Below are 56,384 nucleotides of genomic sequence, written 5' to 3' on the forward strand. Positions count from 1 at the left end.
ACAGGCAGGAACCCCGCCCAGGGCGAGAGGTCCTCCGGTGCATCCTCCTGCCCCGCCGCTCGCGGCTCGTAGCCCGCGTTGCGCACCGCACGGCGCAGCAAAGCCTCCATGGCGGCAGCGTCGGAGCCGACCTGCGTGGCAAAGGCAATGCGGGCGGACTCGGTGGCCAGGTTGACCGAGGCTTCCTGCACACCCGGCACCTTGCGCAGCGCACGCTCCACGCGGCCCACGCAGCTTGCGCAGGTCATGCCAGAAATGCCCAGGTCCAACGAGTGAACGGACTCGGGCGGGGTGTTGGGGGTTGTAGTGATGGTGTTCATGGCGGGGATAGTGATCCTTGACGTGATGGCAAGGTCAAGCATTGACATTGATCAACCCTCACATCATGAGTGTCTTGAACAACGTTTGACTCTGCCACGATGTCAAGCTTCATCATTCATTTCGGTCAATACAACGACCCTCTTGAAAACCAACCCAAGGACACCCGATGACAACCACCACTACGTTCCAAGTTCAAGGCATGACCTGCGGCCACTGCGAACGCGCCGTCACCCAGGCGGTGCAACAGGTCGACCCCAACGCCCAGGTGCGCATCGACCGCGCCAGCGGCAAGGTGGATGTAGACAGCACCGCGCCACGCGAGGCCTTGGCCGCCGCCATTGCCGAAGAAGGCTACACGGTCGCGGCCTGAGCGCTGCGCAACCATTCACCCAGCGAGGGCCACCCCATGACCACGCCCCACCCCACGCACACCACGGCGCCCCCCCCCGCCCAAGGCAGCTCGAGCGCCAGGACCACTGCGATGCCCCGCGCCACATCCTGGCCCGTGCCCATCGGCGTCGCCGCCCAGCGTGCGGGCATCTCGGCGCGCATGGTGCGGCATTACGAATCGCTGGGCCTCATCAGCGGCGTGGCGCGCACCGACAGCGGCTACCGCCAGTACACCGAGGCCGACGTGCACGCCCTGCACTTCATCCGCCGCAGCCGCGACCTGGGCTTCTCGATGGAAGAAATCGCCGAACTGCTGGGCCTGTGGCACGACCACAGCCGCGCCAGCAGCCAGGTCAAGCGCATCGCGCAGCAGCACATCGACAACCTGAGCGAACGCATCGCGCAGATGCAGGCCATGCAGCGCAGCCTGCAAACGCTGGTGTCCTGCTGCCAGGGCAACGACCGGCCGGACTGCCCGATCCTGGACGACCTGGCGGCGGGGCAGGCGGAACACCCTGCCCCCAGGGCTTCACGCAAGACGCTACCAAATCAATAGCTGCCATCGCTTATCCATCAAGCGCTACAGGCCAATTTGGCTTAAATTCTGGCCTGACAAGGCGCATTACCCCCCGCTGGGCCGGGCTGATGACTTGGCTTTGCCGCTCACCGCCCTGCGTTTGGGGGCGGGCACGGCGGCAGCGTCCAGCGATGTGTTGTGCACAGAGCGCCGCAACACCCCATCACACAGCGTCGCAATGCACTGCTGCGCCACCTGCTCAGGCGTGTATTCGCCGCCCGGCTGGTACCAGCGGCCAATCCAGCTCAGCGCGCCAGCAATCACAAACGCCGTCATCTTCGGGTCGCAGGGCTGTAGCGATCCCTCGGCTACGCCTTCGGCCACCAGGCGGCGGAACTCCTGGTCGATGGCGGACTTCAGGCGCCGCAGCTCCTTGCGGCTCTCGGGCGGCAGCTGCTCATCGCCCACACGGATCAGGCACATGCCGAAGTCCTGCGTGACGATGCGCGCGTACACCTGCATGCAGGTCATGAGCTGGTCGATGGCCTTGCCGCCCGCGGCGCGCGAGGCATCGATGCCCTCCAGCATCATTTCCAGCCCCTTGCTCACGCACTGCAGCAGGATCTCGTCCTTGTTCTTCACGTAGTAGTACAGCGTGGGCTTGGTCACGTTCAGGCGCGCGGCAATGTCGTCGAGCGACGTGGCGTGAAAGCCGCGTTCATTGAACAGCTGGGCCGCAGCCTGCAGCACGGCGTTGCGCTTGGCCTCGCGCTGGCGCTCGCGGTGCGACACCGGGGGCCAGGGGGACGCCGCTGCGGCCTGGGCAGGCGCAGGTACGGCCTTGGCCTGCTGAGCCTTTTTGGGCGTTTTGACCGGCTTGGCCTGCTTGGCAGCGGGTGAAACAGACGGCGCTGCGGCGGTGGAGGTAGCGCTGCGGCGGCGGGGTGCCACTTTGGCGTGGGGCATGGATGGCAGTTCCTCGGGAAAGTACGGATGCTGATGAGGGTCGCGGCTTCCAGAATCTACTTGCGAGTAAACAGTTTACGCACAAGTAGGAAATTTCTGTCGGGTCCGAGAGAAATTTCTGCCAAAAGCTGCAGTCAACCCGTATTAGAAAACCAATGGAGACAACCCTTTCCGGCCCCGCTGCTGCCACGCCCCTGCTCCAGGTGCAGGGCGTGACCCTGGCGTTTGGCGGCGTCAAGGCGCTCACCGGCGTGGGGTTTGACGTGTCGCCCGGCTCCATCACCGCCGTCATCGGGCCCAACGGTGCGGGCAAGACCTCGCTGTTCAACACCATCTCGGGCTTTTACCGGCCCAGCCAGGGCTCCATCCGGTTTCAGGGGCAGGACATCACGCGCATCCCGGCGCCGCAGCGCGCCAAGCTGGGCCTGGGCCGCAGCTTTCAGAACATTGCGCTGTTTCGCGGCATGACGGTGCTCGACAACATCAAGCTGGGCCGCCACGCGCACCTCAAAACCAACGTGCTCGACGCCCTGTTCTACCTGGGCCGCGCGCGCCGCGAAGAGGCCGAGCTGCGCCGCGACATCGAGGAGCGCATCATCGACTTCCTCGAAATCGACCACATCCGCCACGCGCCCGTCTCGGCCCTGCCCTACGGCCTGCAAAAGCGCGTGGAGATGGCCCGCGCGCTGGCCATGCAGCCGCAGATCCTGATGCTGGACGAACCCGTGGCCGGGATGAACCGCGAAGAGACCGAGGACATGGCACGTTTCATCCTCGACGTGCGCGAGGAGTGGGGCGTGACGGTGCTCATGGTGGAGCACGACATGGGCATGGTGATGGACCTGTCGGACCACGTGGTGGTGCTCAACTTCGGTCAAGTCATCGCCCAGGGCACGCCTGCCACCGTACAGGCCAACCCCGAGGTCATCCGCGCCTACTTGGGTGCGGGCGATGTGGGGGATCTGCGCGCACGGCTGCGGGCCGGTGGCCAGCCCACCAACACCCAGGGAGCCGCGTGATGGATTGGGCCTACCTGTTTGAAATCAGCCTCACCGGCATCGCGGGTGGCGGCCTCTACGCACTGGCCGCGCTTGCGTTCGTCATGGTCTACAAGGCCACACGGGTGGTGAACATCGCGATTGGCGAAATGCTGATGGTGGGCGCCTACCTGTTCTTCACTTTTGCCGCCACGTTCGCGCTGCCACTGTGGCTGGCCATCCCGGCGGCCGTGCTGGGCACAGGCCTGCTGGGCGCGGTGATCGAGCGCACCATGATCCGACCGCTGCTGGGCGAGCCACCCATCTCCGTCTTCATGGTCACCGTGGGCCTGGCCTCGGTGCTCGTGGGCTTGGTGGAAATGATCTGGACGGCCGACCAGCGCCGCCTGCCCGACTTCATGCCCAGCCAGCCCATCATGGTCGGCGACGCGTTCCTCGCGCCCAAGGTGTTCTGGGGGGCAGTGATTGCCATCGTGTTCATCGCAGCAGTGCTGGTGGTGTTCCGCTTCTGGCGCGGCGGTGTGGCCCTGCGCGCCACGGCCAGCGATCAGGCTGCGGCCTATTCGGTGGGCATCAACGTGCCGCGCGTGTTCTCGCTGGCCTGGGTGGTGTCGGCCATGATCGCCGCTGTCTCCGGGATCATCGTCGGATCGATTGGCGGCATCTCGTCCAGCATGGGCGTGTTCGGCCTGTCGGTGCTGGTCGTCGTCATCGTGGGCGGGCTCGACAGCGTGCTGGGCGCGCTCATCGGCGGCATTCTCATCGGCCTCATCGAAGCGCTGGCCGGGGCCTACCTGGGCGGCGAATACAAGCTGCTGGCCACCTTCATCGTGCTGGTCGCGGTGCTACTGGTGCGCCCGTATGGCCTGTTCGGCACCCATGAGATAGAGAGACTCTGATGCGCATCGGAACCCTCAAGGAAACCTACATCGCCGACGCGGCGCTGTTCGACTCGCGCACGCAAAAGGTGTGGCTGGCCGTGGGCGCAGCGCTGCTGGTGCTGTTCCCGTTCATGGCCAGCGACTACTGGCTGTACCTGGCCTGCCTGGTCAGCATCAACGTGGCCAGTGCCACGGGGCTCAACATCCTCACGGGCTACACAGGCCTCGTGAGCCTGGGGCAGGCGGCGTTCATGGGCCTGGGGGCATACACCGTGGCCGTGCTGGAAACCAAAGTGGGCACGCCCTTTGTGCTCAACCTGCTGGCGGGCGGCTTCGTCGCCATGCTCGGCGGGCTCATCGTGGGCATTCCGTCGCTGCGCGTCAAAGGGCTGTACCTGGCTATCGCCACCATCGCTGCATCGTTCATCGCGCACTTCATCTTTGCCAACTGGAAGTTCACCGGCGGCACCGGTGGCCTGAGCGTGCCGCCCGCCAAGCTGTTTGGCATGCCGCTGGAGACCTCGTTCCGTCTGTACTGGCTCATCGTGCCAGTGACCCTCCTCATGCTGCTGGGCGCGGCCAACCTGTTCCGCACCCGCGTGGGCCGCGCCTTTATCGCCATTCGTGATCGCGACATCTCGGCCGAGGTGCTGGGCATCCCGCTGCTGCGCTACAAGCTGCTGTCGTTTGGGCTGTCGTCGTTCTATGCGGGCGTGGCGGGCGGGCTGTGGGCGTACTTCTTTCGCGTGGTCACGCCCGAGAGTTTTCCGCTGCTCATGTCCATCTTCTTCCTCGCGGCCATCATCGTCGGCGGCATGGGCTCCATCCTGGGCGGCATCCTGGGCGCGGTGTTCATGACCATGGTGCCCGAGCTGCTCAAGCTCGTGGTCGGCCTGCTGCCTGGGGGCGCGGAACTCACCGTGTTCCTCTCGCCCGTGCGCACCGTGATCTTTGGTCTGCTCATCATCGGTTTTCTCGTCTTCGAGCCCCATGGCCTGGCCGAAGTGTGGCGGCGCATCCGTCGTTTCTTCCATCTCTGGCCCTTCCGCAACTAAACCCATAGGAGACAACGTGGACACACAACACACTTCCATCCAGCGCCGCCATTTGCTGCTCGGAGCCGCTGGCGCCGCAGCGCTCGCCAGCCCGCTTTCGGTGCTGGCCCAAGGCGCTGAAGAGATCGTGATTGGCGGCTCCATCCCGCTCACCGGCGTGTTCGCGTTTGCGGGCGTGGGCATCAACGCGGGCATTGGCGACTACGTGAAGATGCTCAACGACGCAGGCGGCATCAAGGGCCGCAAGATCAAATACGTGCCCGAAGACACAGGCTACAAGGTCGATGTGTCCGTGGCCGCGTACAAGAAGATCACCAGCCAGAACAAGGTGAACCTGTATTACGGGGACTCCACGGGTTTCTCCAAAACCATCAACCCCGAGCTGGACCGCGCGGGCACCACGCTGATGGCCGGGGCCTCGTTTGCGTCAGAGCTGAACGACCCTGCCAAGTACCCGAACCAGTTCCTGGTCGGCCCCGACTACACCGAGATGTTCGGCATCCTGCTCAAGCACATTGCCAAGGAAAAGCCCGGTGCCAAAGTGGCATTCGTGTATTCCGATTCGGAGTTCGGCCGCGACCCCATCGAAAAAAGCGAGGCCGCAGCGAAGGCGCTCGGCCTGTCGGTGCCCATCAAGATCATGACGCCCGCCGGCAGCGTGGATGTGTCGGGCGAGGTCATCAAGCTGCGCCGCGCAGCCCCTGACTACACCATCTTTCACGGCTACATCCTCGCGCCCATCCCCGAGTTCATCACCCAGGGCAAGCAGCAGGGCATGACCAGCAAATGGATGGGCACCTTCTGGACCATGGACAGCTCCACCGTCATGAAGATGGGCCCGGACGGCGACGGCTTCATGGGCGTGATGCCCTACCGCTACTACTACGACACCGAGAAGGCGCCCATGCTGGAGAAGATCCGCGCGCTGCGGCCCGAGTACCAGAGCACGGCCTACATCCAGGGCTTCCTGGCCGCCATGCTGTTCACCGAAGCGGCCAAGCGCACGCTGGATGCAGGCAAGCCCCTCGATGGCAAGAACCTCAAGGCCGCGCTCAACAGCATCAAGGACTTCGACACCGGCGGGCTAATTGGCGTGCCGATCACCATCAGCGGCAACTCCATTCCTGTGGGCCGTGTCTATCGCGCCGACATGAAGGCGCAAAAAATGGTCGCCGCGTCCGACTGGATCAAGCTCTGACCCTGCTGTTGCCATGACCCAGCCAACCCCGGCCAACGTCCTCGAAGTCAACAACATCGAGGTCATCTACAACAAGGTGGTGCAGGCCCTGCGCGGCCTGTCGCTGGCCGTGCCGCGTGGGCAGATCGTGGCGCTGCTGGGCAGCAACGGGGCGGGCAAAAGCACCACGCTCAAGGCCATCTCGGGCCTGCTGGCGCTGGAAGACGGCGTGGTGGAGAGCGGCAGCATCCACTTCAACGGCCTGCCCACGGCGGCGCTGGCGCCGCAGCAGCTGGTGCGCAATGGCCTGAGCCACGTGATGGAAGGCCGCCGCGTGTTTGAAGACCTCACGGTCGAAGAGAACCTGGTGGCCGCGACCTATGCGCTTACGGGTCGCAGCGGTGCCGTGCCGGACTTCGACCTGGTCTACAGCTACTTCCCGCGCCTGCATGAGCGGCGCAAGGGCCTGGCAGGCTACCTGTCGGGCGGTGAACAGCAGATGCTGGCCATCGGCCGCGCGCTCATCGCACAGCCCCAGCTCATCCTGCTCGACGAACCCTCGCTGGGCCTGAGCCCCAAGCTGGTGGAAGACATCTTCACCATCATCGCGCGCATCAATGCCGAGCGTGGCACCAGCATGCTGCTGGTGGAGCAGAACGCCACCGTGGCCCTAGCCGTGGCGCACCGGGGCTACATCATGGAGAACGGCAAGATCGTGATCGACGGCACCGCCGAACGCCTGGCCAACGACCCGGATGTGCGCGAGTTCTACCTGGGCATGGGCGGTGGTGGCGAGGCCAAGAGCTTCAAGGACATCAAGCACTACAAGCGCCGCAAGAGATGGCTGTCATGACTCTCCCTGACCTCACCCTGCCCCAGATGCTGCGCGAGCGCGCGCGCACCGATGCGCAGCGCATCGCCATCCGGCAAAAGGACTTCGGTATCTGGAAGCCCTTCACCTGGGCGCAGTACCACCAGCGCGCCAGCCACTTCGGCCTGGGCCTCAAGGCGCTGGGCCTGCCTGCGGGCGGGCATGTGGGCGTGATCTCCGAGAACCGCATCGAATGGGTGCTGGCGCAGATGGGCGCGGGCCTGGTGGGCGCGGTGACGGTGGGCGTGTACCCCACCAGCCCCACCAACGAGGTGGCCTATGTGGTGGGCCATGCCGACATCGAGATCATGGTCTGCGAAGACCAGGAGCAGACCGACAAGCTGCTGGCCGCACTGCCCGAGCTGCCGCGCCTGAAAAAGATCGTGGTCATGGAGACCAAGGGACTGCGCAGCTTTGCGCCCGAGGTGCGCCAGTTCATCACCACGTTTGACGAGGTGGAGCAGCTGGGCGCGGCATCTGGCCAGCGGGCGCTCATTGACGACGCGCTGGCGCGGCAGACGCTGGACGATGTGGGCCTGATGATCTACACCTCGGGCTCCACCGGCAAGCCCAAGGGCGCGATGATTTCGTACCGCAACATCCGGGGCGTGGTGCCCGGCATCGTGGACCGGCTGGAGCTTTCGCGGGACACTACGCACCTGTCGTACCTGCCGCTGTGCCACGTGGCCGAGCAGATGCTGACCACGTTTGTGCCCGTGCACATCGGCTCGCAGGTGAACTTTGGCGAATCCATCCGCACCGTGCAGGAAGACCTGCGCGAGGTCGCGCCCACCATGTTCCTGGGCGTGCCACGCATCTGGGAAAAGCTGCACGCCGCCATCCACATCAAGCTGCAGGAAACGGGTGGCCTGCGCCGCGCGCTGTTCCACAAGGCCTACAACGCCTGCAAGCCGCTCGCCGAAAAGCCGCGCAGCGCCTGGAGCGCTGCCGACAAGCTCATTTATGCCGCCAGCTACTGGCTCATCTTCCGCGCGCTGCAGAACTTCATCGGCCTGCGCAATGCGCATGTAGCGCTTACGGGCGCTGCGCCCATTCCGCCCGACGTGGTGCGCTTTTTCCGCGTACTGGGCGTGCCGCTCATCGAGGTGTATGGCCTGACCGAATCGACCGGCATGGTCACGGGCCATCAGCTGGACCACGTGGTGGTGGGCACCGTGGGCGCGCCCACTCTGGGCGTGGAGCACCGCATTGCCGACAACGGAGAACTCCAGATCAAAGGCGACATGGTGTTTGCGGGCTACTACAAGAACCCCGAGGCCACGGCCAGCAGCATCATCGACGGCTGGCTGCACACGGGCGATGTGGTGCGCGAATCGCAAGGTCAGATCCAGATCGTGGACCGCCTGAAAGACATCATGATCACGGCCGGCGGCAAGAACCTCACACCGTCCGAAATCGAAAACACCATGAAGGGCAGCCCCTTCATCAAGGAATGCATCATCGTCGCCGAGGCGCGCAAGTTTGTCGGCGCGCTGGTGATGATCGACTACGAGACCGTGGGCAAGTGGGCCGAGGCGCGGCGCATTCCGTTCACACACTTTCGCTCGCTGGTGGAGCACCCGGAGGTGCGCGGCCTCATTGATGCCGAAATCAACCAGGGCAACCAGCGCCTGGCGCAGGTCTCGCAGATCCGCAAGTTCCACCTGCTCACCAAAGAGCTGGACCACGACGACGGCGAAGTGACCGCCACCATGAAGGTGCGCCGTTCCAGCATCTACAAGACCTACGCGGCCGAGATCGAGGCGCTGTACCACTAGCCCAGAACTCATTGTTCACCGCGCAGATCGCTATCAAAACAGGAGCTACTAGCGCTTTATCAATAAGCGCTATAGGCCAATTTGACATGAAAACTACCGCCGCCGCCCCTACCGCCCCCCTGCTGCTGGAACGCAACGGCGCCATCGCCACGCTGCGCTTCAACCGGCCCGATGCGCTCAACGCCATCGATGTGCCCATGGCCAACGCCTTCCTCGCAGCCGTGCAGACCGTTGCTGCCGACCCTGGCGTGCGCGCCGTGGTGCTGTGTGGCAACGGCAAAGGCTTCATGGCCGGGGGCGACCTGACCACGCTGCGGGCCAACCCGGTGCAGGGCGCCATCGACATCCTCACCCCGCTCAACGCCGCGCTGCCACTGCTGGCGCAGATGAACGCACCCGTCATCGCCCAGGTGCACGGCGCCGCTGCCGGTGCGGGCCTGAGCCTGCTGCTGATGGCCGACTACGTGATCGCCGCTGAAAGCGCACGCTTCAACCTGGCGTATATCAACCTGGGCACTAGCTGCGATGTGGGCGCCTCATGGGCGCTGCCGCGCATCGTGGGCCTGCGCAAGGCGCTGGAGATTGCGCTGCTGGGCGAGGCCTTCGCCGCCGACGACGCCCTGCGCCTGGGCATCGTCAACCGCGTGGTGCCTGCGGCGGACCTGGAGACTGCCACCGCCGCCCTGGCCCAGCGCCTGGCCGCTGGGCCCACCGTGGCCTACGGCGCCATGAAGCGCCTGATGCGAGCATCGATGGACCGTGCGCTGCCCGAGCAACTGGCCGCCGAAAAAGACGCGTTTGTGCACTGCGCGGGCACCGAGGACTTTCGCGCGGGGGTGGAGGCGTTTCACCAGCGCCAAAGCCCGTCGTTTGCGGGCCGATAGTTTTGAGCCCTTTCGCACACCACGCTTTCACCTGAAGGAATGCACTGCTCACGGCAGTGTCTCGCATCGCGCTTACACACCGCGAGATTGATGGGGCGCGTACACCATTTTCAGCAGACCCGTATTGGTCTCGATTCCAGAACACTCCGTCTGCGCTTCCCTGGTTTATCCAGACAGCCCCACCCGTTAAAGTTCTCACATGCCATCGTCCAGTCTGCGACAGACAGCACCAAAAAAGACTTCCAGCAAAAAGCCTTCAGCCAACACCAAGACATCTGCACCATGATCACCGTCCGCGCTGCCAGCGACCGGGGCCTGTCCTCCACCGGCTGGTTGCACAGTGCCCACAGCTTTTCGTTTGGCAGCTACTTTGACCTGCGCCACCAGGGCCATGGCAACCTCCTGGTGCTCAACGATGACACCGTGGCACCCGGCCAGGGTTTTGGCACGCACGGACACCGGGACATGGAAATCGTGAGTTATGTGCTCACGGGCGCATTGGCCCACCAGGACAACCTGCACGAACGCACCGAGCAAGGGCCCGGCACCGCCGCAACATCGGGGCCACCAAGTCCTGACCCAACAGAAGCCCCCACAGGCATCCTGCGCCCTGGTGACGTGCAGCGCATGAGCGCGGGCTGGGGCGTGCGACACAGCGAGTTCAACGCGCTGCCAGACCAGCCCACGCACTTTCTGCAGATCTGGATCAAGCCCCTGTTCACAGGCATCCGCCCCAGCTACGCGCAAAAAAACTTCCCGCCCTCAGACCGCCGAGGCCGCCTGGTGCGCATTGCCTCGCGCAAGGGAGAAGACGGCTCAGTGAGCATGAACGCCGACGCTTCTATCTGGGCGGGCTTTTTGGATGGCGATGAAACCGCCACGCAAGTGCTGAACCCCGAGCGCCTGGCCTATGTGCATGTGGCCAAGGGCATGCTGCAGGTCAATGGCATCGCGTTGTCCGGCGGCGATGGCGCCTTGCTGGACGGCGAGAGCACGCTGACCCTGCACAACGGCAGCGACGCCGAGGTGCTGGTGTTTGACCTGGCGCGCCGCTAAGCTGATGAGACTGACTGCATGACACCCGACAACGCATTCCTTCACCTGCCCGAGCTGCGAGGCCAACTGACCCCTGCCCACGCCTCGGGCCTGCGGCTCACCGACGAGGTGCTGGCCGAATGGGACGCCCAGGCGCGCTGCGAGGGCCTGCCCGCCCACTGGCGCCTGCCTGACGGCGAGGTAGAGCGCTCCCGCAGCGAGGTGCTGGCCGCCCTCCGGGCGCAACAAGACCCCCTGTGGGTGTTTGCCTACGGCTCACTGATGTGGAACCCGGGCTTTCATTTCGACGAAGTGCGCCGCGCCCGCCTGCCCGGTTTTGCGCGCCGCTTTGCGCTGAGCACCACCATCGGCCGAGGCACACCTGATTGCCCAGGCCTGGTGCTGACGCTGCAACGCCGTGGCGAAGCAGACCCACAGGACTGCGAGGGCCTGGTATTTCGCATCCCGGCCCCACTGGTGGATGACGAATCCCGCCTGCTGTGGCGGCGCGAGATGATCACCGGCGCCTACTGCCCGCAACTGCTGCCGCTGCCAACGCCCCAAGGCGAGGTGCAGGCACTGGTGTTGGTGGCCAACACGGCCCATACCCATTACCGGGGCGACCTGTCGATGCAGGCCACGGCCGCGACCATTGCAAAGGCCTGCGGGCGCGTTGGCAGCAACCGGGACTATCTGGAGCAGCTGGTGCGGCAGTGTGAACTGCTAGGGATTGTGGATAGGTATGTGCACCAGTTGGCAGCGCTGGTGCGAACAAAGGCTTGAAGGCTGATCGCTGATCGCTGTTCGCTGTTCGCCACTGCACTCCCCCCTGTTGCAAGAGGACGCCCAAGCATTCACCAGCCAAAGGCTCTCAAAGTCCATGAAACAATGATGGCCAGACGCTCTTTCTGTGTTCTCTAACAGTGCAAAACCGCTCGAGGTTCAAAAACCTCTGCACGTCAAGTTGCATGCTGCCATACAACTAAAGCAACGCTTCGAATTCAATAAACCGCCTACCCAATGAAAAAATTACTTTGCATCGCGGCTCTTCTGATTTCTTCTGCCGTTTTCGCGAGCAATCCAGTCAATGAAAGCCCCGTTTCAAGCATCATCTTGATGCCATGGGACATTTCAAACAACAACAATCTTCCCAAAGAATTGAAACAGAAGGGATTCAATCACATCACCTTCTATCTCAACTGGAATGAAATAGAAAGAGAAAAATCTCAATACGACTTTTCGCATTACCACAAATATCTGGACAACATTGTCAACAGTGGCATGTCACTCATTCTCGTGCTAGATATGGGTGGCCGTCCATATATCAACGAAAGTGGAAAGGTGGTGAAAGATGAATACACCATGCCCACATGGATTTACGCGAAGTATCAAGACTATTTGATGAAGAACTTCTCGGAAAATCATCAAAAACAAGCCGATTTTTCAGATGGCCCCGTCAGAAAACACTCTACAGAATTCATTGCAAACACGGTTTCTCATTTCTCCAAACGATACCAAGGAAAAATATTGGGTTTTGCCATCGGCCTTCAGGAGGAGCACGAAATCAAGTATGGACAGACAGGCTATCAATGGCGTGACTATAACGACAGAACGCAACTTGACTTCAAGCAGAAGTATGGAGAAAAACAACCCATCATTAATTACAACAACGAAATAAAAAATGGCCTAGCCAATGCAGAACCTCTTCTGTATGCCCACAAAGAATACAGAGAAAATCGTCTCAAGGATGCCACATGCGCCTACGCCGAGGCCATCCGAGACCAAGGTGCCTTGGCCATGGGTTATTTTGCAGAAACATTCACGTCACATGATGGCATTTACGCGACGGGGGTTGTAGAGAAACTGGCCCCCTGCATCGACATCGCCGTCATTGACTACAATTTTTACGATGGCTACCAGCTTGTCCCAGATTCCAGCGTATTGCCGACGCTGGCAAACTACATGGGCTCTCTGGGCTACAAAAAAGTTCTGGTGGGTGCCTATGCCGAGCAGTGGGAGAGAAAAAACAAGACCCTTGATCTGGTTCCTGTGATCAACCAGACAATCAGTGAATCACTCCTTCAGAACAATGTCATTGGTTTCGAGATTGGTGGACTCCAGCAACAGCAAGCTGCAAAAAATGAGTCCGCAGCGATTGACATGAAAAATCTGGCTGCCATTTTCTCCAAGGCTTCACACCAAAAACAGCCTGAAAAAGAAAAGAAATTCAGGATTGGTATCCTGGGTTCTGCAACAAACTTCTACGTCTGGCATGGCGAACGGAGCGGTGGAAGAAATATCCATCGCGATGCACTTTTTGAATCCTTCAAACTATTGAACAGCCAACCCGATATGGATGTTCAACTGATCGGGGAAATAAACCTGCTTCAGGACGACCCCCTCATCAATGGTTTTGATGCAATACTAGTCCCGCATCAGGTTGCACTACCAGTCAGCATCAAATCAAAACTCACCAACTACTGGAAAAATGGAGGGGCACTCATCCAGGACATGCGGCTGGGAGAGTTTGATGAAAACGGAAAACCCACGTTCGACTGGATGCACGAAGTATTTGGTATCGAAAAAATCAACTGGAAAAAACGAGGTGGCATCTTCATGATGGGCGATGATATCTATCGCCTCAAGCCATCGCGCCGCTTCTATACCGGTTATGCCTCCATCACCCCCCGCGCTGGCTATCAACTGCTGGCCACAGACATCATGCAACGCGACAGCGGAATCATGGTGCGGGGAGAACGGACACTGGCCTTCGGTTTGATGCCACAGCTTGTCGAGGACCATACGCAAGGGGCCTGGAGAAAACTTTTCGTCCAAGAAATCAGGAACGTTGCGCAAAAAAACAAACGCCTGTCCAAGTGATACTGGCAGCTCGGCTGTTTCACCCCTTACAGAAAATAAAGCGCACCGTTACAAACTGCGGTCCTTGCCCGCAATCCGAGCCACAGAGAGCTTGATCAACTCAAAACGGCGCCGCCCCCGGATCCGTGTCCACCGGGGCCTCCTGGGGCCCGGTCACCACACCACCGCCAGCTGATTTGCGTGCAGGTGCCGTGGGCGCCGAAATCCGTGGCGTGGCGGTGGTCGGGACTGAGGCGGAAGCCGCAACAGCTACAGCCTGCGCCGCACCCGCCACCCCATTCTCGGTCTCCCCCCCCAGCGCATCGATCAGGTCCGGAATCAGCTTGACCAGCTCGCCCGTGGCAATCGCCACGTCGGTGTCAAAGCCGCCGTCATCTGCCTTGGTGCCTTCAAACACCGTGTCCAGGAACGACACTTTCTTGATCTGCAGGCCTTCGGTGAGCATGAAGCTCACGCGGTCGTCCCAGGTGAGGGCAAGTTTGGTCGGCAGCTTGCCAGCGTCGATGTGGGCCTGCACCTCCTCGATGTCGAGTGGGTGGCGGGCGTAGCGCACCACGGCTTTTTCCTCGTTGGCACTTTTCAGTTCGCACTCGCGGTCCACCGTGAAGCCCACGGGTGGCTCCTGCTCCTTGAGCCAGTGGGCCATGGCAGCCTGTGGGCTGGTCTGGGTGTCGAGCAGCGACACCGACAGGCCGGGCAGCGATTCGACCAATAAGGTCACCACTTCATCGGCACGGCCCTGGCTACCGGTGTCCAGCACCAGCAAGCGCGAGGCCGTGTCGATCCAGATCCACATCGACCCCTGCTTGGTGAAGGCCATGGGCAGCAGGTCCAGCTTGGCCTCGTCTTTCAGCTCCTTGCTTTCCTTCTTGCCGGGCTTGCGGCCGGTTTCCTTTTCGATGCGCTCGGCCTTTTCCTTGACCTTGCGCGCCAGCACGCTGCCGGGCAGCACCTTGGTCTCGACCATGAAGCGCAGGATCCACTGCCCGCCCACAGACTCGACCAGGGGGCCGTGCAGTTCGCCCCGGGGGGGCACCCAGCCCAGTGACTTCTCCTGCGTGGCACCACATTCCTGAAACGGGGCCTTGGCCAGGACCTCTTCCACTTGCGTCAACTCGACCTGCCATTGCGGGGCAATGCGGTACACGATCATGTTCTTGAACACGGAAAACCTTTGGTTGGGGTCGCTGCGAACAACGACACGGACACGGAACCCGCCATTGTCGGCGGTCGCCACCCAGGCACTGGGCCGCTGGGGAACACACCGCCCCTGGGTAACTTCGAACGCTACGCAATCAATAGCAAACAAAGCATATGACACAAGCGCATCGTCTGCTATTTGCTCAAAAACTGCCTTGTGCTGCTTTGCAAGCGTTCGCCACAACTTTACACAGCCTCACCCAACACGCACGGTGGCGACACGTAGGCGGCAGACACTGAACTCCAATCGCTGAAACGGTCGTTGCAGCGAGCTCACCACCGTGAAAGGACTCTCACCATGGCATCCCGCTTCTCCCACCACATCTCTCACCGTATTGCCGCCACCGCCCTGCTCGCTGCCATGGCACTGCCCGTGCTGGCCCAGCAGCCCCCTGCCACCCCACCGGCATCGCCCGCAGCCTCAGCCAAGGCCGCCGAGGGCCGCCATGAACGCCACCATGGCGACATGGCACAGCGCCACGCCAAGCGGCTGACAGACCTCAAGACCCAGCTCAAGCTGACCCCCGCCCAGGAACAGGCCTGGACCACCTTCACCACCGCTATGCAACCCGGCGAACGCCCCGCCCGCCTGGACCACCAGGACATGGACAAGCTGACCACCCCCGAACGCATCGACCGCATGCGGGCCATGCGCTCCCAGCACGCGGCCGAAGCCGACCGCCGTGGCGAAGCCACCAAGGCCTTCTATGCCGCGTTGACGCCCGAGCAGCAAAAAACCTTTGACGCCCAGGCCCACCGGGGTCACCCCATGGGTGGCATGCGGGGAGGCGAAGGCCGCCACGGGCACGGAGACCACCACGGCGGCATGCGCGGGGGCGAAGGCCGCCCGGCCCCCGCTCCGGCCAAGTAAGGCCCCCCGGCTAGGCTGACAGTCCCACAGGCCCACACCCGCCAACCCGGCGTTCTTCACCGAACGCCGGGTTTTTTGTTGTGGTGGCCAGCCCGATACGGTGCTCGGGACAGCTCCACCCACCACGATTGTGGATAACCCTGGGCACAGTTCCGGCACAACCAGGCAGTTATCCACAAAAAAAACCGCTGCCCAAAAGTTGTTGTCGGCGAGCCCCGCACTTTGTGCAAGCCGCCCCACATACTTTGCAGCGATGCAAGTGCGCGCCAGCATTGAAGAAAAAGCGCTTGTCCACACAAACAGGCTTGCTCTACTACTACTGCTATTTATATATAAAGCTATTAAAGAATAAACAGAACCCTAACTCCGGGATCCTGATCACTCCCCTGTGACGTCACGTGACATGCCGTTTGGCCGGTGGGGAGACCTTGCCAGCAAGAACATCACCACCAGAAGATGGTGGCAACAGCATGGCCCGCCCCGCCGACAGCCCAGGCCATCTCGGGCATCCACAGGAAGTCGTTATCGGACGAAACGGCTCCCATACCTGGCGAGGGGGATGTGTTGCCCCAAGGCAGCCCAGCGCAGCTTCAACCATCGTCTGGGCAGGCTGAGACCATGCCGCCAATGCCCCAGAGCCATTGCGGTACAGAAGGCGGTGCGCCACAAAACGCTCAAATTACTATCAATTTGAGAGCAAATAAAGCACGTGATACAGGCGCTACCCGCCGTTTTGATAAAAATTTACAGCACGCTCGCACCCGGTGCGTAAAACTGGGGATAGTTTTGGCACAACCGGGGGCTTATCCACAGATAAGTGCGATGCGCTGCTTTTGTCCCCGCCCGAGCGACAACGGGAGCAGGGCTTGGTGCACAGGGTTGGCGGCAGGCTAAGTGCGCGCCAATGCAGACAAAAACGCAGTTGTCCACAAGCCAGGCCGCCCTCTACTACTACGACTATATATTTATAAAAGAAATAAGAAGAAGACAGAGAACAACTGGGGAGGGACCACCGGCCGAGGCTGATGGGCGCAACGGGTGCGCCAGACGTACCCGTCCTATCGTCCGAATCGTCCGCAATGGTCCAAATGGACTGAAGGGCCTGAAAAGGCTGTGAAGGACCGCAGACAAAAAAACAGGCCGAGGCCTGTGGCGCGGTGCAAAGCAGGCCCGGAGGGGCCTCAGGGGGCCGTTATCCCTGCGAGGTGCGCAGGAAGCTGTCCAGAACGTCCACCGATAGCGCCTTACTGAACAGGTAGCCCTGGTAGAGCTGGCAACCCGCGCGGGCCAGCAGCGCGCATTGCTCGGGGGTTTCTACGCCTTCTGCGATCACTTCCAGCCCCAGGCTGCGTGACAGCCCGATGATGGTGTCCACAATGGCGGCGTCGTTGGGGTCGGTCAGCAGGTCGTGCACAAAGCTCTGGTCGATCTTGAGTTGATCGAGTGGCATGCGCTTGAGGTAGCTCAGGCTGGAGTAACCCGTGCCAAAGTCGTCCAGCGAGAAGCCCACGCCGTACGACCGCAGCGCGGTCATGGTGGCGATGGTGGTCTCCATGTCTTCCACCAGCAGGCTTTCGGTCAGCTCCAGCTTGAGCTGGGCCGATGGCGCGCCGGTGATGGCGAGCACACGCGCCACATCGTCCACAAAACTGGCATGGCGGAACTGGCGCGAGCTTACGTTGACGGCCATGGTCAGGTGCGACAGTGCGGGGTCGTTCTGCCAACTGGCCAGCAGCTTGCAGGCGGTGTGCAATACCCAGCGGCCCAGGGGCAGGATGAGGCCGGTCTCTTCGGCCAGCGGGATGAACTGGGCGGGCGGCACCATGCCGCGCTGCGGGTGGGCCCAGCGCACGAGTGCCTCCACCCCCACGCAGCGGCCTGACTGGTGGATCTGCGGCTGAAAGTGCAGCAGGAACTCCTCTTGCACCAGGGCCGAGCGCAGGTCGGTCTCCAGCCCTGCGCGTGCCGTGACCACGGCCTGCATGTCGGGGTCAAAAAAGCGCAGCGTGTTGCGCCCGGCCGTTTTGGCCTGGTACATGGCCAGGTCGGCCTGCTTGAGCAGCTCTCCCACTGTGGTCTGCTCCCCCGTGAAGGGGGCAATACCAATGCTGGGCGTGCTGCGGTACTGGTAGCCCTGTAGCGCATAGGGCACGGCCAGCATGGCCAGGATCTTTTCGCCCACCCCCCGCGCGTGCAGGGCCAGTTCGTGGGGTTTGGGGCTCAGCTCTTCCAGCATCACCACAAATTCGTCGCCGCCCAGTCGGGCCACGGTGTCCACGCTGCGCACACAGGTGTTCAGGCGCTGTGCCACCTGTTGCAGCAGCAGGTCACCCTGGTCGTGGCCCAGGGTGTCGTTCAGGGTCTTGAAGTTGTCCAGGTCGATGAACAGGAGCGCTCCGCCTTGATGGCGCCGTTGTGCCGCAGCCAGTGCCTGGTGCATGCGGTCCATGAGCAGCATGCGGTTGGGCAGGCCGGTGAGCGCGTCGTAAAACGCCAGGCGCTGGATCTCGCGCTCGTTGGCCTTGCGCTGGCGGATGTCGGTGTTGATGGCCAGGATGGACTGCGGCTGGCCGCCGTCGCCACGCACCAGCGTCCAGCGGCCTTCCACCTCGATGGTGCTGCCGTCGCGGTGGCGCTGCACGATCTCGCCGGTCCATTCGCCCTGCTCCAGCACTGCCTGCATGGCGTGCCGGAAATGGGTGGGGTCTTCGTAGAGCAGCGTTTCGATGGACTGGCCCAGTGCCTGCAGTTGAGACCAGCCGTACAGGCGCTCGGCGCTCTGGTTCCAGAAGATGATGCGGTGCTCCAGGTCACGCACCAGGATGGCGTCCTGCGCCTTGTCCAGCAGCGAGGCCTGGTGGCGGATTCGGGTGTCGGCCAGCTGGCGTTCGATTTCGGACGAGGCGCGCGCGGCAAAAATCTGCAGCGTGGAGGTGATGAAATCCGTGTCGGCAATCGCCTGGCGGAACAGCACAAACACAATGCCCACCACCTCGCCATCGGCATTGCACAGCTGCTGGCCCACGTAAGCCTGGGCGCCCAACTGGCGCAGCACAGGTGCTTCGGGGTAGAGCTGCTGCACCTTGTCGATCACCACATGGGTGCGTTGCGACATCAGCAACAGGCTGGGCGTGCCCGCCAGGCTGTATTCGTCGTTGGGCAGCATCTGGCCGTCGAGCACGGCGGCCAGCGTGACCACCCGGGGTGGCTCCTGGTCCTGCGACTGCGGTAGCAGTTGCACCAAGCAGCCTCCCTGGGCATCCAGCGCATCGGTCATGTTGCGCACCAGCTGCACAAAGAACTCGGTGCCCGTACTGGCCGATACGGCCGCCGCCACCTTGAGTACCGAGGCCTGCAGCCGCTGCTGCGCCTTATGTGCGCGCAGGCTGGTGATGCCGATGGCCAGGTCGTTAGACAGTTCTTGCAGCAGTGCCGCTTCTTCCGGGCTGATCTGCAGCACGTCGGGCGCATACAGGTACAACAGGCCAAAGCTGCGGTCCTGGGTGTGGTCGCGCGCATGTTCTCGCAACGGCAGGCAGATCACGCCGTGAAAGCCATGATCCAGCATGCGCTCGGTCCAGTCGGCAAAGTCGCCTTCGGTGCGGATGTCTTGCACGATCACTGGCTGGCCGGTCCGCACCGCTATGCCCGCGGGCCCCCGGCCGTAGGGGTCGTCGGCCGACCAGCTCAGGTCCAGGTTTTCCAGGTAGTTTTTGTTGTAGCCCGCATGGGCCACGGGCCGGATGGACTTGCGCTCATCGTCCAGCGCAAGCCCCACCCAGCCCATGCGATAGCCGCCAATGTCCACCGCAATCTGGCAGATGGCCTGCAGCAGCGCGGTTTCAGACGTGGCGCGCACCAGGGTTTCGTTGCACGCGCTCAGCAGGCGCTGGGCACGGCCCATGCGCGCCAGCTCGCGCTCGGTGCGCAGCCGCTCGGTAACGTCGGTGGCCAGCACCTGGCGGGCTGGTTGCCCGTTGAAGCTGATGCTACCCGCCGTGATTTCCACGTCCATGAAGGTGCCGTCCTTCTTCACATGGCGGCTGATGACCGGCTTGTTGCGCTGGCTCATGGGGATGGCGTCGATGGACGCACGGATGGCATCCCGCCGCTGGGCCGGCCACAGGTCGGTCATCTTCATGGTCAGCAGCTCGGCCTCGGTGTAGCCGTAGTGGGTTTCCATCGACCGGTTTACAGCCACCAGGCGCTGGGTCTCCTTGTCGTACACCCACATGGGGTGCGGGTGCTCGTCAAACAGCATGCGGTATTGCTGCTCTGACGCATGCAGTTGCCCGGCCACATGCCGCAACTGCACCATGGCGCCCAGCGACTCGGTCAGGATCTCCAGGTGCGCCACATCACGGCGCGAAAACGCATTGACCTTGTCAGACGTGACCTTGAGCGACCCCACGATGGCATCGCCACTGCGCAGCGGCACGGCCATCACTGACCGCACGCCGTGGCGGTGGGGCATGGAGGCCATGTCCCAGCCCTCGGCCTCGGTGTCGTTACACACCACGGTCTGGCCTCTGCTGAGGGCAGGCCACAACAGGCTCTCGTCCACCGCCAGCAGGTTGCCCACGGGCCGCACATGGTCACCGGCCGAGGCCTGCGCCACCAGCTGGGACCCCCCTGCAACAGCTCCACCATGGCACCACGCGCTGCTGTCTGGCGCAACACGGTGTCAGCCACCAGTTGCAGCACCTCGGGCAGCGGCATATCCAGTGACGAGATGCGCTGCTGCACCTGCAACAGTTCGGCATGGTTTTGTGCGTCGCGCTGGGCGTCCAGGTCGGCCAGCTTCTGGGCGCTGATGTCGGTCATGCCGCCCACCATGCGCACCGCCTTGCCCTGCAGGTCGCGGATCAGAAAGCCCCGGTCCAGCACCCAGGCGTAGCTGCCATCCCGCCGGCGAAACCGGTATTCGTCCGACCAGTGGTTGGCCGTGCCATCGATGGCGGCATGGATGCCCTGGAGCACCGCGTCGCTGTCATCGGGGTGCAGCCGCAAGGTCCACGATGTGCTGTCGGACGGCAGCTGGTCCAGGGGCTCGCCAAACAGAGTTTGCATGCCCTCGTTCCACCACATGGCATCGGTGTGCAGGTTCCAGTCCCACACGGCATCGGCCGTGGCGCGCGATACCAAGTGAAAGCGCTCTTCGCTTTCGCGGCGGGCCTGCTGGGCCTGGTGCTGGGCGGAGATGTCCTGAAACGCGCCCTGCACCTGCACGATGCAGCCCTCACCATCACGCACCGCCTGGCCCGTGGTGCGCACCCAGAAATGTTGTGAACCCGGCGTGACGAGTTCGGCCTCCAGGTCAAACGGCGTGCCGTGGCGGATACAGTTTTCAAACGCCGTCTGCATCGCCTGCCGGTGAGGTGGCAGGTACAGCCCCAGGATCTGCTCCACCGAACCCATGCGCCCCGTGATGCCAAAGGCAACGGCGATCTCCTGCGACCAGTTCAGCTGCAGGCTGGGCAGTTCCACGATCCATCCACCGATGCGGGCCACCTGCCCGGCTACGCGCAGGGTTTCGCTCTGGACCACCAGCTCGGCATGCATCTGGTCGCGCTGCTGCACCAGGTCGGCCAGCACCTGCTTTTGGCGGCGCAACTCCAGTTGCACCATGGCCTGTTCGGCCAGAATGCGCAGACCCTCCAACTGCTCGGCCTTGATGTGCCGGGGGATGGAGTCCAGCACCGCCAGAGTGCCTAGTGCCAGCCCTTCGGGCGTGACCAGCGGCACGCAGGCGTAAAACCGCACATGCGGATACTGGGTGACCAGCGGGTTGTGGGCAAAAACGGGGTGCTCACGCGTGTCGTTGATCACCAGGGGCTCGCGGCTGCCGCTGAGCGCATGCGCGCAGAACGCGATCGCGCGTTCGGTTTCCTTGAACGGCACACCCACTGCGGCCTTGAACCACTGCCGGTCGCTGTCCACGAAGTTGACCACCGCCATCGGGCACTGGCATACACGTGCTGCCAGCGTGGCCAGTTGGTCAAAGCTGTCTTCTGCTGGAGTGTCGAGGATCGCGTAAGACTGCAGTGCCTGGAGCCGTGCGGCTTCTGCGGTGGCTTGCGCTGGCGGCATGGTCAGTCCACCGTGGCGCCGCTGCATGCGCACCCACCCAGCCTGGTCAGTGTGACCAGTCCATCAGCAGCGGGGCGGTGAGGCAATGTTGGCAAGGCAATCGGGTAGTAGGTGGGTGCGCGCAATGCTGCCGCACCGCGCGCATGAGTCCTTGGCACAGCCAGTGTGGCAAAGAACGTCAATGCTACACCGCACAGCCCTCGCTTGCGATGCGCGCCCATGGGGGTTTTCCCAAAAGACACGGTGTTCTGATCTGGGGCAGTCACCCACGCAACCTTCGCGCAGCACGAGGCTTGCTAACGTGGCCCCATGCAGATTCAGAACTCGCACACTTGGGGGCTACATGCCCCTCAGGGCTGATCGCTTCGCGGCGCCCGTCAGGCCTTCTGGCGCCGCGCTCGCACCGCTGCCGCCAGCCCTTCAAGCACCGGCACGGTCTGCGCCAGGCTGATGCAGGCATCCGTCACCGACACGCCGTGCGCCAGCGGCTGGCCGGGCACGATGTCCTGGCGGCCTTCCTGCAGGTGGCTCTCGATCATCAGACCGGTGATGCGTGCATCGCCAGCGGCAATCTGCTGGGCCACTTCTGCCGCCACGGTGATCTGGCGCTGGTGTTGCTTGCTGCTGTTGGCGTGGCTCACGTCGATCATCACCTGCTCGCGCAGGCCCGCGGCCTTCAGCAGCGCACAGGCTGCGTCCACATCGGCCTTTTGGTAGTTGGGCTGCTTGCCACCCCGCAGGATCACGTGGCAGTCCTGGTTGCCACGGGTCTCAAAAATGGCCGCCTGGCCCATCTTGGTCATGCCCATGAAGGCGTGCGACGCTTGCGCCGCCTGGATGGCGTCGCTCGCGACCTTGATGCCACCGTCGGTGCCGTTCTTGAAGCCCACCGGGCAGCTCAGGCCGCTGGCGAGCTGGCGGTGGCTCTGGCTCTCGGTGGTGCGCGCGCCAATCGCGCCCCAGCTCACCAGGTCGCTGATGAACTGCGGTGACAGCAGGTCCAGAAACTCGGTGCCCACGGGCAGCCCGGTGGCCAGCACGTCCAGCAGCAGCTGGCGCGCCAGCTCCAGCCCCTCGTTGATGGCAAAGCTGCCGTCCAGGTGCGGGTCGTTGATGTAGCCCTTCCAGCCCACGGTGGTGCGGGGCTTTTCAAAGTACACCCGCATCACGATGAGCAGGTCGTCCTGCAGCGCGTCGGCCAGTACCTTGAGCTGGTGCGCATATTCCATGGCCTGGGCATGGTCGTGGATGGAGCAGGGGCCCACCACCACCACCAGCCGGTCGTCCTGCCCGTGCAGCACGCGCGAGATGGCGGCGCGGCTGGATTCAACCAGCGTCAGGGCCGCATCGGGCGTGGGCAGCCACTCTTGCAGCAGGGCGGGCGTGATGAGGGGGCGCACGGCCTTGATGCGCGTGTCATCAATGCGGGTGGTGTCGTGGGTGGAAATGGGGGTGGCGGAGCGGTGTGCGTGGGTCATGGTGGCCCCGATTGTCGCGGAGCCCGGTCACAGGCTGAATCGAGGCACGTTGCTAGATACCGGCGCGGCCCTCGCGCGAGACGCAGAGCAAGGGCCGCCCCGCAGCGAGTGCGTCGTCCCCCCGCCCGCATTGCGCAGCGATGCGAGAGCAGGGAGAAGCGGCGAAGCCGCTCAGGGGGGGTGTCCGAATTCAAGGTCTTCGGAACGCCGCATTCTGCCGTGCCCAATGGCGCGACTGCAGTTGGTCCAGCCGCACGGTGCCGCCCGTGGACGGTGCGTGCACAAAGCGCCCTTCGCCCACGTAGATGCCCGCATGGCTGGGCTGGCGGCCGGTGCCAAACACCACCAGGTCACCCGCGCGCAGTTCGCTGCCATCGATGGGGTAGCCCCAGGCGTTGAGCTGGGCCACCGTGCGCGGCGGCGGCGTACCCACCTGGTTGCGGTACACGTAGCCGATCAGGCCGCTGCAATCAAAACCCGAGTCGGGGGTGTTGCCGCCGTAGCGGTACGGCGTGCCCACCAGGCCCAGCGCGTGGATGGCAATGTCGTGCGCCTGCTCGGGGGTGAGCGGCGGAGCGGTGCGTGGAGGGGCAGAGGCCGAGGGCGGCGAAGACGGTGACGGAGGCCGCGATGTACCGCAGCCGACCAGCACCAGCAGGGCGGCGGTGCAGGCGGCAAGGCTCAAGCTGTGAAAGGCGCGCATGGGCCGAAGGGTAACGGATGGCGCGCGGTGCTGGCCCCTACTCCACCGGCTGCCTGGGGATATTGGTCAAAAGTGCCGCCAGCGCTTGTCCTTAAAGCGCCAGCAGCTATCGTTTTTAACAATGCACCGAGCTTACGCCATTGCCTCGGCTTGGGTCACTGTGCGCCGTGCCATCAAGCGATTGGCCACGTTCACGATGGCCAACACCGAGGCCGTCACGATGTTGTGGCTGGCGCCCGCGCCAAAGGTGGAGCCCGCCACGCCGTCCATGGCGGCTTCCACAATGGCCATTGCTTGGGCGTTGGCGCCCGTGCCGGTGGCACGTTCCTCGTAGTGATCGACGCGCAGCGGCAGGCCGAGGGCATCCACCGTGGCGGCGATGGGTCCGTTGCCCTGGCCGCGCAAATGCTGGCGCATGTCGTCGATGGTCACATCCAGCTCGATGCCCTGGCCGTCCTCATCGATTTTGTGGCCGTGGCAGACGATGGAGGGTTGTGCGGGCGCCTGGATGTAGGTGGCCTGGAACAGGCTCCACAGCGCGTCGCCCGTCATCTCGCTTTCGCTCGCGTCGGTCTGGCGCTGCACCACAGCGCTGAACTCCACCTGCATGCGGCGCGGCATCACCACGCCATGCTCACGTTCGAGCAAGAAGGCAATGCCGCCCTTGCCCGACTGGCTGTTCACGCGGATCACGCTGTCGTAGGTGCGGCCGAGGTCGGCCGGGTCGATGGGCAAATACGGCACTTCCCACAGCGCGTTCGGGTCCTGCGCGGCAAAGCCCTTCTTGATCGCATCCTGGTGCGATCCCGAGAACGCGGTGAACACCAGGTCGCCCGCATAGGGGTGGCGCGGGTGCACGGGCAGCGAGGTGCATTCTTCTGCGATGCGCGCGACCGACGTGATGTCCGAAAAGTCGAGGTCCGGGTGCACGCCCTGCGTGTACAGGTTGAGCGCCAGGGTCACGATGTCCACGTTGCCGCAGCGCTCGCCGTTGCCGAAGAGGCAGCCTTCCACGCGGTCGGCACCGGCCATCATTGCCAGCTCTGCCGCCGCCACGCCCGTGCCTCGGTCGTTGTGCGGGTGCACCGACAGCACGATGTGCTCGCGTGGCGACAAGTGGCGGTCCATCCACTCGATCTGGTCGGCAAACACGTTGGGCGTGGCGTTCTCCACCGTGGTGGGCAGGTTGATGATGATGGGGCGGCCGGGGCCCGCGTTCCATGCGGCGATGGCTGTCTGGCAGGCCTTGAGAGACACGCTGAGCTCGGTGGCGCTGAAGGTCTCGGGCGAATACTGCAAGGTCCATTGCGTGGCAGGCTGCGCGTCGGTGAGCTGCTTGAGGTAGCCCACGTGGTGCGCGATGAGCTGCATCACCTGCGTCACGTTCATGCCAAACACAATGCGCCGCCATGCGGGCGCGGTGGCGTTGTAGAGGTGCACGATGGCGCGCGGTGCGCCCTGGACGGCCTCTACGGTGCGCGCAATCAGGTCTTCGCGCGACTGGGTCATGACCATGATGGTCACGTCGTCGGGGATCAGGTTTTCATCGATGAGGCGGCGCACAAAGTCAAAGTCGATTTGTGACGCGGCGGGAAAGCCGACCTCGATCTCCTTGAAGCCGATGCGCACCAGCTCATGAAAGAGCTTCATCTTGCGCTCGCCGTTCATGGGCTCGAACAGCGCCTGGTTGCCGTCGCGCAGGTCGGTGGAGAGCCACACGGGCGCGTGGGTGATGCTGCGGTTGGGCCATTGGCGGTCGGTCAATGCCACCGGGGCAATGGGCTGGTATTTGGTAGCGGGCTTGGCAATCATGAGAGGCTCCACGAACGGTGTGTGCGGCGCGCCGGAAAGAAAAATGCGCGGTGCACAGGTCAAACGAAATCAAAAACGAATGACATCCCCTGCAGCCCTTTGCGTGTGCAAAGGCTGGTTCGCGGGCCGGGGTCAGGGGGAGATCAGGTGTTGCGCAGAACGGCAACGGTGGCGAACGCAGGCAGACCCCGGCCAGGCACTAGGCCTAGCGATAGGGTGGGTAGGAGCATGCTGCGTTGCATAGGGGGTCGAAGATAGCACAGGCCTGCTGCCGGGCGCAACAATTTGCATGAAATCTGCCTATGGTGCCCGTGGTATATGCGCTATTAGCTATAAAAACAATAGCGAATGCGGCTGGTAGCATGGCGGGCTTGCAGGCCTGTGCCGGTGGTGGCTGGCACGATTGGCCCCGATTCAGGAGACCCCATGCCGTATTTGTTGCTCATCATGGAACCCCACGGCCAGCGCGCCGAGCGGGGCCTGGCCGGAGGCCAGGAGGCCTATGCCCGCATGCAGCGTTTTGGCGCAGGATTGCAGGCCCGGGGCCTGCTGCGCGCCAGCGAGTCGCTGGCCTCGACCGAGCAGGCGGTGCGGCTGCAGGTGCGCGAAGGGCAGACCCGTCTCACCGACGGGCCGTTTGCCGAGACCAAGGAAATGGTGGGCGGCTTTTTTCTCATCGACTGCGCTACGCGCGACGAGGCCATTGCCATCGCTCGCGAATGCCCGGCCGCCGAGTGGGCCACCGTGGAGGTGCGCGAGCTGGCGCCCTGCTACCACGGCGCGATGGGCTGAATCAGGCCGACGTGCATGCCTGCAGCGCGAGAAACTGCGGCGCAGGCATGGGGCGTGCAAGCACATAGCCCTGCAGTACATCGCAGCCTTGCTGCACCAGATAGTCGGCCTGCTCCTGCGTTTCCACCCCCTCGGCGGTCACGTGCAGCCCCAGGCCGTGTGCCAGCGCCACGATGGCGGTGACGATAGCTCGGCTGTGTTCCTGCCCCGGCAGGTCTTTGACAAAGCTGCGGTCGATCTTCAGGCGCCGCATGGGCAGCTGGCGCAGGTACGCCAGGGACGAGTAGCCCGTGCCGAAGTCATCGATGGCCAGGTGAATGCCCAGCTGGCTCAGCCGGTGCAGCGTGTGTGCGCCGGCCTCCATGTTTTCCATCAGCACGGTTTCGGTCAGCTCGATTTCGAGCTGGTGCGCGGGCAGGCCTTCTTCGCGCAGGATGTCCATCACGCGCTCCAGGAACTGCGGGTCGCCCAGCTGCCGTGCCGAGATGTTCACGGCCACGCGCAGCGGCTTGCCGCCTTTCCACCCTGCGGCGTCACGGCAGGCGGTGCGCATCACCCAGTAGCCCAGCGGCGCGATGAGGCCGCAGTCCTCGGCCACCGACACGGCCTCAAGTGGCGACACGGAACCCAGCTCTGGATGCGTCCACCGTAGCAGGGCCTCGGCGCCCACCATGGACCGGTCGCTGGCGGCAAACAGCGGCTGGTAGTGCAGCGCCAGCCCGGTGCCGTGCTCCAGCTCGGCACGCAGCGCCTGCTCGATGGCCTGGCGCCGCACCACGGCCAGGTTCATCGAGGCGTCAAAGCGTACCCAGCGGTTCTTGCCCATCTCCTTGGCGCGGTACATGGCGGTGTCTGCATTGCTCACCAGTGCGTCCATGTCCAGGGCATCGTCAGGAAACGTGGCAATGCCTGCGCTGCAGGTCACGTTCACTTGCTGGCCGACTTCGGTGTAGGCGGCCTGGAAGACGCTCACGATGCGCTGCGCGTATTTCTCCAGCGCGGCGTCATCCATGTCCAGCCGCAGGATCAGCGCAAACTCGTCGCCTCCCAGGCGCGAGATGGTGTCGGTGCCGCGCACCACGGACCGCAAACGCCGGGCCACCTGGCGCAACAAGCCATCCCCGGCTGCGTGGCCGAAGGTGTCGTTGAGCGTCTTGAAGTTGTCCAGGTCGATATACACCAGCCCCACCCGATAGTCCGCATTGCGTGCGTTTTGCAGCTCCGCGGCCAGCTGCTCGTTGAACGCGTGCCGGTTGCCCGTGCCGGTGACGGCGTCGGTGTGGGCCAGAGTGTGCAGGCGGTTTTCAGCCTCGCGCACGGCGGCGCGGCTGCGCAGCACCATGGCCGCAGCCATGGCCATCACACAAATGGCGATCAACAACGCTGTGGCAAACCGGATGCCCAGGCGCATGTACACCGCAGCCATCGACTTGCGGATGTACAACGTTCCCCAGGTGGTGGTAGACGCCTCAATGGGTCGGGCGATCTCCAGAATGCGCCACCCTGCGCGCTCCGCCTCGCCATCCAGGCCTATCGCGCGCAACGTGGTGGGAAAGTCCGGGTCGCGCCCGCGCGCATAGTGCGCAAACAGTACGCCGTCCTTGTCGTACACCCCGGCGCTGATCACCATGGACGATGACCGCAGCGCGCCCAGCATTTCGTTGGCGGTGCTGGTGTCGCGGAACACCACGGCCGCAGAGATGTTGTCGGCCACGATGGCGGCTTCCACCCGGCTGTCTTGCAGCATGGACGCGCGGGTGCTCCAGTAGTCCACGCCGGTGAGCGCCAGCACCACGGTCAGCAGCGCCAGACCTGCGGCCAGGATGCCGGTGACCACCAGGCGCGATGACAGCAGGGCATGCGCTGCCGGGCTTGCTGATGCTGCTGCGGCGGCGGCTTTGGTAAGGCGCTTTTTCATCGGCCCCCCTTGGCCAGCCGCAGCAGCCGCGAGCTGATGATGAGCCCGGCCTTGGTGGCCGCGTCGGGGCTGATGCCAAACACCACGCGCCCCTCCTGCTGGGCCAGGGCGATGACGATTTCGGGGTTCACAAAGGTGATGTCATCCGACACGGTGAGGATGCCGTGTGACGCAGGCAGGGTGCGCAACACCCGCAGCACAGGCTCCACTTCGGCGTTGTGGACGATGACCACGCGGCAGCCGCGAATCGCCTGGAGGTCCAGCAACCGCACACGCACGGTGCGGTCCTTGGTGGCCTGTTTGCCATCCAGTGCGGCCAGGGAGCGCTTGAGCGGGCTGAAGGCTGACACACACACGGTCACCTCATTGCCGGGCGTGCCGTCGCTGTCAGGCCAATCGATGAACTGGATGAAGTTGAAAACGTAGGCGGCCTTGAGGTCCAGGTCGGCCACGGGCTCATTGGCGCGGGCAACACTGGTGCCCACCCCGCACGCCACCCACCAGCAGATCGCTAGCAGCGTGCGCAATCGCGGGATATAGGCCATGGTTCAAAACGCGTAGGTCAGCTTGACGCGGTAGGTCCGTCCGTCCTGCCGGATCGCATCTTCCCGCACTTCAAACGAAGCTGGGTCGGCGTACCGGCGGTTGAACAAGTTGTACACCCCCAGCGATACATCCACGTCCGCGATGCGCGTGGAATAGGTCAGGTGGGTCAGCACATGTCCGGGAAGGCGGGCATTGAGCACCGTGTTGCGCGGGCCGATGCCGATGGCCTCGATGGCGTAACGGCCCGGGTTCCAGCCCCAGCCTGCAGGGGCGTGCAGCACGTCGGACCACTGGAGCTTGAGCAGGTGCCGGGGGGAGTTGGTCAGCTCCCCGTCCATGGACGGGTCCCGCGCCTTCTGCCACCCATAGGCCACGCGCAGGCGCCGCCCGCCCGCCCAGCGTTGTTCAGCCTCAGCTTCCAGACCATGCACCTTGACCCTGCGGGTGTTGTTGAAGGTGAGCCGGTCTGATTGATTCGCGCTGTCCAGCGAGATCAGGTTGCTCACCCCCGACCGGAAGGCGGTCAACAGCAGGCGCGTGGTCCCGGTGGGTGCGTGTTCCACGGCCAGTTCGGTGGTGCGCACGCGCTCGGACCGGAGGTTGGCGGTATCCACCACGCCGCCGGGCAGGTCCACGCGGTAGTCGCGTTCATAGGCGTTGGGCGGCCGGTAGGCCGTGCCATGCAGCAGCTTGACCGCGGTGGCAGCGTTCCACCAGTACACCAGCCCCAGGCGAGGGTGCAGGGCGCCCGTGCTGCCCGACTGCTGCCCCCAGCGCAGGCCGGTGTGCAGCGTGAGGTCGGGGCGCAGCGCAAACTCGTCCTGCACATAGACGCCCAGCACATTGCCCTGGCGGCGTGTATCGAGGTACTGGGCGGGTGGGTCCAGGTCGTCGTTGCGTTGCGTGATGTGCGTGTCGCGCCGGTAGTCCAGACCCCAGGACAGCTTGTGGCGCTCAAAGGCCGTACTCACCCATTGCCACTCAGTGCCCCACCACTGCCCTGTGCCCACGTCGCGGTTCACCGTCACGGGCGGGTAGTCGTACACGTAGTCGCCCACATACTGGTAGCGCCCGGCATGCAGGCGCGCGGTGAAGGCCAGTGTGGGCTGCCACTGCGCGGCGTATTCGGCGGCCACGCGGGTGCTGGTGTCGGTGTACCGCGAGCGTGGGTCGTTGAAGACCTGCGAGAACGCAGCGGTCGGAACGCCCTTGGTGCGCTCGCCATGGGCCAGCGTGAGCGTCAGCCCATCGCGTCGCATGCGTGCGAACAACTGGGTGCTGCGGTCATAGTCCAGGCCCTGTGCCACACCCTGGTTGCTGGTGGGTGCATCGAACGCGGGGTAGTACTGGTCTGCTCCGCGCGTGGTGGACCGCGTGGCCGCGAGCAGCCAGTCGCCCCCCTGCGCATCGACAGTGCCTACGGAAAAACGCAGCTTGGCGTAGCCATGGCTGCCGGCCTCCGCGCTGACCTGGGGCCCGCCCAGATGGCGGCCGTCGCGGGTGATGACATTGACCACGCCAAAGAAGGCATTGGCCCCATACACCGCCGACCCCGGGCCGGGCACAAACTCCACCCGTTCCACCAGGTCCAGGTCAATCGGAAAGTCCGTGCCGATGCTCGCTTGGTCGTAGAGGTTGTCGTTGAAGCGCACGCCGTTGACCAGCAGGAGCACCCGCGTGTTGTAGTCGCCCGGTGTGGCAAAACCTCGCGTGCCCAGATAGTGGTAGCTGCGGTCGTACGACACATACAGCCCGCGCATGCTGGCCAGCACATCGGCCAGCGTGCGGTAGCCAAACAGCTGGATGTCATCGGCCGTGACCACGCTCACGGCCGCAGGGGCCTCCAGGGCCGTCTGTGTATACCGGCTGGCCGTCGTGACCTGCATCTGCATGAGCTGCTCCAGCGGCAGGTCGGCCATGGCGGCGATGTGGGACTGCGCGTGGGCCGTTGCCATGCCGACGCACAAGCCCAGCGCCACCCACCTGCGGGGTGGTCGCTGTTGATGTGTCGGTCCTCGTTTCATGGAAAAAGCGCTGCGGGTAGCTGGCGATGGTCGCCGTGGGGGACATGTGATCCGGTCACTTTACGACCGGACTCTTGAGAACGAGGGGAAATTTTTACAAATTGTATCAATTAAGGGGTGCAAAAACCAAGTGCTGCCGTTTCGGCGTCTCCCCACGAGGGCTCTGCCCCTCTCCGTGCGCGAATCACCCGAGGGCAGGTGTTAACCCTAGGCGGCTTAGATATGCACACCCAGATGTCGATTTCGGCCGCTCCCGTTCGTCGTCGTAGTGAAGCAACCGGCAAGGACCGCTGGCATTTCACTTTCACGCCTTTCAATACCCCAAGGAGAACCCCATGCGCTTCATGATCATCATCCAGGCCACCGCCGAATCCGAACAAGGCTGCATGCCGACTGCAGCCCTGATGACCGCGATGGCCCGCTACCACGAAGAACTGGCGCGCGCAGGCGTGTTGCTTGACGCCAGTGGCCTGCAGCCCTCCTCCAAGGGCTGGCGCGTGGGCTACGGCGCCAGTGGCACCCGCACCGTCACCGACGGCCCGTTCACCGAGACCAAGGAGCTGATTGCGGGCTACACCCTGATCCAGGTGCGCAGCCGCGACGAAGCGCTGGAATGGACCCGCCGCTTTCCCAATCCACGCGGCGAGGGCCTGGATGCCGAGATCGAAGTGCGCCAGCTCTATGAGATGGAGGACTTTGCCGGGGTCGATGGTGTCGAGCAGTTCCGCGACCTCGAAGCCCTGCGCGGCTGATGCCCAGCGTGAAGGACAACATCCCCATGATCAAGACCATCGCCCTCGTGCTGCTGGCGGCCCTGGCACTGCTGCTGGCGTTTGCCGCCACCCGCCCCGACACCTTCCGCGTAGAGCGCAGCCGCGTGATTGCGGCACCGCCCGAGCGCCTGTATGGACTCATCCACGACCTGCGCCAGTTCAACACCTGGAACCCTTACGAGCGCAAGGACCCGGCCATCCAGGGCGAATACAGCGCTACCACCACCGGCCCTGGCGCGCGCTACGCCTGGCGGGGCGACAAGGTGGGTGTGGGCAGCATGGAGATTGTGGAGGCCACTGCACCCCGGCGCGTGGGCATGAAGCTCGACTTTGTGAAGCCTTTTGAAGCGCACAACCAAGTGGAATTCACCTTGCAGCCCGAAGGCACCGGCGCCACCCGCGTCACCTGGGCCATGCAGGGCCCCGTGCCCTACCTGGCCAAGATCGCCCACCTGGTGTTCAACATGGACCGCATGGTAGGGCAGGACTTTGAGGATGGCCTGGCCAACCTGCAGGCGGTGGCGCAAAAGCCCGCAACGTGAATGCCGTCCACCGCCCCTCCACCTTTTGCCAAACGCTCCGTTTCCCATTACCGTCCTCACCCTTCAGGAGTCCGTCATGCACCAACAGATTTTTGTGAACCTGCCCATCGAGAACATGGCCCGCTCGCAGGCGTTCTTCCGCGCCCTGGGCTATGAATTCAACCCCCAGTTCACCAACGACCAGGGCGCCTGCCTGGTGGTGGGCGAGAACCTCTTCGTGATGCTGCTGGTCAAGAGCTTCTACCAAACCTTTACCGACAAAACGATTGCCGACGCACGCACCACGTCGGAGGTGCTGGTGTGCTTCTCGTGCAGCAGTCGCGAAGAGGTCGATGCGCTGGTGGACAAGGCCGTGGCCGCAGGCGGCACCACGCCACGCCCGGCGCAAGACCTGGGTTTCATGTACTCGCGCAGCTTTGACGACCTCGATGGTCACACCTGGGAGTTTGTGCACATGGTGGATGCCAGCAAGGCGCTGGGCTGAGAAGGTGTGAATGAATGCGCCGGATTCATTCACACCTCTTGATCGCGTGAACCCCTCTGCCCTGCCCGACCGCGATGCCCTGCACCGCAGCATCGACTCGGTGTGGCGCATCGAGGCCGCGCGCATCATTGCCAGCGTGGCGCGCATGACGCGCGACGTGGGCCGGGCCGAGGAGCTGGCGCAGGACGCCCTGCTGGCCGCGCTGGAGCACTGGCCCAAAGACGGCCTGCCCGCCAACCCGGCCGCGTGGCTCATGACCACCGCCAAGCGCCGCGCCATCGACCACCTGCGCCAGCAGGTGCTGCACCAGCGCGAGCACGAGGCCCTGGGCCGCGACCTCGAAGCGCTCGAAGCCCAGTACGCGCCCGATGTGGCGGACACCCTGATGCACGCCGAGCAGGACGACATTGGCGACGACCTGCTGCGCCTGATCTTCACCGCCTGCCACCCCGTGCTGCCCACCGAGGCGCGGGTGGCCCTCACGCTGCGGCTGCTGGGCGGCCTCACCACGGCCGAGATCGCGCGCGCCTTTCTGGTGCCCGAACCCACCGTGGCCCAGCGCATCGTGCGTGCCAAGCGCAGCCTCACGGCCGCGCAGGTGCCGTTTGAAGTGCCCGGGGCGGCCGACCGCGCGCCGCGCCTGGCCTCGGTGCTGGAGGTGATCTACCTCATCTTCAACGAAGGTTATGCCGCCACCGCGGGCGACGACTGGATGCGCCCCGCGCTGTGTGCCGAAGCCCAGCGCCTGGTGCGGGTGCTGGCCAGCCTGGCGCCCGACGAGCCCGAGGTGCAAGGCCTGGTGGCCCTGCTCGAAATCCAGGCCTCGCGCCTGCCCGCACGCACTGATGCACAAGGCCAGCCCGTGCTGCTCATGGACCAGGACCGCGCGCGCTGGGACCACCTCCTGGTGCGCCGGGGCCTGGCCGCCCTGGACAAGGCCGAGCAGCTCGCGCGCACCGGCAAGCCCTGGGGGCCGTATGCATTGCAGGGCGCCATCGCGGCCTGCCACGCACGCGCCCGGCAGGCGCAAGACACCGACTGGCCCCACATCGTGGCGCTGTACGACGCACTGCTGCAGGTGGCGCCCTCGCCCGTGGTGGCACTGAACCGTGCCGTGGCCGTGGGCATGGCCGAGGGGCCGGAGGCCGCGCTGGCGCTGGTCGATGCACTGGCCAGCGACCCCCTGCTGCGCCATTACCACTGGCTGCCCAGCGTGCGCGGCGACCTGTTGGCCAAGCTGGGCCGGGGAGATGAAGCGCGAGCCGAGTTCGAGCGCGCAGCCAGCCTCACCCGCAACGCGCAGGAAAAGGCGCTGCTGCTGGCCCGCGCCTGCGGCTGACGGCCGGTGTTGTGCCCACCCTCACCCCGCTGCAAGGACACCACCCTCATGCCCCACCCTGCCCCTGAGTACCCGCTGGAAGGCGGCTGCACTTGCCGCCATGTGCGCTACCGCCTGTTGGCTCCCCCACTGTTTGTGCACTGCTGCCACTGCCGCTGGTGCCAGCGCGAAAGTGGCGCTGCTTTTGCGCTGAACGCGATGATCGAGGCCGACCGTGTGGAACTGCTCGCAGGCACCCCGGCGATGGTGCACACCCCGTCAGAAAGTGGCCTGGGCCAGCAGATCGCGCGTTGCCCGCATTGCCAGGTGGCGGTCTGGAGTCACTACGCAGGCGCGGGGCCCGTCATGGCATTTGTGCGCGTGGGCACGCTGGATGCGCCTGACCACCTGCCGCCCGACATCCATATCTTCACGGCCTCGAAACAGCCCTGGGTGGTGTTGCCGCCGGGGATACCCGCCGTGGCGGAATATTACGAACGCGAGGGGTTGTGGCCTGCGCAAAGCATCGCCCGTCGCCAGGCGGTGCTGCCGCGCATCCAGGCCTACCGTGCGGCTGCAGGGCTCCACCCGGCCTGACGGCGTGTGCCGGGCGGGGGGCTCAGCGCCGGCGGCGCTTTTTGATGGTCTGGCCTTGCGGCGTAGCGGCCTTCGGTGCCAGCCCCAGGGCGGCGCGGGCCAGCGTATCGGCCGCGCCATTGCGGTGGCGGGGAATCCACTGGACCTGGGCTTGTGGGAACTGCCGCAGTGCCTGGTGTGCTTCTTCAAACAGCGTTGCCAGCCGCGCGATCGGTGCCGTGGGATGGCCGCCCAGCTGCTCCACCAGCACGCTGTTGTCGCTGAACACGTGCACTGGGGTTGATGTGGCAATGCCGTGCTGCGCAAGCCACTGCAGCGCCAACATCAGCGCGCGCAACTCGGCCTCGTTGTTGCAGCCGGTGAAGGTGGTGGCTTCGGAGATCTGGTGCCGCACGGTCCCGTCGGGGCCCGTCAGCAAGGCCCCCAGGCCCATGCGCCCCGGGTTGGGCCAGGCACTGCCGTCGCAGTGGATCACCCAGGCACCCGGGGCGAGCGGCGCGGCCGCCCGTGCAGCGGTCACTTGTAAAAAGCTTCGACCGTGCCCTTGATCTTGATGAGCAGCGGCTGGCCCTTGCGGTCCACCGTCTTGCCGGCGGGAACCTTCACCCAGCCTTCGCTGATGCAGTATTCCTCCACATCAAAACGCTCCTTGCCGTTGAGGCGGATGCCGATGTCGTGCTCGAACACGGCGGCCACATGGTGCGGGCTGCGGGGGTTGACCGACAGGTGGTCGGGCAGGGGCGGCAGGGCGGGGGTGTTGGGGGTGGTGGCTTCGGTCATAGAGGTCTCAGCGAGAAAGGAGAAAACGCAAAGCGCGGATTCTCCGGCATTTGGGGTGCTGGCCTTCCCAGCGTTCGATCATCGCCCCAGCGGCGCCACGCCGATCAGCCACGCATGGCCCCAGAACGCAAAGCCCGCCCAGGCCACTGCACCCACCACCACAGCCGCCGCCGTGCCTGCAGCGCTGCCTGCCGCGTACACGGTGCCCTGCGCCCGGTCGCGCTGGCGCGCGGCGCGAAAGCTCAGCGCCGCCCACAGCAAGAAGCTGCCAAACAGCAGCACGTCGGCCAGGTTGCCGTTGGACAGCAAATGCGCCAGCGCCCACACCTTCACGCCCAGCACCATGGGGTGGTGCAGCCGGGCCTGGAGGGCATTGCGCGGCACATAGGTGGCAGCGAGCAGCACAAAGGCGATCAGCGTCAGCAGCGCTGCGGCGTGCCGCATGCCGATGGGCGGCACCCACAGCACCACCGGCTGCTGCCGCGCCAGGCCATAGCCCCAGACGATGAATGCCAGGCCCACGGCCGACACCAGCGAATACAGCCCTTTCCACGGCATCTCGCCCAGGCGCGCCCGCGTCTGCGTGCGCCAGCCATCGGCCACGATGCGCACCGAGTGCACGCCTAGAAACAACACCAGTCCCAGTACCAGATACCCCATGGCCAAGCCTTTCTTGTCGTCTGAATCAACAGGGGCTGGCGCGCCGCCATCTGGCGGCGTGGCCCCTCGGTCTTGCTTGGGCGGATTATCGGCAGTGCGTGCCTGTGCCCTCGTCGTGTGGGGGCTTGCCGTGCCGGCTCCGCGCCGCCATCATGCCGCCCATGTCTGTCCGCCCGTTGCCCGACGCCTTTGAGCTACGCGCCCTGCCCAACCTGGGCCCGGCGTCCGAACGCATGCTGCACGCGGCGGGCATCCACACCCCCGCAGCGTTGCGTGCATTGGGCTCCGTGCCTGCTTTTGTGGCCGTGCGCCAGGCGGGGCAGCAACCCAGCCTCAACCTGCTGTGGGCGCTGGAGGGTGTGCTGAGCGGCCGGGACTGGAAAAGCGTGGCCCAGCAGGAACGCACCGCGCTGCTGATGCAGCTGGACGATCTGGAGAGCGGTCGCCAGCCCTGATTTCGAGCGAAAGCTGCCCCAGGCGCTAGTTAATAAAGCGCTGATAGCTATCAATTTGGTAGTCGTTTTGCTGCTGCATTGCCTGCACGCAGGTCGTGTCAGATCCCCGCATGCTGCGCCAGCAGCGCCCCCACCTTGGGCTTGGCGCAGCGCTGCAGCGTTTGCAGCAAGGCGTAGCTGGGCTCGGCCACCCGCCAGCGGGTGCGCAGGTCGTGCTGCATGCGGGCCAGCAGCGCAGCGGCCATCTCGGCATCGGCCAGCGCCCGGTGGGCCTGGCCAGTGCGCGGCAGGCCGTGGTAGTCCACCAGCGTGCCCAGCTTGTGGCTGGGCGCCTGCGGGTACAGGCGCCGCGACAGCAGCACCGTGCACGCAAACGGCTGCGGCGCGGGCATCCCGGCCAGGGCCAGTTCGGCCTGCCAGAACTTGCTGTCGAACGATGCGTTGTGCGCCACCATGGGCGCATCGCCCACAAAACGCGCGGCATCCTGCATCACCTGCGCCGCGTCGGGCGCGGCGTTCACCATCGCGTTGGTGATGCCGGTGAGCTGGGTGATGAAGGACGGAATCCACACCCCGGTTTTCATCAGGCTCTGGAACCGGTCCACCACCTGGCCACCTTCCAGCAGCACGATGGCCACCTCGGTCGCGCGCGCGCCCTGGCCGGGCGAGACGCCGGTGGTTTCAAAGTCGATGACGGCGATGGGGGGCATGGGCTTGCGTGCGAAAAGGAAGGATTGTGCCGCCGCACCTGCCCGCCATCCTGTGCGCCCTGCGGGCCTGTGTGTCCAACTGCCTATCCAGGAGTGTGGCCTACACTGCCCCACCCCGTTTCTGGATGCATGGAGCCGAGCAACCCATGAAGAACCACACCACCCAACCCGCCTGGCTCCACGCCGCCCTGGACTACCTGCCGCAGTGGCTGGACCTGCAACTGGAGCGCTACCGCCAGCCCGGGTGTTCCGTGGCCATTGCACGCGGCGGCGAGACCGTGGCAGAGCTGGCCCTGGGCGTGGCCGACATGCGCACCCACCTACCCCTCACGCCCCGGCACCGCCTGCGCATCGCGTCGCACTCCAAGAGCTTTACGGCAGCGGGCGTCATGCTGCTGCGCGAGCAGGGAAAGGTCGGGCTCGACGACCCCATTGGCCGCTATGTCGATGGCCTGCACAAGGACCTGGCCCGGGCGCGCATTGGCGAGCTGCTCTCGCACAGCGCGGGCGTGACGCGCGACGGGCCCGATGCCGGCCAGTTCCTCGACCGGCGGCCGTATCTCTCCCGCGCCGAGCTGCTGGCGGATCTGCGCCACAAGCCGCCGCTGGAGACGGGGGTGCAGCTCAAGTACTCGAACCACGGCTACGGCCTGCTGGGGCTGATGATGGAGCAGGTCACCGGCACGGAGTACGCCAGCTGGATGGTGCGCCACGTGATCGATGCTGCGGGCCTGCAGGAAACCGTGCCCGACATGCCGCGCCTGGCCCGGGGCGCCCCGATGGCCGTGGGCCACAGCAGCGAGTTTCCGTTCGGCCAGCGCCTCATCGTGCCGGGCGACAACCGGTGCGACGCCATGGCCCCGGCGGCCGGGTTTGTGTCCACCGCGTCGGATGTGGCCCGCTTCTTTTCGCAGCTGGCGCCAGACAGCCAGCGCAGCATCCTGTCGCCCGCCAGCCGCCGCGAGATGGCGCAGCGCCGCTGGCGCGACCCCTGCAACCTGTTCGAGTCCCACTACGGCCTGGGCACCATGCTCAGCGCGCCGGGCCCGCGTGAATGGATGGGCCACACCGGCAGCCTGCAAGGGTTCCTGTCACGCACCGCGCGCTACCCCGCGCTCGACTTGACGGTGACGGTGCTCACCAACGCGCAGGACGGCCTGTCCACCGAGTGGGTGGAAGGCATTGCCAGCATCCTGTTCGCGTTCCAGCAGCATGGTGCGCCGGGCAAAAAGGAAGCCGCCTGGGCGGGGCGCTGGTGGAGCCTGTGGGGCGCCAGCGACCTGGTGCCCATGGGCAAGGTGGTGCCCGCCATGTTCGTGCCGTTCAACGCCGCCACCACGGAGCTGGCCATCACCGGGCGCGACACCGGCGTGGTCCAGAAAGCCTCGGCCTATGCCAGCCCCGGCCAGCCGGTGCGCCGCGTGCGCGATGCCAGCGGCACCGCCACCGAGCTGTGGGTGGGCGGCACCCAGCTGTTGCCCAAGGACGCCATGGTGGCCGAGGCCACCCGTCGCTATCGCAAGGCGCGCCCGCGTCGCAGTGGTCCATCAAAGTGACGGATGCGCTCGGGGCATGTGCTTGGTAACAGGCACGCAGTGCCGATGAATACAACGCTATGAGAATTTCACAGATCGCCCTGCGCCTGGGGCAAAGCCTGCTGCGCATCACCGGGGCCCTCGCCATCGTGTTGGGCCTGCTGCTGGCGGCCATCCTGGCAGTCACCACCATGCCCGGCAGTTCGCACCGCGGCGCGCTCCTGCCCGCCACCGCAGAGCAGCAGGTGCTGGCACAGCAATTGCGCCAGCATGTGGCCGTGATTGCAGCGCAGGAACACAACACCCAGCACCCTGCCGCCCTGGAGGCCGTGGCGACCTATCTGGAGTCGGAACTGGCATCGTACGGCTACCGAGTCCGGCGCGACGAGTTCAAGGCGCGCGGTGTGGCGGTGCGTAACCTGGAGGTCACGGTGCCCAGCCAGAGCGCACCGGGGCAGCGGCTGGTGGTGGTTGGCGCCCACTACGATTCGGCGCACGAAACGCCCGGCGCCAACGACAACGCCACGGGCACCGCCGCCGTGCTGGCGCTGGCCAAAAGCCTCAAGCACCTGGGCGCCACCGCGCAGGCGGACGTGATGTTTGTGCTCTACACCAACGAAGAGCCGCCCTTTTTCAAGACCCCGCTGATGGGCAGCCAGGTGCACGCCCAGGCCTTGTTGGCTCGTGGGGCGCCGGTGGTTGCGATGCTGTCGCTGGAGACCATGGGGTACTACTCGGGCGCACCAGGGTCCCAAAAGTACCCCTGGCCGCTGAACCAGTTCTACCCCACGCAGGGTGATTTCATTTCCTTCGTCGCGACCACGCCGGACTTGGGGCTGGCGCGCCAGGTGGTCCGGTCGTTCCGTTCGCATGCGGCGTTTCCGTCCGAAGGCATTGCGGCGCCGCGTTTCATCCCCGGCGTGGACTATTCGGACCACGCGGCCTACATCGACGCGGGCTACCCCGCGCTGATGGTGACCGACACCGCCCCCTACCGCTACCCGCACTACCACACGCGCGAGGACACGCCCGACAAGGTGGACTACGACCGGCTGGCCCGTGTGGTGCAGGGCCTGGAGGGGGTGGTGCGCGATCTCGCGCAGTCGCCGCGCTGAGCGGGCTCCGCCGACCGATCAGGCCTTCTTGAGAAACTCCGACTTGAGCAACATGCTGCCCAGGTCCGTTTTGCAGTCCACGTTGTGGCCGTCGGCGCCGTCGACCAGGCGGATGCTCTTGATCTTGGTGCCCTTCTTGAGCGTGGACGATGAGCCCTTGACCTTGAGGTCTTTCACCAGGATCACAGCGTCGCCGTCGGCCAGCGGGTTGCCATTCGCATCGCGCACGATGCCATCGCCCGCTTCTGCGGCATCGGTGTCGGCCGCATCGGCCACTTGCGGCCATTCAAACGCGCAGTCGGGGCACACGTAGTTGGCGCCATCGGGGTAGGTGTTTTCCAGGCCGCATTGAGGGCAGGCAGGGGCGGTGTTGGGCATGGGGGGCTTTCTGATAGTTGTAGTGAAAAGGGCTAGCGACTTTACAGCGGCTTCTGTGGCTACAGCGGCGCGCGTTGCTCCAGCGCAAACGGCGGCAAGCCCTTGAGCAGGCGCTGGCCGTAACTGGTGCGCGTCAGGCGCTTGTCGTAGCAGTACACATGGGCCTGGTCGTCTTCGGTGCGGATGGCGCGGCCCACCCATTGCGCCAGGCGGATGGCGGTGGCGGGCACCACCAGCTCGCTGAACGGGTCGCGGCCCACGGCGCGCAGCCATTCGGCGCGGGCCTCGCCCACCGGGTCGTCAGGCGGAGCAAAGGGCAGCTTGGTGATGAAGACCGATTCGCACAGGCGCCCGGGCAGGTCCAGCCCCTCGCCAAACGACTGCATGCCGAAGATGACCGAGGGCTCGCCGTTTTCCACCCGCTCGCGGTGGCGCTTGAGCAGCTGTGTGCGTGGCAGCGCGTTTTGCACCAGCACCACGCTGCGCATGGCGGTGGGCAGTGCGTCCACGGCCTGGCGCATCTGCTCGCGCGAGGTGAACAGCACCAGCGCGCCGTATTCCACGCGGGCAATGTCGTGCAGTAGCGCGTCCACCATCTCGGCGGTGAATTGCGCGGCGTTCTTGGGGTCGGCACGCGTTTCGGCGGCAATCAGGGTGCCTTGCGCGGCGTAGTTGAAGGGGCTGGGCACTTCGAGCGTGGTGGCCGCCTCGTCGCCATGCAGGCCCGCCTCGCGCAAGAAGAAATCAAAGTGTCCGCAACTGGTGAGCGTGGCCGAGGTCAGCACCGCCCCGCGCACCGCGCTCCACAGGTGGTTGCGCAGCGTGGTGCCGGGCAGGATGGGGCTGGCGTGCGCCTTGACCACGATGAAGTCGCCATCCACCTCCAGCGTGAACCACTTGGCCGCCGGTACCGCGCCTTCGGGCGCATCCTGCAGCAGCAGTTGTGCGGTGGCGTGCAGCTCTTCCAGGCGTGGGGCCAGCATGCCGATCTGAGCGTACAGCGTGGACAGGCGCTTGGCCTCGTCGGGCTTGTCGCGCATCTCGGCGCGCAGGGCTTTGCTGATGGCGCGCAGGGCATCGAGAAAGCCCTCGGCACTGGCGGCCAGCAGGCCCAGCGGGGCAATCAACTGTTCAGGCAGCTCGCCCCGTGGCACGCGCACACGCGCCGGGCCCCAGGCGCTGGGCTGGCTCTTGAGCTGGGCGCCGTACACATCCATCACGATGCGCGCCAGGTCCTGCAGCGTCTGCCGCAGCTGGGCCGAGTGTTTGGGGATGTCGGCAATCTCTTCGACCTCCAGCAGCGCACCAATGCGCAGGCCCCGACTCGACAGCCGCTCGATCCAGGTGATGCGCGACAGGTCCATGCTGCACGCGAATTGATCCAGTGCGGTCGAGGGCAGATGGTGGGCTTCGTCCAGCACCAGGAGGCAGTTGTCCAGCTCGGGCAGCACGCGCGCGCCCAGCGACGACAGCAGCAGGTCGTGGTTGGCCACGATCACCTGCGCGCCCACCAGCTCCTTGCGTTTGTCGTAGTAGGTGCACTGGCTGAAGGCGGGGCAATGCTTGCCGGTGCACGAGGCACCCTCGGCCGCCACGGGGCTCCACACCTCGGGCTCGGGCGGCGTGTCCAGGCTGTCGCGGTCGCCATCCCACGCGCCTTTCGATAGCGTCTGCGCCATCGTCGAATAGAACTGGATGCGCGCCTCGGTTTCGTGCCGGGGGCGCTTGGCGCGGGCGGCGGCTTCCTCTTCGGCAAACAGGTCGTCTTCGCCCTCTTCTTCCGCCTCGCCCGTGCCCGCCAGGCGGTCCAGCTTGAGCTTGCACACATAGCGCCCGCGCCCCTTGGCCAGCGCAAATTTGAAGGGCTGGGGCATCAGCGCGGCCAGCGCGGGCAGGTCTTTGTTGACCAGCTGCTCTTGCAACGCCACGGTGGCGGTAGAGATCAGCACCCGCGTGCCGCGCGACAGCGCCAGGGCGATGGCGGGCGCGCAGTACGCCAGCGACTTGCCCACGCCCGTGCCCGCCTGGATCACGGCGATGGACCGCGTGGGGGCGTCTTCACCACTTTCTTCATCCACCTTGCCCAGCGTGGCCGTGCTGAACGTGCGCGCCACCTGCTCGGCCATCAGCCGCTGGCCAGCGCGGCTGCGAAAGCCCTCGGTGGCCTGCACCACCGCATCGAAAGATTCAAGGGCCTGCGCGGCCCATACCTGTTGAGACATACAGTAGTGTCGCATGCTCCAGACGGCCTGGCCGCCAACCGTGCGGTGGGGCCGAATTCTGGCCTTGTGGCAGCCCCTTGGCCCCACAATCCGCGCACGACGAGATCTAAAAAGGGGATGCGATGCGAGGGAGAACGGCGCAGGCGGCAGGCCCTGGCCTGCACGGGGCCATGGCGTGGCAGCCAGCCTTGGCGCAATGGCTGGGCTGGGCGGTGCTGGTGATCTGCCTGGCGGCCAGTGGGGGGGCGGGGGCGCAACCCAAAACCTCCCCAGCGGTGGCGCAGGCAGATAAAACCCAGGAGCGCCTGCTCGCGCAGCAGGTGGACCCCACCGATTCGGCGCGGTTTGCCTGGGGGCGCGCGGCCGAGGCCGTGGGCCAGGGGGCGGATGCGATTTATCTGCGGCTGGCCTTGGCAGACGATTGGCTGCGGGCGCTGGAAGGTGCGCCGGCACCGGCCGGGAGCAGCATCGAAGCCGCCATTGCCCGTGGCCGGGAGCTGGACCCCTACTTTCTGGAGCGCCGCGCCCGGGCTGCGTGGACCGCCATCCTGCAGGCACAGCAGTTGCGGGCCGCATGGGACCGCGATGGCCCCGAGGTGCCCCGCCCGCCCGAGCTGGATGCGCTCGGGGCCGAGCTGGTGCAGGAAGGGCCGGGCTTGTGGGTGCGGCGGGCGCAGGATGGGCGGCCCCGGGGGCTGTACCTGTGGCTGGGCGTGCGCAACGCGCTGGCCGAACCCCTGCCCCTGCCGGAATTCGCGCTGCAGCTGGGCCGCCCTGGCCTGCAGCCCGCCGCGCCGCTGACGCAATGCGCGTTGCCCCGCTACAGCACGCGTCAGCTGGTGCCGCCGCAAAGCACCCAGCACTACCTGTGCAGTGCGGCCGAGGGCGGCTATGGGCTGCCGCCCGCTGGCGTCAGCTGGCTGGCGCAGATGGGGCACTGGTTCAGCCAGGGGGCGGCGCTGCAGACCGTCATTCCCCAGCACGACCAGGCCCTGTCGCGCACCGTGCGCATCCTTGTGCAGGTGGACAACCCGGCGGTGGATGGCTTCCTGCGCGGCCTCCGTGAATCGGCCGAGAACCAGCAGCAACAACAACGTGCCCAGGCGACGGCCGCAGCGGCTAGCAAGGCCCAGGAAGCTGCTGCCGCACGCCGCGCTGCCGAGCCCCAGCCGCTCTGGCTCAAGCGGCTGATCTTCTGGGGCGGGGTGCTGGGCGCCTTGGTGCTCTATGGCCTGCTCGCGCACCACGTCAGCGTGGCGGTGGCGTCCGGGGTGTTGTGGTTGGGCCTGGCCATTCCGAGCGCGATCTACTTGCGTTCGATCTGGACCATGGGCGGGACCGACGGCTGGGGCAAGCTCGTGGCCATCGTCCTGTCAGGTGCCGCCATCGCAGCGCCTTTTGTGGGCACGCTCGCCGCGTACACGGCCTACAAGCTGGTGGTGAGCGCGCAGGCGCGCCGCAAGGCGATCCTCTTCTTGCTCGGCGTGATCGTGGTCATCGTGCTCAATGCGCTGGAGCGGTGGTTGTTCTGGTGACAGCAGGCTCCGCCCGCCCGCAGCGGCGCAGGGCCTGGGCCTACAGCGCGGGGCGGTCGGCAATATTAGGGTGGGGGGACTTCATGTTAGATACGAAGGACCTGTATGAAAACGACCCCCACCGGCCTCCGAAAGGAAGAGGAGATCATCCCCTCCGCACCTGTGCCCGCCCGCACCGAACGGCGCGTGAACACCACCCAGCCCCAGCCGCACCCCGGCAGCGGACCCGAAGACCTGAGCGGGCCCGAACCCCTCTTGCCCCACGAGCGCGACCAGGCGGTCAACATGACCGACGGCGAACCCGACGCCAAGATGGAGCAGGCCTACCGTGATGTGAAACGTGGACTGCAGGACACCGACCGGGGGCCACCGGCCGACAAGGCGTACCAGAAACAGAAACGGTAAATGCTACTAGTTTGATAGCTATTTGCGCTTTATGGATAAGCGCTAGAGGCCAATTCTTATCAGTTTTACGGTACCCGCGCCGCCCTGAACCAGCGCGGCAGGTGGTCATGGGGGTGCACCAGCGATTCGAGCACGCCGTGGCTGCGCTCCACCACCTCAATGCCCGGCGCTTTGAGGTCCGGCACGATCACTACCGCGACCCCTGCGGCTTGCGCCGCGCGTGCGCCGTTCTCGCTGTCTTCAAACGCCAGGCACTGCGCGGGGTCCACGCCCAAGCGCGCGGCCGCCAGCTGGTACAGGGCGGGGTCGGGTTTGCCGCGCTGTACCTCGTTGCCGCCAGCCCAGGCGTGAAAGTGCTGCAGCACGTCCACCCTGCCCAGGCGGTGCTCGATCTCGTCGCGCCGCGACGATGAGGCCACCGCGCAGGGCACGCCTGCTTGCCGCAAGGCGTGCAGTAGCGATGCGGCGCCTGGTTTGAGAGGAAACAAGGGCTCTGGCCCTGCGTCCCACAGGCGCGCAGCCACATCGGACTGCACCTGTTCGAACATCTGCGGGCCACCCAGCAAAGCCGTGAGCATGGCGTCGGAGTCGGTGGACGCGCGCCCCACCACCTGCAGGTAGTCGGCCTCTGCCAGTGCAATGCCCCGCGCCCGTGCGGCGTCGAGCCAGGCGCGCAGGGTCACGCGCTCGGAGTCGACCAGCAGTCCGTCCATGTCGAAGATGGCGGCGGTGAAGGGCGGGCGGGGTATCTGCATCGAAATATGATGCCTGCAAAAACCAATGCTTCAGTCCATCCGAGGGAACATGGAAACCACGACGCGATTCACGCTGGTCTGCAAGAACGATACCGATGCCGACGCACTGCATGCGGTTTTCAGCACTCCCGATGGTGCTGGGCTTGAAGCGGCGGTCAAGGCCTTCTTCGCGGCCTGCAAGCTCAGCATCCACCCCACGGACCACCTGGGCTTTGACCGCTACGAGCGTTCGGGCCTGGTGATCGACGCGGCATTCACCTCGGGCTCTGCCGATGTTGGTGATTTCATCAAGCCCTTGTCCAAGGTCTGCCATGCGCTGCATGCGGAGCTGGTCGACGATGAGGTCGCTCGCAAGCTTGAATATGGCTTCATCGACGGCAAAAAAAAGCCACCCGCTGATGTGGTGGCGCTGATGAAGACCCAGGCCCCGACCGCCCAGCTCGGCCGGGTGAGAAGGATCATCGAGGCTGCCGAGCGCGAGCAGAACGACCCGACCTATGCCTTCATCCGCGCCATCGGGTTCTCCAAGAACCAGGCCACCGTGCAGGCCCTGCTGGAGAAGGGGGCCGACCCCAACAGCAAATTCTCTTCAGGCTATTCGTGCCTGAACAAGGCCATCACCGACAAGCGCGTGAAGGTCGTGCAGCTCATGCTGGAGCATGGCGCCGACCCCAACCTGCCGCACAAGGGCTATCCCAACCTGTACGAGGCCTGCCGGTTCTCTGCGCCCAAGATCGTGGACCTGCTGCTGCAGCACGGTGCCGACCCCGATGGGCGCGCTCAGGGCGCATCGGAAACGAGCTACCCCCTCGAGATCGCCATCTACTACCACCAAGCCAAGATCGTGCAGTCGCTGCTGGACAAGGGCGCCACAACACGCGGCCTGCCCAAGCTGGCCAATTTGCTGGAGCTCACGGCCCGCTCGTTCGACGCCATGTACGAGAACCTGGATGGCAAGCTCGCTATCCTGAAACTGCTGGTGCGGGACCCGGCGCTGAAGGCCGAACTCGTGCAACGCCGTGACCGGCTGACCGGAATGCTCCAGCAGTCTTTCGCTGCCTACAAGTACCAGACGCCCAAGGACCGCAAGGACTTCGACGACATCCTGGCTTTCATGGCGGCTGCTTGAAGAAACACTGCGGGCTCAGCCGCGCTGCTGCAGCGCCCGCTCAATCCGGTCGCGCCGCACCGTCGTCTTGGGCACCTTGAACGGGAACCACGTGCGTACGTCCTCTTCGAGCCCGATGCCGTGCATGTAGTTGTAGATGGCCTTCTTGAGCGCGCCACCCAGCGCGTCGTGGTCCACGCCGGTGGGGTCGATGAAGGCCACGTCGTTCTTGGCAAAGTCACCGGGGGGCAGCGGCGCCAGCGTCACGCCATATTCCTCGGGGTTCTTGCCGACGGGTGAATGCACGGTGCAGGCAAAGCGGTGGAAGAACCCGCTCTGGATGCAGCCGTTGGCGAACAGCTGGCGCACGTATTCGAGTGCGTCCACGGTGTCCTGCACGGTCTGCGTGGGAAAGCCGTACATCAGGTACGCATGCACCAGGATGCCCGCGTCGGTGAAGGCCCGGGTCACCCGCGCCACCTGGTCCACCGACACGCCTTTTTTCATGAGCTGCAGCAGCCGGTCCGACGCAACCTCCAGCCCGCCCGAGATCGCAATGCAGCCACTGTCGGCCAGCAGCTCGGCCAGGTCGGGAGTGAAGGTTTTCTCGAACCGCACATTGCCCCACCAACTGATGCCCGCGTTGCGCTCAATCAGCTCGGTGGCCAGCGCTTTGAGCGCCTTGGGCGGCGCGGCCTCGTCCACAAAGTGAAAGCCCGTCTGCCCCGTCTCGCGCACGATCTGCTCGATGCGGTCGGCCAGCACGGCGGCGCTGGCGCCTTCGTAGCGGCTGATGTAGTCCAGGCTCACATCGCAAAAGCTGCACTTCTTCCAGTAGCAGCCGTGCGCCACCGTGAGCTTGTTCCAGCGCCCATCGCTCCACAGCCGGTGCATGGGGTTGAGCATGTCCAGCAGCGACAGGTAGCGGTCCAGCGGCAGGCCGTCCCAGGTGGGCGTTCCCACCTCGGCGAAAGCGATGTCGGCTTCCATCATGTTGATGTACTGCACCGCGCCATCGTCACCGCGCACGAAGGTGCGCACCAAGCGCTGGCGGCCGCGCTCGCCGCGCAGGTGTTCGAGCAGCGCCAGCAAAGGGCGTTCGCCAGCGTCCAGCGTCACGTAATCAAAGAAGTCGAACACACGCGGATCGGCCAGCTCGCGCAGTTCGGTGTTCACAAAGCCGCCGCCCAGCACGGTGGCTATGTGCGGGTGCCGTGCCTTGATGGCCTGCGCAATGCGAAACGCCGCATACACCGAGCCGGGGAATGGCACTGACAGCAGCACCACATCGGGCTGGTGGCGGGCGATGGCTTCGTGCGTGAGCTGCTCCAGCATCTCGTCCACCAGCGTGGGCGGCGCAGTCAGTGCTTGGGCCAGCGGGTCAAATGTGGGCTGGCTGCCCGCCAGCGATTCGGCATAACGCACGAACTCAAAGCGCTCGTCCACCGCATCGCGCAGCACGTCGGCCAGGTCGTTCAGGTACAGCGTGGCCAAGTGCTTGGCCTTGTCGGTCAGGCCCAGCGCGCCAAAGGCCCAGCCCAGTGGGTCGCCGCCCTCGTCGTCCACGTACACATCCAACGTGGCAAAACGCGGGCCCTCGGGCAGGTAGTTGCGGCCCACGATGCGGTGTGCCAGCGTGCTGTCGCGTCCCTGCAAAAAGGCAATGGCGGGGCCAATGGTGGCGAGGTAGCGGTCCTTCTGCGCCGCAAAACTTTGCACGGCGGGGCTCTGCTTTTTAGCGGGCAGCGCATCCACTTTGGATGCCACGGCCTTCAGGCCTTCGGGCGACAGCAGGCGCAGCACCAGCGCCAGCGCTAGATCTTCCTGGAACGCCGTCACCCCCCGCGAACGCAGAAAACCCGTGAGGTAGGCGGTGGAGGGGTATGGCGTGTTCAGCTGCGTCATCGGGGGGATGACGGAGAGAACGCGTAGCGGTGGGGCGGGAGGGGCGACGGCGGACATGGTGGGGAAAAGCAATAGGGCGATGCGGTGCCGCCGCAGGGGTCGTGGAACCCCCGATTATCCTGGCCCGGCTTTATCCCCGGTGGGCGGGGGGCGCCGGGGGCACCGCAGCCGCGTGGGGTGTGCCGCTAGGGATGCAGCTCATCCCTGGTAGTTGTTCTTCACCCGCACATAGTGCTCGGCCGAATATTTCAGGTACGCAATCTCGGCATCGGTGAGCGCGCGCTGGCGCACCGCAGGGCGGCCTATGTAGAGGTACCCGCTTTCCAGCACCTTGCCGGGCGAGACCAGGCTGCCCGCGCCCAGCATCACGCGGTCTTCGATGATGGCGTCGTCCATGACGATGGAGCCCATGCCGATGAGGCATTCGTTGCCGATGCGGCAGCCGTGCAGGATCACCGAGTGGCCAATGGTCACGTAGTCGCCGATGACCAGCGGCGAGCCTTCGGGCTTGGCGGCGTTGCGGTGCGACACATGGCCCATGGTCAGGTCCTGCACGTTGCTGCACACGCCCACGGTGATGCGGTTCACATCGCCGCGCAGCACGGCGTTGCACCACACCGAGCTGTCGCGGCCCAGAGTGACGTCGCCGATGACCTGGGCAGAGTCGTGGATGAAAACGCCGGTGTCTAGGACCGGGGCGGTGTCGAGGTAGGGGGCGATGGGCATCTTGGTGTCAGGCTGCGTGGAAAGAACGGGCGAGCGTAGTGCAAATCGCTCCTCACGCTGGCTTGCTGGCCAGGGTGGTGGTCAGCGCGCTGGGGCGCGGCGAGGGGCAGGTTTCGCAGAGGTTGCAACCGGGGCTGCCGCCGCCTTGCCCGTGCTTCCAGCCTGGGATTTTTTTACGGGCGCCTTGGCCTCCTGGGTGGGCGCGGCGTAGAACCCCAGGAACATGTCCACCGCATCCCCCACCACTTGCGCTTGCTGTGCGGCGCCCAAGGGCGGCTGCCCCATGGCCAGTTGGGGCCAGAACGCAAACGCCTTGACCATGCCCTGCAATTGTTGCGCGGCATAGGGCACATTCATGGTGGCGCGCAGGCGGCCGTCCTGCTGGGCCGCGCGCAACCAGCGCGGCAGGCCCTCTTCCTTGGCCGAGAGCTTGGCGGTGATGCCGCGCGCGCGCTCGGGGGTGTGCATCATGTCGGCCATGGCCACGCGGCTCAGGTCGATGAAGCTCGCGTCGTTGAGCAGGCGCATCTTTTGCGCCAGCAGCTCCAGCAGCTGGTCGCGCAGCGGGCGCGTGGGGGTGTAGGCCAGTTCGTCGGGTGACTGGCTGCGCTCCCACATCAGCAGCAGGATGGCTTCGAACAGCTCTTCCTTGCTCGGGAAGTGGTTGTACACCGTGCGTTTGGACACATCCGCCGCTGCGGCCACGCGGTCCATGCTGGTGCCGTTGAAGCCGTGTTCGCGGAACTCGCCGATGGCGGCCTGCACGATGGCATCGCGCTTGCGGTCGGTCAGGCGAGGATTGGGCTGGGAGGCGGTCATGTGCAAATTTTACACCGGGTAGTTTACTTTTATAAAAAGTGAACTACACTGTGCAGTGTAATTTCTATGTCGCAGATCCGGTGTCACTCTCCATCGTCCCCCGCCGCCGTCTGCTCCCGGCACTTTGTGTCGCCTTCGTTGTACTGATCGCCATGGCCTACAGCCTCTTTTCCCGCGCCGCCCAGCCGGTGGCCGCCTATGAACAGTCGCCGCAGTTCGCGGGTGGCAAGTTTCGCAACGTGGCACCCCGCCATGCACTGGGCGCCCTCAAGACGTTGCAGGTGATGTGGCGCTTTGCCACCGGCAAGCCCGACGACTCGGTGCCGCGCCAGCCCGTGCCGGTGTACGCGGTGATGCGGTCAGACCTGCTGGCCGCACCCGATCGGAGCCTGTGGCGCCTGGGGCACTCCACCCTGCTCTTCAAGATCAACGGCCAGTTCTGGCTGACCGACCCGGTGTTTTCCGAGCGCGCCTCGCCGTTCCAGTTCCTGGGGCCGAAGCGCTTTCATGCGCCACCCATCACCATTGATGAGCTGCCGCCCATCACCGGCGTGATCCTGTCGCACGACCATTACGACCACCTGGACTACGCCGCCATCCAGAAGCTGGCGCCCAAGGTGGAGCACTTCATCACGCCGCTGGGCGTGGGCGACCGGCTGATGGGCTGGGGCGTGCCTGCGGCCAAGGTGCAGCAGTTTGACTGGTGGCAGGGCACCACCATCGGCGGGCTGCAACTGGTGGCCACGCCCGCGCAGCATTTCTCAGGCCGGGGTCTGCAGGACGGCAACAGCACGCTGTGGGCCTCGTGGGTGCTGATCGCGGGTCAAGGCTCCGATCCGATCCGCATCTTCTTCAGCGGCGACACGGGCTACTTCGACGGCTTCAAAGCCATTGGCGAGCGGTTTGGCCCGTTCGATCTGACGCTGATCGAAACCGGCGCCTACAACGCCGACTGGCCCGACATCCACATGCACCCCGAGGAGAGCCTGCAGGCCCATCTGGACGTGAAGGGGCGCCATCTGTTTCCCATCCACAACGGCACGTTCGACCTGTCGTTGCACCCGTGGGTGGAGCCGTTTGAGCGCATCACCGCGCTGGCGGCTGCAGCGCAGGTGCCGCTGGTGGCGCCCATCATGGGTGAGCGGCTGGACATTCGCGCGCCCGCGCTGTCCACGCACTGGTGGCGCAAGGTGGAGCCGCAGGGCTCGGCTTCGACGTTGGCAGACCGCAGCTCTGCCCTGGCCCCGCAGCCTGAGGCCTATTGAGTCACCGCAACCTGCGCGCGAGTCCGCCTACCACCCGCGCCGCAGCGCGGATCTCCGCCTCTGCATACCCTGCATAACCCAGCAGCCACCCCTTGCGCGGCGACTGCATCGCATAGCGCGACAGCGGCGCCAGCATGATCCCGGCCGTGAGCGCCTGGCGGCTCAGGGTCTCGTCATCGCTGCCCAACGCGGCTTCGTGCAACAGGTGCATGCCCCGGTCGCTGGGTTGCAGTTGCCAGGCGCCATCGCTGGCGTCGGCCAGTGCATCGATCAGCACCCGCTGGCGCGCCTGGTACAGCTCGCGCATTTGCCGCAGGTGGCGCAGCAGGTGGCCTTCGGCAATAAAGCGAGCCAGCACCGCCTGCGTATCGCCCGGTGCGTGCCGGTCGGTGATGGCGCGGGCCATGGCAAAGGCCTCCACCAGCGCAGGCGGCACCACCACAAAACCCAGGCGCAGGCCGGGGTGCAGCGTCTTGCTGAAGGTGCCTACGTACAGCACGCGCTCCGAGCCCGGCAGGCTGCACAGCGCGGGCACGCGCTGGGCCTTACCGTCGTTCTTTCCGTATTGAAACTCGCCGTCGTAGTCGTCTTCCACCACCCAGGCGTCGTGCGTGCGCGCCCATTGCAGCAGCGCCTGCCGTCGCGCCAGGCCCATGCACACGCCGGTGGGGAACTGGTGCGTGGGCGTGACCACGGCCATGCGCGCGTTGGGCCACTGGGCCGCTCCCTCGTCGATGCGCAGGCCCTGCGTATCCAGCGCCACGGGCCGCGCCAGCACACCGTGGCCCAGCAGGCTGGCGCGGATGCCCGGGTAGCCCGGGTCTTCCACCAGCACCTCGTCGCCCACGTCCAGCAGCAGCCGCGCGATCAGGTCGATGCCCTGCTGCGAGCCCGAGCACACCACCACCTGCGCCGCATCGCAGCGGATACCACGCGACGCCCACAGCCACAGCGCCACGGCCTGGCGCAGGTCGGGGTCGCCCGCTGGGTCAAGGTACTGCGCGCGGGCGCTGCGCTGGCCGGGGCGGGACTGGCGCGAGAGGCGGTCCCACAGGGCAAACGGAAACGTGTCCACCTCGGGCGCGCCAATGCGGAACGCGCGTGCCGCCACATGCGGCGGGCGCCAGCGGGCGGCTGTCTCGGCAATCAACTGCCCGCGCCGCGACAGCCCGCGCGGCGGCGCTACCAGCCCTTGCGTGGGCGGTGCGCCTGCGGCCTGCGAGACATAGGTGCCGTCGCCCACGCGGGCCTCTACGTAGCCCTCGGCCTGCAGGCGCTGCACAGCCCACAGCACGGTGTTGCGCGACACGCCCAGGCTGGCCGCATGCTCGCGCGACGGCGGCAGGCGGGTGCCTGCGCGCAGGCTGCCCTGCTCGATGGCGCGGCGCAGTTGCGCGTACACCTGCTGGCGCAGGGTGGATGTGGTTCGATTGGCTCCAGGGCTGGGCACGAATTGGCCCTTTCAATATGGGGATGCGGTCATAAACTGAAGAACCATTGTAGAAACCCGGGCGCCCCAACGGGTCCGATCCTCTTGAAAGCACCCCATGGCCGAGCACACCGCCACCATCACCTGGTCCCGTGGCACCGACGACTTTCTGGACAAGCGCTACCACCGTGCCCACACCTGGCAGTTTGACGGCGGCGCCACCGTGGCCGCGTCGTCGTCGCCCCATGTGGTGCCGCTGCCGTACTCCGACGCGGCGGCGGTGGACCCGGAAGAAGCCTATGTTGCGGCCCTGTCCAGCTGCCACATGCTGTGGTTCATGGACTTTGCCAGCCGCGCGGGCTATCGGCTCAACAGCTACACCGACGCGGCCGTGGGCACCATGGCCAAGAACGCAGAGGGGCAGCTTGTCGTCACCCACGTGCAGTTGCGCCCCGTCACGTGTTTTGACGCAGCCCATGCACCGAGCGCTGCACAGCTGGACGACCTGCACCACCGCGCCCACGCGTCGTGTTTTCTGGCCAACTCGGTCAAGACGCAGATCGACTGCGCGCCCGTGCTCGAAGTGGAAGGAGCCTGACCATGGCCAACGCCAACCGGCAGTTTCAGGTGGCCGATGCCGCCGCCCAACAGGCCCTGGTGCGTGCGCAGCCCCTGGCCACACTGGTCATCGCCCATGAGGGTGCGATGCACGTCAACCACATCCCGTTGTACCTGGACCCAACGCGTGGCCCGCAGGGCACGCTGATTGGCCATGTGGCCCGCGCCAACGCGCTGTGGCCGCTGCTGCCCCAGCAGGCGGTGGCGGTGTTCCATGGGCCGCAGGCCTATGTGTCGCCCTCCTGGTATCCGTCCAAAGCCATCGACGGCAAGCAGGTGCCCACCTGGAACTACGCCACCGTGCACGCCCACGGCGCGCTGAGCGCGTTTGACGACCCCGCGCGCCTGCGCGGCATCCTGCACACCCTGAGCGAGCAGCACGAGGCCCACCGTGCCGACCCCTGGCGCATCGACGACGCGCCGCCCGACTACATCGACAAGCTGCTGCGCGTCATCGTGGGCGTTGAGCTGGCGGTGGAGCGCTGGGAGGGCATCTGGAAGGTGAGCCAGAACCGCACCGACACCGACCGTGCTGGCGTGGTGCAGGGCCTCATGGCCGAGGGCACACCAGCGGCAGAGGACATGGCAGCGCTGGTGCTGGGTGGGCTGATGGCCTGAATGACATAGAGGGTTGCTATCAAATAAATAGCTGCTTGCGCATGATGTACGGGCGCAAACGACTATTTCTGCTCAAATTTCTCGCATCGCCGTCATTCACCCTTCCAGCATCTCCACCCGCAGCGCCGCCACGGGCCCTGCCACGGTCGGGTGTGAGGCCAGCGCGTGTACGGCCAGGTCCACGGTGGACTGCGCCACGGCATCGGTCAGCACCAGCACCTGGGGGCCGCTGCCGGGGGGCAAGGTCTTGTCGTGCGCCAGTGCCACCTGCAGCACGGGCACCTGCTGCGCCGCCAGCCAGGCACCCACGGCCTCGATCTGCTGCGCGCTGTGCACCGGCACGCGCAGGTAGTGGCGCGTGTGCACGGCCGCACGGGGCAGCACCGCCAGTTGTTCGTCCACCGCGTGGGGGTGGAAGCCCAGGTGCGGCACACGTTGCGCGGCGTGGGTGCCGTCGAGCCGCGCCACATCCACCAGGTCCGCAATCACGGCCGATGCCGTTTGCTCGGACCCCGCACCCGCGCCGTAGTACATCGTCACGCCCGAGGCGTCGCCCTTGACCATGATGCCGTTCATCGAGCCGTTCACATGCGCCAGCAAATGCGTGGCGGGCACCAGCGCGGGCTGTACGCGCAGCTCCACCCCTTCGGTGTCACCGTCTTTGCGCCGCTTGGCCACGCCCAGCAGCTTGATGCGGTAGCCCAGTTGCTCAGCGCAGGCCACGTCCAGGCCCTGTAGCGCGGTGATGCCCTCCACCTGCGCATCGGCAAAGCGCACCGGCATGCCAAACGCATTGGCTGCCAGCAGCGAGATCTTGTGGGCCGCGTCGATGCCCTCGATGTCAAACGTCGGGTCGGCCTCGGCGTAGCCCAGCGCCTGGGCCTGGGCCAGCGCTTCGGCAAAGCCCACGCCCTCGTCGCGCATCTTGCTCAGGATGAAATTGGTGGTGCCGTTGATGATGCCCGCCACCCACTCGATGCGGTTGGCCGTGAGGCCCTCGCGCAGTGCCTTGACGATGGGGATGCTGACCGCCACCGCGCCTTCATACGCCACGGCCACGCCATGCTGGCGCGCGGCCGCAAAGATCTCGTTGCCATGCTCGGCCAGCAGCGCCTTGTTGGCTGTGACCACATGCTTGCCCGCGCGGATGGCGGCCATTACCCAGTCACGCGCGGGGCCGGTGCCGCCAGCGGCCTCGACCAGCACGTCCACATCGGGGTGTGTGGCCACCTGCATCGGGTCATTGGTCAGCGCCACATCGGTGCCCACCACGCCCATGGCGCGGGCCAGGCTGCGGGCGCAGACCACCACCAGCTTGATGCCCCGCCCCGCGCGGCCCGCAATCAGCGCCTGGTTGCGGGCCAGCACGCGGAAGGTGCCTGTGCCCACGGTGCCAATGCCAATCATGCCCACGCGCAGGGGGCGCATGGCCGTGGCGGACGACGGCAACAACGGGGCTTCGAGGGACTGGACGGGATCGCGGTACATGGACTTCTCCGGCTAACGAACAAACAAAAAAACCCAGCTGCCAGAGCTGGGTTTCGTGCATTCGTCTTGGGGGAGAAGAGAGCGTTTACCAGGTGGCTGCCGAAACGGCCACCTGCGCGTGCTCAGGTGGCCGCGGTGGTAATGGTGGTAATCATTCGTGCACCCAGTGCCCGCTGTTCACCATTGGCCCGCGTGGATGCGGGCGGCATCATGCCCATGCCTTGGAAGGCAGCGGCGCGTGCGGTGGTGAAGGGGATGGCTGTGTACGACATGAAGGGCGCAGTGTACCGGATGCGGGCCGGGGCCCGTCAACCCGCCTCGGTCGGCTTGTAGCGCGATGGCCTCACCGCGCTTCGCTGGCCACCACGCGCACCATGCGGATCGCATCGAACGGGCAACGCACCGCACACAGCGCGCACCCGGTGCAGCCCGGCGCATCGTGCAGGGTGGAGCACTTGGGGCCCCAGGGGCCCGTGCCTTGCACCTGCAGCGACAGCACATGGGGCGGGCACACCGCAATGCACCAGCCGCAGCCGGTGCAGCGCTGGGGGTCGATGGCGGGCAGGGCCTTGGGGGCGGTGGTGGTCATGTGGTGCGGTGGTGCTGGCAGTGTGCCGCTGTAGCGTGCACTCCACAAGGTGCACGCTACAGTGCCCCCATGAACGCAGAACCAAACTCCACCGTCACCCGCCATTTGTTGATTACCGGCCATGTGCAGGGCGTGGGCTACCGCTGGTCCATGGTGCAGGCCGCTGAGCGCCTGGGTGTGATGGGCTGGGTGCGCAACCGGCAAGACGGCCGGGTTGAGGCCTGCGCCTGGGGCACGGAGCAAGCCGTGCGGGCCCTCATCGACTGGGCGCACCAGGGGCCAGAGCATGCGCGTGTGGACCGCGTGGTGGTGGGCAACGTGCCCGATGGCGGCGAGGCCCCGAAGGGCTTCGCGCAGCGCGAGACGGC

General features: G+C 65.5%; 51 protein-coding genes and 2 pseudogenes (2 of these 53 only partly in view). 29 read left to right on the forward strand and 24 right to left on the reverse strand.

Going from position 1 to position 56,384, the window contains the following annotated elements:
* Positions 1 to 320, reverse strand: the start of a protein-coding gene (locus OIN59_RS01325; RefSeq protein WP_274106332.1) for a heavy metal translocating P-type ATPase. The gene continues 1,933 nt to the left of window position 1, outside the view; the window shows 320 of its 2,253 coding nt (coding positions 1–320); the start codon lies at positions 318 to 320; its stop codon lies off the left edge, out of view.
* Between the two features lie 167 nt (positions 321 to 487).
* Between OIN59_RS01325 and OIN59_RS01330 the strand changes: the two genes are divergently transcribed.
* Both OIN59_RS01330 and cueR read left to right on the forward strand, forming a co-directional pair.
* Positions 488 to 691, forward strand: a complete 204-nt coding sequence (locus tag OIN59_RS01330) for a heavy-metal-associated domain-containing protein (RefSeq protein ID WP_057227851.1) — start codon at positions 488 to 490, stop codon at positions 689 to 691.
* 111 nt (positions 692 to 802) lie between these two features.
* A complete protein-coding gene (gene cueR, locus OIN59_RS01335; protein ID WP_274107153.1) occupies positions 803 to 1,267 on the forward strand; it encodes a Cu(I)-responsive transcriptional regulator in 465 nt (154 codons plus the stop codon).
* Between the two features lie 66 nt (positions 1,268 to 1,333).
* On the opposite strand, the gene OIN59_RS01340 is transcribed toward cueR, so the two are convergent.
* Entirely contained in the window at positions 1,334 to 2,194 is an 861-nt protein-coding gene (locus OIN59_RS01340; protein WP_274106336.1) for a TetR/AcrR family transcriptional regulator, read from the reverse strand.
* Between the two features lie 155 nt (positions 2,195 to 2,349).
* Between OIN59_RS01340 and OIN59_RS01345 the strand changes: the two genes are divergently transcribed.
* From OIN59_RS01345 to OIN59_RS01390, 10 genes are all read left to right on the forward strand, one after another.
* Positions 2,350 to 3,213, forward strand: coding sequence for an ABC transporter ATP-binding protein (locus OIN59_RS01345; RefSeq protein WP_274106338.1), 864 nt, complete (start codon positions 2,350 to 2,352; stop codon positions 3,211 to 3,213).
* Entirely contained in the window at positions 3,213 to 4,091 is an 879-nt protein-coding gene (locus OIN59_RS01350; protein ID WP_274106340.1) for a branched-chain amino acid ABC transporter permease, read from the forward strand. The genes OIN59_RS01345 and OIN59_RS01350 overlap by 1 nt, the downstream gene beginning before the upstream one ends.
* Positions 4,091 to 5,128, forward strand: coding sequence for a branched-chain amino acid ABC transporter permease (locus OIN59_RS01355; protein WP_274106342.1), 1,038 nt, complete (start codon positions 4,091 to 4,093; stop codon positions 5,126 to 5,128). Before OIN59_RS01350 ends, OIN59_RS01355 begins: the two co-directional genes overlap by 1 nt.
* A 16-nt stretch (positions 5,129 to 5,144) precedes the next feature.
* Positions 5,145 to 6,326 (forward strand): ABC transporter substrate-binding protein, encoded by a 1,182-nt coding sequence (locus tag OIN59_RS01360; protein WP_274106344.1) that lies wholly within the window; start codon positions 5,145 to 5,147, stop codon positions 6,324 to 6,326.
* Positions 6,327 to 6,339: 13 nt separating this feature from the next.
* Positions 6,340 to 7,158, forward strand: coding sequence for an ABC transporter ATP-binding protein (locus OIN59_RS01365; protein WP_274106346.1), 819 nt, complete (start codon positions 6,340 to 6,342; stop codon positions 7,156 to 7,158).
* Positions 7,155 to 8,954, forward strand: a complete 1,800-nt coding sequence (locus OIN59_RS01370; RefSeq protein ID WP_274106348.1) for an AMP-dependent synthetase/ligase — start codon at positions 7,155 to 7,157, stop codon at positions 8,952 to 8,954. Before OIN59_RS01365 ends, OIN59_RS01370 begins: the two co-directional genes overlap by 4 nt.
* 86 nt (positions 8,955 to 9,040) lie before the next feature.
* Entirely contained in the window at positions 9,041 to 9,838 is a 798-nt protein-coding gene (locus tag OIN59_RS01375; protein ID WP_274106350.1) for an enoyl-CoA hydratase/isomerase family protein, read from the forward strand.
* Positions 9,839 to 10,120: 282 nt separating this feature from the next.
* The gene (locus OIN59_RS01380; protein WP_274106352.1) at positions 10,121 to 10,894 is read left to right on the forward strand and encodes a pirin family protein; all 774 of its coding nucleotides are present in this window, start codon (positions 10,121 to 10,123) and stop codon (positions 10,892 to 10,894) included.
* A gap of 18 nt (positions 10,895 to 10,912) precedes the next feature.
* Positions 10,913 to 11,656, forward strand: coding sequence for a gamma-glutamylcyclotransferase (locus OIN59_RS01385; protein ID WP_274106353.1), 744 nt, complete (start codon positions 10,913 to 10,915; stop codon positions 11,654 to 11,656).
* Between the two features lie 237 nt (positions 11,657 to 11,893).
* On the forward strand, positions 11,894 to 13,753 hold the full coding sequence (locus OIN59_RS01390) for a beta-galactosidase (protein WP_274106355.1): 1,860 nt from the start codon (positions 11,894 to 11,896) through the stop codon (positions 13,751 to 13,753).
* Between the two features lie 100 nt (positions 13,754 to 13,853).
* Here the strand turns inward: OIN59_RS01390 and OIN59_RS01395 are convergent, their stop codons facing one another.
* Positions 13,854 to 14,918 carry a recombination-associated protein RdgC gene (locus OIN59_RS01395; protein ID WP_274106357.1) on the reverse strand — a complete coding sequence of 355 codons (1,065 nt, stop codon included), beginning with the start codon at positions 14,916 to 14,918 and terminating at the stop codon, positions 13,854 to 13,856.
* A gap of 333 nt (positions 14,919 to 15,251) precedes the next feature.
* Between OIN59_RS01395 and OIN59_RS01400 the strand changes: the two genes are divergently transcribed.
* Positions 15,252 to 15,824, forward strand: a complete 573-nt coding sequence (locus OIN59_RS01400; protein WP_274106359.1) for a Spy/CpxP family protein refolding chaperone — start codon at positions 15,252 to 15,254, stop codon at positions 15,822 to 15,824.
* 1,192 nt (positions 15,825 to 17,016) lie between these two features.
* On the opposite strand, the pseudogene OIN59_RS01405 reads toward OIN59_RS01400, so the two are convergent.
* The 4 genes and pseudogenes from OIN59_RS01405 to leuA all read right to left on the reverse strand — a co-directional run bounded on the left by OIN59_RS01405 (position 17,017) and on the right by leuA (position 25,907).
* Positions 17,017 to 21,914: pseudogene (locus tag OIN59_RS01405) on the reverse strand (EAL domain-containing protein).
* Between the two features lie 377 nt (positions 21,915 to 22,291).
* A complete protein-coding gene (locus tag OIN59_RS01410) occupies positions 22,292 to 23,392 on the reverse strand; it encodes a 3-deoxy-7-phosphoheptulonate synthase (RefSeq protein ID WP_274106361.1) in 1,101 nt (366 codons plus the stop codon).
* Positions 23,393 to 23,582: 190 nt separating this feature from the next.
* On the reverse strand, positions 23,583 to 24,095 hold the full coding sequence (locus tag OIN59_RS01415; protein WP_274106363.1) for a C40 family peptidase: 513 nt from the start codon (positions 24,093 to 24,095) through the stop codon (positions 23,583 to 23,585).
* A gap of 132 nt (positions 24,096 to 24,227) precedes the next feature.
* Positions 24,228 to 25,907 (reverse strand): 2-isopropylmalate synthase, encoded by a 1,680-nt coding sequence (gene leuA / locus OIN59_RS01420; RefSeq protein ID WP_274106365.1) that lies wholly within the window; start codon positions 25,905 to 25,907, stop codon positions 24,228 to 24,230.
* 426 nt (positions 25,908 to 26,333) lie between these two features.
* Between leuA and OIN59_RS01425 the strand changes: the two genes are divergently transcribed.
* The gene (locus tag OIN59_RS01425; RefSeq protein ID WP_274106367.1) at positions 26,334 to 26,699 is read left to right on the forward strand and encodes a YciI family protein; all 366 of its coding nucleotides are present in this window, start codon (positions 26,334 to 26,336) and stop codon (positions 26,697 to 26,699) included.
* Position 26,700: 1 nt separating this feature from the next.
* On the opposite strand, the gene OIN59_RS01430 is transcribed toward OIN59_RS01425, so the two are convergent.
* From OIN59_RS01430 to OIN59_RS01440, 3 genes are read right to left on the reverse strand one after another with little or no spacing between them, the layout of a single operon-like run.
* Complete coding sequence (locus tag OIN59_RS01430) at positions 26,701 to 28,617, reverse strand: putative bifunctional diguanylate cyclase/phosphodiesterase (RefSeq protein WP_274106369.1); 1,917 nt, start codon at positions 28,615 to 28,617, stop codon at positions 26,701 to 26,703.
* Positions 28,614 to 29,162 carry a YfiR family protein gene (locus OIN59_RS01435; RefSeq protein ID WP_274106371.1) on the reverse strand — a complete coding sequence of 183 codons (549 nt, stop codon included), beginning with the start codon at positions 29,160 to 29,162 and terminating at the stop codon, positions 28,614 to 28,616. Before OIN59_RS01435 ends, OIN59_RS01430 begins: the two co-directional genes overlap by 4 nt.
* Before the next feature lie 3 nt (positions 29,163 to 29,165).
* Positions 29,166 to 31,118, reverse strand: coding sequence for a TonB-dependent receptor plug domain-containing protein (locus OIN59_RS01440; RefSeq protein ID WP_274106373.1), 1,953 nt, complete (start codon positions 31,116 to 31,118; stop codon positions 29,166 to 29,168).
* A gap of 404 nt (positions 31,119 to 31,522) precedes the next feature.
* Between OIN59_RS01440 and OIN59_RS01445 the strand changes: the two genes are divergently transcribed.
* The 5 genes from OIN59_RS01445 (at position 31,523) to OIN59_RS01465 (ending at position 34,901) form a co-directional block, all read left to right on the forward strand.
* Positions 31,523 to 31,939: a YciI family protein gene (locus tag OIN59_RS01445; RefSeq protein WP_274106375.1), complete on the forward strand. Its 417-nt coding sequence runs from the start codon at positions 31,523 to 31,525 to the stop codon at positions 31,937 to 31,939.
* 26 nt (positions 31,940 to 31,965) lie between these two features.
* A complete protein-coding gene (locus OIN59_RS01450; RefSeq protein WP_274106377.1) occupies positions 31,966 to 32,502 on the forward strand; it encodes an SRPBCC family protein in 537 nt (178 codons plus the stop codon).
* A gap of 76 nt (positions 32,503 to 32,578) precedes the next feature.
* Positions 32,579 to 32,986, forward strand: a complete 408-nt coding sequence (locus OIN59_RS01455; protein ID WP_056056889.1) for a VOC family protein — start codon at positions 32,579 to 32,581, stop codon at positions 32,984 to 32,986.
* A gap of 46 nt (positions 32,987 to 33,032) precedes the next feature.
* The gene (locus OIN59_RS01460) at positions 33,033 to 34,325 is read left to right on the forward strand and encodes an RNA polymerase sigma factor (RefSeq protein ID WP_274106380.1); all 1,293 of its coding nucleotides are present in this window, start codon (positions 33,033 to 33,035) and stop codon (positions 34,323 to 34,325) included.
* 48 nt (positions 34,326 to 34,373) lie between these two features.
* A complete protein-coding gene (locus tag OIN59_RS01465) occupies positions 34,374 to 34,901 on the forward strand; it encodes a GFA family protein (protein ID WP_274106382.1) in 528 nt (175 codons plus the stop codon).
* Between the two features lie 22 nt (positions 34,902 to 34,923).
* Here OIN59_RS01465 and OIN59_RS01470 read toward each other — a convergent pair whose 3' ends face one another.
* From OIN59_RS01470 to OIN59_RS01480, 3 genes are all read right to left on the reverse strand, one after another.
* The gene (locus OIN59_RS01470; protein ID WP_274106384.1) at positions 34,924 to 35,421 is read right to left on the reverse strand and encodes a ribonuclease HI family protein; all 498 of its coding nucleotides are present in this window, start codon (positions 35,419 to 35,421) and stop codon (positions 34,924 to 34,926) included.
* The gene (locus OIN59_RS01475) at positions 35,418 to 35,681 is read right to left on the reverse strand and encodes a DUF3297 family protein (protein ID WP_015011863.1); all 264 of its coding nucleotides are present in this window, start codon (positions 35,679 to 35,681) and stop codon (positions 35,418 to 35,420) included. The genes OIN59_RS01470 and OIN59_RS01475 overlap by 4 nt, the downstream gene beginning before the upstream one ends.
* Positions 35,682 to 35,759: 78 nt before the next feature.
* Positions 35,760 to 36,341 (reverse strand): NnrU family protein, encoded by a 582-nt coding sequence (locus OIN59_RS01480; RefSeq protein ID WP_056056885.1) that lies wholly within the window; start codon positions 36,339 to 36,341, stop codon positions 35,760 to 35,762.
* A gap of 161 nt (positions 36,342 to 36,502) precedes the next feature.
* On the opposite strand from OIN59_RS01480, the gene OIN59_RS01485 reads away from it, so the two are divergent.
* Entirely contained in the window at positions 36,503 to 36,796 is a 294-nt protein-coding gene (locus OIN59_RS01485; RefSeq protein ID WP_274106388.1) for a TfoX/Sxy family protein, read from the forward strand.
* A gap of 98 nt (positions 36,797 to 36,894) precedes the next feature.
* On the opposite strand, the gene OIN59_RS01490 is transcribed toward OIN59_RS01485, so the two are convergent.
* The gene (locus OIN59_RS01490) at positions 36,895 to 37,506 is read right to left on the reverse strand and encodes a 3'-5' exonuclease (protein WP_274106390.1); all 612 of its coding nucleotides are present in this window, start codon (positions 37,504 to 37,506) and stop codon (positions 36,895 to 36,897) included.
* A gap of 146 nt (positions 37,507 to 37,652) precedes the next feature.
* Here OIN59_RS01490 and OIN59_RS01495 point away from each other — a divergent pair, with 146 nt between their 5' ends.
* Both OIN59_RS01495 and OIN59_RS01500 read left to right on the forward strand, forming a co-directional pair.
* The gene (locus tag OIN59_RS01495) at positions 37,653 to 39,062 is read left to right on the forward strand and encodes a serine hydrolase domain-containing protein (protein ID WP_274106391.1); all 1,410 of its coding nucleotides are present in this window, start codon (positions 37,653 to 37,655) and stop codon (positions 39,060 to 39,062) included.
* A gap of 59 nt (positions 39,063 to 39,121) precedes the next feature.
* On the forward strand, positions 39,122 to 40,156 hold the full coding sequence (locus OIN59_RS01500; RefSeq protein WP_274106393.1) for a M28 family peptidase: 1,035 nt from the start codon (positions 39,122 to 39,124) through the stop codon (positions 40,154 to 40,156).
* Between the two features lie 18 nt (positions 40,157 to 40,174).
* On the opposite strand, the gene OIN59_RS01505 is transcribed toward OIN59_RS01500, so the two are convergent.
* Both OIN59_RS01505 and dinG read right to left on the reverse strand, forming a co-directional pair.
* Positions 40,175 to 40,534: a zinc ribbon domain-containing protein YjdM gene (locus OIN59_RS01505; RefSeq protein WP_274106395.1), complete on the reverse strand. Its 360-nt coding sequence runs from the start codon at positions 40,532 to 40,534 to the stop codon at positions 40,175 to 40,177.
* 59 nt (positions 40,535 to 40,593) lie between these two features.
* On the reverse strand, positions 40,594 to 42,756 hold the full coding sequence (gene dinG, locus OIN59_RS01510) for an ATP-dependent DNA helicase DinG (RefSeq protein ID WP_274106397.1): 2,163 nt from the start codon (positions 42,754 to 42,756) through the stop codon (positions 40,594 to 40,596).
* A 170-nt stretch (positions 42,757 to 42,926) separates the two neighbouring features.
* On the opposite strand from dinG, the gene OIN59_RS01515 reads away from it, so the two are divergent.
* On the forward strand, positions 42,927 to 44,291 hold the full coding sequence (locus OIN59_RS01515; protein ID WP_274106399.1) for a hypothetical protein: 1,365 nt from the start codon (positions 42,927 to 42,929) through the stop codon (positions 44,289 to 44,291).
* A 105-nt stretch (positions 44,292 to 44,396) separates the two neighbouring features.
* The gene (locus tag OIN59_RS01520; protein WP_274106401.1) at positions 44,397 to 44,696 is read left to right on the forward strand and encodes a hypothetical protein; all 300 of its coding nucleotides are present in this window, start codon (positions 44,397 to 44,399) and stop codon (positions 44,694 to 44,696) included.
* Between the two features lie 65 nt (positions 44,697 to 44,761).
* Here OIN59_RS01520 and OIN59_RS01525 read toward each other — a convergent pair whose 3' ends face one another.
* Positions 44,762 to 45,451: an HAD family hydrolase gene (locus tag OIN59_RS01525; protein WP_274106403.1), complete on the reverse strand. Its 690-nt coding sequence runs from the start codon at positions 45,449 to 45,451 to the stop codon at positions 44,762 to 44,764.
* Between the two features lie 49 nt (positions 45,452 to 45,500).
* On the opposite strand from OIN59_RS01525, the gene OIN59_RS01530 reads away from it, so the two are divergent.
* Positions 45,501 to 46,580 carry an ankyrin repeat domain-containing protein gene (locus OIN59_RS01530; RefSeq protein WP_274106405.1) on the forward strand — a complete coding sequence of 360 codons (1,080 nt, stop codon included), beginning with the start codon at positions 45,501 to 45,503 and terminating at the stop codon, positions 46,578 to 46,580.
* 15 nt (positions 46,581 to 46,595) lie between these two features.
* On the opposite strand, the gene OIN59_RS01535 is transcribed toward OIN59_RS01530, so the two are convergent.
* From OIN59_RS01535 to OIN59_RS01545, 3 genes and pseudogenes are all read right to left on the reverse strand, one after another.
* Positions 46,596 to 48,464 carry a B12-binding domain-containing radical SAM protein gene (locus OIN59_RS01535; protein ID WP_407655049.1) on the reverse strand — a complete coding sequence of 623 codons (1,869 nt, stop codon included), beginning with the start codon at positions 48,462 to 48,464 and terminating at the stop codon, positions 46,596 to 46,598.
* Positions 48,465 to 48,662: 198 nt separating this feature from the next.
* Positions 48,663 to 49,190, reverse strand: a complete 528-nt coding sequence (locus OIN59_RS01540; RefSeq protein WP_274106410.1) for a gamma carbonic anhydrase family protein — start codon at positions 49,188 to 49,190, stop codon at positions 48,663 to 48,665.
* Between the two features lie 204 nt (positions 49,191 to 49,394).
* Positions 49,395 to 50,009, reverse strand: a pseudogene (locus OIN59_RS01545) (TetR/AcrR family transcriptional regulator); the annotation flags it as partial.
* Between the two features lie 152 nt (positions 50,010 to 50,161).
* Between OIN59_RS01545 and OIN59_RS01550 the strand changes: the two are divergent.
* Complete coding sequence (locus tag OIN59_RS01550) at positions 50,162 to 51,274, forward strand: MBL fold metallo-hydrolase (RefSeq protein WP_274106414.1); 1,113 nt, start codon at positions 50,162 to 50,164, stop codon at positions 51,272 to 51,274.
* A gap of 1 nt (position 51,275) precedes the next feature.
* Here the strand turns inward: OIN59_RS01550 and pdxR are convergent, their stop codons facing one another.
* The gene (pdxR, locus tag OIN59_RS01555) at positions 51,276 to 52,724 is read right to left on the reverse strand and encodes a MocR-like pyridoxine biosynthesis transcription factor PdxR (RefSeq protein ID WP_274106416.1); all 1,449 of its coding nucleotides are present in this window, start codon (positions 52,722 to 52,724) and stop codon (positions 51,276 to 51,278) included.
* Between the two features lie 97 nt (positions 52,725 to 52,821).
* On the opposite strand from pdxR, the gene OIN59_RS01560 reads away from it, so the two are divergent.
* Both OIN59_RS01560 and OIN59_RS01565 read left to right on the forward strand, forming a co-directional pair.
* The gene (locus OIN59_RS01560) at positions 52,822 to 53,301 is read left to right on the forward strand and encodes an OsmC family protein (RefSeq protein ID WP_274106418.1); all 480 of its coding nucleotides are present in this window, start codon (positions 52,822 to 52,824) and stop codon (positions 53,299 to 53,301) included.
* A 2-nt stretch (positions 53,302 to 53,303) separates the two neighbouring features.
* Positions 53,304 to 53,939: an FMN-binding negative transcriptional regulator gene (locus OIN59_RS01565; protein WP_274106420.1), complete on the forward strand. Its 636-nt coding sequence runs from the start codon at positions 53,304 to 53,306 to the stop codon at positions 53,937 to 53,939.
* Positions 53,940 to 54,035: 96 nt separating this feature from the next.
* Here the strand turns inward: OIN59_RS01565 and OIN59_RS01570 are convergent, their stop codons facing one another.
* From OIN59_RS01570 to OIN59_RS01580, 3 genes are all read right to left on the reverse strand, one after another.
* Entirely contained in the window at positions 54,036 to 55,427 is a 1,392-nt protein-coding gene (locus OIN59_RS01570) for a homoserine dehydrogenase (protein WP_274106422.1), read from the reverse strand.
* A gap of 122 nt (positions 55,428 to 55,549) precedes the next feature.
* The gene (locus OIN59_RS01575; RefSeq protein ID WP_274106435.1) at positions 55,550 to 55,699 is read right to left on the reverse strand and encodes a hypothetical protein; all 150 of its coding nucleotides are present in this window, start codon (positions 55,697 to 55,699) and stop codon (positions 55,550 to 55,552) included.
* Between the two features lie 71 nt (positions 55,700 to 55,770).
* A complete protein-coding gene (locus OIN59_RS01580; protein ID WP_274106459.1) occupies positions 55,771 to 56,016 on the reverse strand; it encodes an ATP-binding protein in 246 nt (81 codons plus the stop codon).
* A 69-nt stretch (positions 56,017 to 56,085) separates the two neighbouring features.
* On the opposite strand from OIN59_RS01580, the gene OIN59_RS01585 reads away from it, so the two are divergent.
* Positions 56,086 to 56,384, forward strand: the 5' portion of a protein-coding gene (locus OIN59_RS01585; RefSeq protein WP_274106461.1) for an acylphosphatase. 4 nt of this gene lie beyond the right edge of the window; the window shows 299 of its 303 coding nt (coding positions 1–299); its start codon is at positions 56,086 to 56,088; the stop codon falls past the right edge of the window.

It is taken from the genome of Acidovorax benzenivorans, from assembly GCF_028680575.1.
GTDB lineage: Bacteria > Pseudomonadota > Gammaproteobacteria > Burkholderiales > Burkholderiaceae_C > Acidovorax > Acidovorax benzenivorans.

Coding starts and splice junctions, on each gene's coding strand:
- OIN59_RS01505 (WP_274106395.1), bottom strand. CDS start 40,534: ATGCCCAACACCGCCCCTGCCTGCCCTCAATGCGGCCTGGAAAACACC.
- OIN59_RS01365 (WP_274106346.1), top strand. CDS start 6,340: ATGACCCAGCCAACCCCGGCCAACGTCCTCGAAGTCAACAACATCGAG.
- OIN59_RS01565 (WP_274106420.1), top strand. CDS start 53,304: ATGGCCAACGCCAACCGGCAGTTTCAGGTGGCCGATGCCGCCGCCCAA.
- OIN59_RS01500 (WP_274106393.1), top strand. CDS start 39,122: ATGAGAATTTCACAGATCGCCCTGCGCCTGGGGCAAAGCCTGCTGCGC.
- OIN59_RS01570 (WP_274106422.1), bottom strand. CDS start 55,427: ATGTACCGCGATCCCGTCCAGTCCCTCGAAGCCCCGTTGTTGCCGTCG.
- OIN59_RS01540 (WP_274106410.1), bottom strand. CDS start 49,190: ATGCCCATCGCCCCCTACCTCGACACCGCCCCGGTCCTAGACACCGGC.
- OIN59_RS01520 (WP_274106401.1), top strand. CDS start 44,397: ATGAAAACGACCCCCACCGGCCTCCGAAAGGAAGAGGAGATCATCCCC.
- OIN59_RS01435 (WP_274106371.1), bottom strand. CDS start 29,162: ATGGCCTATATCCCGCGATTGCGCACGCTGCTAGCGATCTGCTGGTGG.
- leuA (WP_274106365.1), bottom strand. CDS start 25,907: ATGATTGCCAAGCCCGCTACCAAATACCAGCCCATTGCCCCGGTGGCA.
- OIN59_RS01380 (WP_274106352.1), top strand. CDS start 10,121: ATGATCACCGTCCGCGCTGCCAGCGACCGGGGCCTGTCCTCCACCGGC.
- OIN59_RS01515 (WP_274106399.1), top strand. CDS start 42,927: ATGGCGTGGCAGCCAGCCTTGGCGCAATGGCTGGGCTGGGCGGTGCTG.
- OIN59_RS01495 (WP_274106391.1), top strand. CDS start 37,653: ATGAAGAACCACACCACCCAACCCGCCTGGCTCCACGCCGCCCTGGAC.
- OIN59_RS01445 (WP_274106375.1), top strand. CDS start 31,523: ATGCGCTTCATGATCATCATCCAGGCCACCGCCGAATCCGAACAAGGC.
- OIN59_RS01430 (WP_274106369.1), bottom strand. CDS start 28,617: ATGAAAAAGCGCCTTACCAAAGCCGCCGCCGCAGCAGCATCAGCAAGC.
- OIN59_RS01350 (WP_274106340.1), top strand. CDS start 3,213: ATGGATTGGGCCTACCTGTTTGAAATCAGCCTCACCGGCATCGCGGGT.
- OIN59_RS01410 (WP_274106361.1), bottom strand. CDS start 23,392: ATGACCCACGCACACCGCTCCGCCACCCCCATTTCCACCCACGACACC.
- cueR (WP_274107153.1), top strand. CDS start 803: ATGCCCCGCGCCACATCCTGGCCCGTGCCCATCGGCGTCGCCGCCCAG.
- OIN59_RS01485 (WP_274106388.1), top strand. CDS start 36,503: ATGTCTGTCCGCCCGTTGCCCGACGCCTTTGAGCTACGCGCCCTGCCC.
- OIN59_RS01385 (WP_274106353.1), top strand. CDS start 10,913: ATGACACCCGACAACGCATTCCTTCACCTGCCCGAGCTGCGAGGCCAA.
- OIN59_RS01440 (WP_274106373.1), bottom strand. CDS start 31,118: ATGGCAACGGCCCACGCGCAGTCCCACATCGCCGCCATGGCCGACCTG.
- OIN59_RS01535 (WP_407655049.1), bottom strand. CDS start 48,464: ATGACGCAGCTGAACACGCCATACCCCTCCACCGCCTACCTCACGGGT.
- OIN59_RS01490 (WP_274106390.1), bottom strand. CDS start 37,506: ATGCCCCCCATCGCCGTCATCGACTTTGAAACCACCGGCGTCTCGCCC.
- dinG (WP_274106397.1), bottom strand. CDS start 42,756: ATGTCTCAACAGGTATGGGCCGCGCAGGCCCTTGAATCTTTCGATGCG.
- OIN59_RS01345 (WP_274106338.1), top strand. CDS start 2,350: ATGGAGACAACCCTTTCCGGCCCCGCTGCTGCCACGCCCCTGCTCCAG.
- OIN59_RS01480 (WP_056056885.1), bottom strand. CDS start 36,341: ATGGGGTATCTGGTACTGGGACTGGTGTTGTTTCTAGGCGTGCACTCG.
- OIN59_RS01550 (WP_274106414.1), top strand. CDS start 50,162: ATGGCCTACAGCCTCTTTTCCCGCGCCGCCCAGCCGGTGGCCGCCTAT.
- OIN59_RS01560 (WP_274106418.1), top strand. CDS start 52,822: ATGGCCGAGCACACCGCCACCATCACCTGGTCCCGTGGCACCGACGAC.
- OIN59_RS01580 (WP_274106459.1), bottom strand. CDS start 56,016: ATGACCACCACCGCCCCCAAGGCCCTGCCCGCCATCGACCCCCAGCGC.
- OIN59_RS01415 (WP_274106363.1), bottom strand. CDS start 24,095: ATGCGCGCCTTTCACAGCTTGAGCCTTGCCGCCTGCACCGCCGCCCTG.
- OIN59_RS01450 (WP_274106377.1), top strand. CDS start 31,966: ATGATCAAGACCATCGCCCTCGTGCTGCTGGCGGCCCTGGCACTGCTG.
- OIN59_RS01530 (WP_274106405.1), top strand. CDS start 45,501: ATGGAAACCACGACGCGATTCACGCTGGTCTGCAAGAACGATACCGAT.
- OIN59_RS01525 (WP_274106403.1), bottom strand. CDS start 45,451: ATGCAGATACCCCGCCCGCCCTTCACCGCCGCCATCTTCGACATGGAC.
- OIN59_RS01390 (WP_274106355.1), top strand. CDS start 11,894: ATGAAAAAATTACTTTGCATCGCGGCTCTTCTGATTTCTTCTGCCGTT.
- OIN59_RS01575 (WP_274106435.1), bottom strand. CDS start 55,699: ATGTCGTACACAGCCATCCCCTTCACCACCGCACGCGCCGCTGCCTTC.
- OIN59_RS01465 (WP_274106382.1), top strand. CDS start 34,374: ATGCCCCACCCTGCCCCTGAGTACCCGCTGGAAGGCGGCTGCACTTGC.
- OIN59_RS01425 (WP_274106367.1), top strand. CDS start 26,334: ATGCCGTATTTGTTGCTCATCATGGAACCCCACGGCCAGCGCGCCGAG.
- OIN59_RS01455 (WP_056056889.1), top strand. CDS start 32,579: ATGCACCAACAGATTTTTGTGAACCTGCCCATCGAGAACATGGCCCGC.
- OIN59_RS01330 (WP_057227851.1), top strand. CDS start 488: ATGACAACCACCACTACGTTCCAAGTTCAAGGCATGACCTGCGGCCAC.
- OIN59_RS01370 (WP_274106348.1), top strand. CDS start 7,155: ATGACTCTCCCTGACCTCACCCTGCCCCAGATGCTGCGCGAGCGCGCG.
- OIN59_RS01355 (WP_274106342.1), top strand. CDS start 4,091: ATGCGCATCGGAACCCTCAAGGAAACCTACATCGCCGACGCGGCGCTG.
- OIN59_RS01475 (WP_015011863.1), bottom strand. CDS start 35,681: ATGACCGAAGCCACCACCCCCAACACCCCCGCCCTGCCGCCCCTGCCC.
- OIN59_RS01375 (WP_274106350.1), top strand. CDS start 9,041: ATGAAAACTACCGCCGCCGCCCCTACCGCCCCCCTGCTGCTGGAACGC.
- OIN59_RS01400 (WP_274106359.1), top strand. CDS start 15,252: ATGGCATCCCGCTTCTCCCACCACATCTCTCACCGTATTGCCGCCACC.
- OIN59_RS01340 (WP_274106336.1), bottom strand. CDS start 2,194: ATGCCCCACGCCAAAGTGGCACCCCGCCGCCGCAGCGCTACCTCCACC.